At 70.1% G+C, this 56,873-nt stretch carries 48 protein-coding genes, 1 tRNA gene and 1 pseudogene (1 of these 50 running past the window's edge); 25 read left to right on the top strand and 25 right to left on the bottom strand.

Going from position 1 to position 56,873, the window contains the following annotated elements; genetic code table 11:
• Positions 1-874: the 3' portion of a choline dehydrogenase gene (gene betA / locus ABZT04_RS27075; RefSeq protein WP_356059585.1), read on the top strand. It extends 794 nt beyond the left edge of the window; only the last 874 of its 1,668 coding nucleotides appear in the window; its start codon lies off the left edge, out of view; it ends in the stop codon at positions 872-874.
• A gap of 452 nt (positions 875-1,326) precedes the next feature.
• Here the strand turns inward: betA and purU are convergent, their stop codons facing one another.
• Positions 1,327-2,199 (bottom strand): formyltetrahydrofolate deformylase, encoded by an 873-nt coding sequence (gene purU / locus ABZT04_RS27070; RefSeq protein ID WP_356059584.1) that lies wholly within the window; start codon positions 2,197-2,199, stop codon positions 1,327-1,329.
• Positions 2,200-2,419: 220 nt separating this feature from the next.
• Between purU and ABZT04_RS27065 the strand changes: the two genes are divergently transcribed.
• The 9 genes from ABZT04_RS27065 to ABZT04_RS27025 all read left to right on the top strand — a co-directional run bounded on the left by ABZT04_RS27065 (position 2,420) and on the right by ABZT04_RS27025 (position 17,031).
• Positions 2,420-3,889 carry an aldehyde dehydrogenase family protein gene (locus ABZT04_RS27065; RefSeq protein WP_356059583.1) on the top strand — a complete coding sequence of 490 codons (1,470 nt, stop codon included), beginning with the start codon at positions 2,420-2,422 and terminating at the stop codon, positions 3,887-3,889.
• Between the two features lie 20 nt (positions 3,890-3,909).
• Entirely contained in the window at positions 3,910-4,998 is a 1,089-nt protein-coding gene (locus ABZT04_RS27060) for a glycine betaine/L-proline ABC transporter ATP-binding protein (protein WP_356059582.1), read from the top strand.
• The gene (locus tag ABZT04_RS27055; RefSeq protein ID WP_356059581.1) at positions 4,998-7,004 is read left to right on the top strand and encodes an ABC transporter permease subunit; all 2,007 of its coding nucleotides are present in this window, start codon (positions 4,998-5,000) and stop codon (positions 7,002-7,004) included. Before ABZT04_RS27060 ends, ABZT04_RS27055 begins: the two co-directional genes overlap by 1 nt.
• Before the next feature lie 13 nt (positions 7,005-7,017).
• Positions 7,018-7,980 (top strand): ABC transporter substrate-binding protein, encoded by a 963-nt coding sequence (locus ABZT04_RS27050; RefSeq protein WP_356059580.1) that lies wholly within the window; start codon positions 7,018-7,020, stop codon positions 7,978-7,980.
• A gap of 216 nt (positions 7,981-8,196) precedes the next feature.
• Positions 8,197-10,635 (top strand): FAD-dependent oxidoreductase, encoded by a 2,439-nt coding sequence (locus ABZT04_RS27045; RefSeq protein ID WP_356059579.1) that lies wholly within the window; start codon positions 8,197-8,199, stop codon positions 10,633-10,635.
• Positions 10,636-10,656: 21 nt separating this feature from the next.
• A complete protein-coding gene (gene glyA / locus ABZT04_RS27040; RefSeq protein ID WP_356059578.1) occupies positions 10,657-11,940 on the top strand; it encodes a serine hydroxymethyltransferase in 1,284 nt (427 codons plus the stop codon).
• Positions 11,937-13,169: a sarcosine oxidase subunit beta family protein gene (locus ABZT04_RS27035; RefSeq protein ID WP_356059577.1), complete on the top strand. Its 1,233-nt coding sequence runs from the start codon at positions 11,937-11,939 to the stop codon at positions 13,167-13,169. The genes glyA and ABZT04_RS27035 overlap by 4 nt, the downstream gene beginning before the upstream one ends.
• Before the next feature lie 12 nt (positions 13,170-13,181).
• Positions 13,182-16,427: a sarcosine oxidase subunit delta family protein gene (locus tag ABZT04_RS27030; protein WP_356059576.1), complete on the top strand. Its 3,246-nt coding sequence runs from the start codon at positions 13,182-13,184 to the stop codon at positions 16,425-16,427.
• The gene (locus tag ABZT04_RS27025; protein ID WP_356059575.1) at positions 16,420-17,031 is read left to right on the top strand and encodes a sarcosine oxidase subunit gamma family protein; all 612 of its coding nucleotides are present in this window, start codon (positions 16,420-16,422) and stop codon (positions 17,029-17,031) included. Before ABZT04_RS27030 ends, ABZT04_RS27025 begins: the two co-directional genes overlap by 8 nt.
• Positions 17,032-17,103: 72 nt before the next feature.
• On the opposite strand, the gene ABZT04_RS27020 is transcribed toward ABZT04_RS27025, so the two are convergent.
• Positions 17,104-18,561, bottom strand: coding sequence for an MFS transporter (locus ABZT04_RS27020; protein ID WP_356059574.1), 1,458 nt, complete (start codon positions 18,559-18,561; stop codon positions 17,104-17,106).
• A 274-nt stretch (positions 18,562-18,835) separates the two neighbouring features.
• Between ABZT04_RS27020 and ABZT04_RS27015 the strand changes: the two genes are divergently transcribed.
• Positions 18,836-20,611 carry a tannase/feruloyl esterase family alpha/beta hydrolase gene (locus tag ABZT04_RS27015; RefSeq protein ID WP_356059573.1) on the top strand — a complete coding sequence of 592 codons (1,776 nt, stop codon included), beginning with the start codon at positions 18,836-18,838 and terminating at the stop codon, positions 20,609-20,611.
• A 43-nt stretch (positions 20,612-20,654) separates the two neighbouring features.
• Here the strand turns inward: ABZT04_RS27015 and ABZT04_RS27010 are convergent, their stop codons facing one another.
• A complete protein-coding gene (locus ABZT04_RS27010) occupies positions 20,655-21,260 on the bottom strand; it encodes a TetR family transcriptional regulator (protein ID WP_356059572.1) in 606 nt (201 codons plus the stop codon).
• Positions 21,261-21,363: 103 nt separating this feature from the next.
• On the opposite strand from ABZT04_RS27010, the gene ABZT04_RS27005 reads away from it, so the two are divergent.
• Positions 21,364-22,185 carry a class I SAM-dependent methyltransferase gene (locus tag ABZT04_RS27005; RefSeq protein ID WP_356059571.1) on the top strand — a complete coding sequence of 274 codons (822 nt, stop codon included), beginning with the start codon at positions 21,364-21,366 and terminating at the stop codon, positions 22,183-22,185.
• Positions 22,186-22,201: 16 nt separating this feature from the next.
• Here ABZT04_RS27005 and ABZT04_RS27000 read toward each other — a convergent pair whose 3' ends face one another.
• Positions 22,202-23,122: a LysR family transcriptional regulator gene (locus ABZT04_RS27000; protein ID WP_356059570.1), complete on the bottom strand. Its 921-nt coding sequence runs from the start codon at positions 23,120-23,122 to the stop codon at positions 22,202-22,204.
• Positions 23,123-23,296: 174 nt separating this feature from the next.
• Here ABZT04_RS27000 and ABZT04_RS26995 point away from each other — a divergent pair, with 174 nt between their 5' ends.
• The 3 genes from ABZT04_RS26995 (at position 23,297) to ABZT04_RS26985 (ending at position 27,344) form a co-directional block, all read left to right on the top strand.
• On the top strand, positions 23,297-25,660 hold the full coding sequence (locus ABZT04_RS26995; RefSeq protein WP_356059569.1) for an FdhF/YdeP family oxidoreductase: 2,364 nt from the start codon (positions 23,297-23,299) through the stop codon (positions 25,658-25,660).
• A 273-nt stretch (positions 25,661-25,933) separates the two neighbouring features.
• A complete protein-coding gene (locus tag ABZT04_RS26990; protein WP_356059568.1) occupies positions 25,934-26,875 on the top strand; it encodes a LacI family DNA-binding transcriptional regulator in 942 nt (313 codons plus the stop codon).
• A 136-nt stretch (positions 26,876-27,011) separates the two neighbouring features.
• Positions 27,012-27,344: a DUF2218 domain-containing protein gene (locus tag ABZT04_RS26985; protein WP_356059567.1), complete on the top strand. Its 333-nt coding sequence runs from the start codon at positions 27,012-27,014 to the stop codon at positions 27,342-27,344.
• A gap of 10 nt (positions 27,345-27,354) precedes the next feature.
• On the opposite strand, the gene ABZT04_RS26980 is transcribed toward ABZT04_RS26985, so the two are convergent.
• The 6 genes from ABZT04_RS26980 to ABZT04_RS26955 form a co-directional block, all read right to left on the bottom strand.
• The gene (locus ABZT04_RS26980; protein WP_355920266.1) at positions 27,355-27,882 is read right to left on the bottom strand and encodes an NUDIX hydrolase family protein; all 528 of its coding nucleotides are present in this window, start codon (positions 27,880-27,882) and stop codon (positions 27,355-27,357) included.
• A 24-nt stretch (positions 27,883-27,906) separates the two neighbouring features.
• The gene (locus tag ABZT04_RS26975) at positions 27,907-29,046 is read right to left on the bottom strand and encodes an amidohydrolase family protein (protein WP_356059566.1); all 1,140 of its coding nucleotides are present in this window, start codon (positions 29,044-29,046) and stop codon (positions 27,907-27,909) included.
• A 2-nt stretch (positions 29,047-29,048) separates the two neighbouring features.
• Positions 29,049-30,452 (bottom strand): glutamine synthetase family protein, encoded by a 1,404-nt coding sequence (locus tag ABZT04_RS26970; protein WP_356059565.1) that lies wholly within the window; start codon positions 30,450-30,452, stop codon positions 29,049-29,051.
• Between the two features lie 40 nt (positions 30,453-30,492).
• Positions 30,493-31,305: an SAM-dependent methyltransferase gene (locus tag ABZT04_RS26965; RefSeq protein WP_356059564.1), complete on the bottom strand. Its 813-nt coding sequence runs from the start codon at positions 31,303-31,305 to the stop codon at positions 30,493-30,495.
• A 125-nt stretch (positions 31,306-31,430) separates the two neighbouring features.
• Positions 31,431-32,270: a hypothetical protein gene (locus ABZT04_RS26960; RefSeq protein ID WP_356059563.1), complete on the bottom strand. Its 840-nt coding sequence runs from the start codon at positions 32,268-32,270 to the stop codon at positions 31,431-31,433.
• 279 nt (positions 32,271-32,549) lie between these two features.
• Entirely contained in the window at positions 32,550-32,894 is a 345-nt protein-coding gene (locus ABZT04_RS26955) for a hypothetical protein (RefSeq protein WP_356059562.1), read from the bottom strand.
• Positions 32,895-33,052: 158 nt separating this feature from the next.
• Here ABZT04_RS26955 and ABZT04_RS26950 point away from each other — a divergent pair, with 158 nt between their 5' ends.
• Positions 33,053-33,520 carry an ion channel gene (locus ABZT04_RS26950; protein WP_356059561.1) on the top strand — a complete coding sequence of 156 codons (468 nt, stop codon included), beginning with the start codon at positions 33,053-33,055 and terminating at the stop codon, positions 33,518-33,520.
• A 4-nt stretch (positions 33,521-33,524) separates the two neighbouring features.
• Here ABZT04_RS26950 and ABZT04_RS26945 read toward each other — a convergent pair whose 3' ends face one another.
• Positions 33,525-34,112: a TetR family transcriptional regulator gene (locus tag ABZT04_RS26945; protein ID WP_356059560.1), complete on the bottom strand. Its 588-nt coding sequence runs from the start codon at positions 34,110-34,112 to the stop codon at positions 33,525-33,527.
• 110 nt (positions 34,113-34,222) lie between these two features.
• Between ABZT04_RS26945 and ABZT04_RS26940 the strand changes: the two genes are divergently transcribed.
• Positions 34,223-34,981, top strand: coding sequence for an NAD(P)-binding domain-containing protein (locus ABZT04_RS26940; protein WP_356059559.1), 759 nt, complete (start codon positions 34,223-34,225; stop codon positions 34,979-34,981).
• A 5-nt stretch (positions 34,982-34,986) separates the two neighbouring features.
• Here the strand turns inward: ABZT04_RS26940 and ABZT04_RS26935 are convergent, their stop codons facing one another.
• The 4 genes from ABZT04_RS26935 to ABZT04_RS26920 form a co-directional block, all read right to left on the bottom strand.
• Positions 34,987-36,537 (bottom strand): carboxylesterase family protein, encoded by a 1,551-nt coding sequence (locus ABZT04_RS26935; RefSeq protein ID WP_356059558.1) that lies wholly within the window; start codon positions 36,535-36,537, stop codon positions 34,987-34,989.
• Positions 36,538-36,654: 117 nt separating this feature from the next.
• Positions 36,655-38,136, bottom strand: a complete 1,482-nt coding sequence (locus ABZT04_RS26930) for an MFS transporter (RefSeq protein WP_356059557.1) — start codon at positions 38,134-38,136, stop codon at positions 36,655-36,657.
• A gap of 86 nt (positions 38,137-38,222) precedes the next feature.
• Positions 38,223-39,470 carry a sensor histidine kinase gene (locus ABZT04_RS26925; RefSeq protein ID WP_356059556.1) on the bottom strand — a complete coding sequence of 416 codons (1,248 nt, stop codon included), beginning with the start codon at positions 39,468-39,470 and terminating at the stop codon, positions 38,223-38,225.
• A 78-nt stretch (positions 39,471-39,548) separates the two neighbouring features.
• Complete coding sequence (locus ABZT04_RS26920) at positions 39,549-40,586, bottom strand: zinc-binding dehydrogenase (protein ID WP_356059555.1); 1,038 nt, start codon at positions 40,584-40,586, stop codon at positions 39,549-39,551.
• A 253-nt stretch (positions 40,587-40,839) separates the two neighbouring features.
• Between ABZT04_RS26920 and ABZT04_RS26915 the strand changes: the two genes are divergently transcribed.
• Positions 40,840-41,343 (top strand): MarR family transcriptional regulator, encoded by a 504-nt coding sequence (locus tag ABZT04_RS26915; protein ID WP_356059554.1) that lies wholly within the window; start codon positions 40,840-40,842, stop codon positions 41,341-41,343.
• Between the two features lie 4 nt (positions 41,344-41,347).
• On the opposite strand, the pseudogene ABZT04_RS26910 reads toward ABZT04_RS26915, so the two are convergent.
• Positions 41,348-41,464 (bottom strand): annotated as a pseudogene (locus tag ABZT04_RS26910) (LuxR C-terminal-related transcriptional regulator); the annotation flags it as partial.
• A 121-nt stretch (positions 41,465-41,585) separates the two neighbouring features.
• Entirely contained in the window at positions 41,586-42,437 is an 852-nt protein-coding gene (locus tag ABZT04_RS26905) for a lysophospholipase (RefSeq protein ID WP_356059553.1), read from the bottom strand.
• Between the two features lie 114 nt (positions 42,438-42,551).
• Here ABZT04_RS26905 and ABZT04_RS26900 point away from each other — a divergent pair, with 114 nt between their 5' ends.
• Positions 42,552-43,325: a sulfite exporter TauE/SafE family protein gene (locus ABZT04_RS26900; RefSeq protein ID WP_356059552.1), complete on the top strand. Its 774-nt coding sequence runs from the start codon at positions 42,552-42,554 to the stop codon at positions 43,323-43,325.
• A gap of 15 nt (positions 43,326-43,340) precedes the next feature.
• Positions 43,341-44,093: a cobalt-precorrin-6A reductase gene (locus ABZT04_RS26895; protein WP_356059551.1), complete on the top strand. Its 753-nt coding sequence runs from the start codon at positions 43,341-43,343 to the stop codon at positions 44,091-44,093.
• Between the two features lie 363 nt (positions 44,094-44,456).
• On the opposite strand, the gene ABZT04_RS26890 is transcribed toward ABZT04_RS26895, so the two are convergent.
• From ABZT04_RS26890 to ABZT04_RS26875, 4 genes are all read right to left on the bottom strand, one after another.
• Entirely contained in the window at positions 44,457-44,738 is a 282-nt protein-coding gene (locus ABZT04_RS26890; protein ID WP_356059550.1) for a hypothetical protein, read from the bottom strand.
• 44 nt (positions 44,739-44,782) lie between these two features.
• The gene (locus ABZT04_RS26885; RefSeq protein ID WP_356059549.1) at positions 44,783-46,861 is read right to left on the bottom strand and encodes an MDR family MFS transporter; all 2,079 of its coding nucleotides are present in this window, start codon (positions 46,859-46,861) and stop codon (positions 44,783-44,785) included.
• 65 nt (positions 46,862-46,926) lie between these two features.
• Entirely contained in the window at positions 46,927-47,700 is a 774-nt protein-coding gene (gene cobF / locus ABZT04_RS26880; RefSeq protein ID WP_356059548.1) for a precorrin-6A synthase (deacetylating), read from the bottom strand.
• Between the two features lie 57 nt (positions 47,701-47,757).
• Complete coding sequence (locus tag ABZT04_RS26875; protein WP_356059547.1) at positions 47,758-48,279, bottom strand: DUF309 domain-containing protein; 522 nt, start codon at positions 48,277-48,279, stop codon at positions 47,758-47,760.
• Between the two features lie 99 nt (positions 48,280-48,378).
• On the opposite strand from ABZT04_RS26875, the gene ABZT04_RS26870 reads away from it, so the two are divergent.
• Positions 48,379-48,452: transfer RNA gene (locus ABZT04_RS26870), tRNA-Pro, on the top strand.
• A gap of 772 nt (positions 48,453-49,224) precedes the next feature.
• Here the strand turns inward: ABZT04_RS26870 and ABZT04_RS26865 are convergent.
• Positions 49,225-50,175, bottom strand: a complete 951-nt coding sequence (locus tag ABZT04_RS26865; RefSeq protein WP_356059546.1) for a zinc-binding dehydrogenase — start codon at positions 50,173-50,175, stop codon at positions 49,225-49,227.
• A gap of 195 nt (positions 50,176-50,370) precedes the next feature.
• Here ABZT04_RS26865 and ABZT04_RS26860 point away from each other — a divergent pair, with 195 nt between their 5' ends.
• The 4 genes from ABZT04_RS26860 to ABZT04_RS26845 all read left to right on the top strand — a co-directional run bounded on the left by ABZT04_RS26860 (position 50,371) and on the right by ABZT04_RS26845 (position 53,588).
• Positions 50,371-50,928, top strand: a complete 558-nt coding sequence (locus tag ABZT04_RS26860; RefSeq protein ID WP_356059545.1) for a TetR/AcrR family transcriptional regulator — start codon at positions 50,371-50,373, stop codon at positions 50,926-50,928.
• Positions 50,929-51,604: 676 nt separating this feature from the next.
• Complete coding sequence (locus tag ABZT04_RS26855) at positions 51,605-52,405, top strand: LuxR C-terminal-related transcriptional regulator (protein ID WP_356059544.1); 801 nt, start codon at positions 51,605-51,607, stop codon at positions 52,403-52,405.
• The gene (locus tag ABZT04_RS26850) at positions 52,402-52,527 is read left to right on the top strand and encodes a hypothetical protein (RefSeq protein ID WP_356059543.1); all 126 of its coding nucleotides are present in this window, start codon (positions 52,402-52,404) and stop codon (positions 52,525-52,527) included. Before ABZT04_RS26855 ends, ABZT04_RS26850 begins: the two co-directional genes overlap by 4 nt.
• A 419-nt stretch (positions 52,528-52,946) precedes the next feature.
• Positions 52,947-53,588, top strand: a complete 642-nt coding sequence (locus ABZT04_RS26845; RefSeq protein WP_356059542.1) for a PAS domain S-box protein — start codon at positions 52,947-52,949, stop codon at positions 53,586-53,588.
• 195 nt (positions 53,589-53,783) lie between these two features.
• Here the strand turns inward: ABZT04_RS26845 and ABZT04_RS26840 are convergent, their stop codons facing one another.
• From ABZT04_RS26840 to ABZT04_RS26830, 3 genes are all read right to left on the bottom strand, one after another.
• Positions 53,784-55,265 carry an MFS transporter gene (locus tag ABZT04_RS26840; RefSeq protein WP_356059646.1) on the bottom strand — a complete coding sequence of 494 codons (1,482 nt, stop codon included), beginning with the start codon at positions 55,263-55,265 and terminating at the stop codon, positions 53,784-53,786.
• Between the two features lie 217 nt (positions 55,266-55,482).
• Positions 55,483-56,022, bottom strand: coding sequence for a hypothetical protein (locus ABZT04_RS26835; RefSeq protein WP_356059541.1), 540 nt, complete (start codon positions 56,020-56,022; stop codon positions 55,483-55,485).
• A 79-nt stretch (positions 56,023-56,101) separates the two neighbouring features.
• Positions 56,102-56,782, bottom strand: coding sequence for an acyl carrier protein (locus ABZT04_RS26830; RefSeq protein ID WP_356059540.1), 681 nt, complete (start codon positions 56,780-56,782; stop codon positions 56,102-56,104).
• Positions 56,783-56,873: the final 91 nt, after the last annotated feature.

Raw genomic sequence — 56,873 nt, 5'->3', positions numbered from 1 at the left:
GTTGCTCCAGCTTTCGGGCATCGGCAACGCGCAGGAGCTGACCGCGCTCGGCATCGATGTCGTCCACGACCTGCCGGGCGTCGGCGAGAACATGCAGGACCACCTGGAGGTGTACATCCAGTACGCCTGCAAGCAACCCGTCTCCATGCAGCCGTACATGGCGAAGTGGCGCGCCCCCTTCATCGGCCTGCAGTGGCTCTTCCGCAAGGGCCCGGCCGCCACCAACCACTTCGAGGCCGGCGGGTTCGCCCGCAGCAACGAGGACGTCGACTACCCCAACCTGATGTTCCACTTCCTGCCCATCGCGGTCCGCTACGACGGCTCCTCGCCGGCCGGCGGCCACGGCTACCAGGTGCACGTCGGGCCCATGTACTCCGACGCCATCGGCTCGGTGAAGATCAGGAGCAAGGACCCGCTGGAGCACCCTGCGCTGCGCTTCAACTACCTCTCCACGGAGCAGGATCGCCGTGAGTGGGTCGAGTCCGTCCGGGTCGCCCGCAAGCTCCTCAACCAGCCCGCGCTGGCCCCGTACAACGACGGCGAGATCTCGCCCGGCCCGTCCGTCGAGACCGACGAGGAGATCCTCGCCTGGGTGGCCAAGGAGGGCGAGACCGCCCTGCACCCCTCCTGCACCTGCAAGATGGGCACCGACGAGATGTCCGTCGTCGACCCCACCAGCATGCGCGTCCACGGCGTGGAGGGCCTGCGGGTCGTCGACGCGTCGGTCATGCCGTACGTCACCAACGGCAACATCTACGCCCCCGTCATGATGATCGCCGAGAAGGCGTCCGACCTCATCCTCGGCAAGCAGCCCCTCGCACCGTCGAAGGCCGCGTACTACCGCCATCGGGACGGCCAGCAGCAGGCCGGTTAGGGCGCGTTGGGCGGCGGCGGTCTCAACACGCCGCTGCCCGGCGTCCGTTGTGAGGTGCGTCCGCAATGCCGCTGCGGGGCGACCCGCACCTCAAGGATGTCGTCGACCGGCTCCAACAGCCCGGTGCGGACGACGCGTTCGCCCCGGCCGGCGACGCCGATCCGCCGGCCGGGGTCCACGACGGGCGCTGCCGGTGCTGCACAGACTCGGTGAACCGGGCAGCCGCCCGTTCGCCCGCGTGGGTATCACCGGCGGTCAGCCGCGCCCGGGGGCCACTCGCCCGACCGCTGGCCCGCGACCTCGGCGGCGGTCCCGACCGCGACCACCCCCGAGGTCCCGTTCGCCTTCAACCGGCTTACGGGGAGCGAACGTTGGCGCCGCGCCGCGCTGGACCGGCTGGGCCACCAGGGCTCTGCCCGACCGACCGGCAACCCCGTATACGACCGCGCCCCTCAGCGGAACACCACCGTACGGTTCCCCTCCACCATCACCCTGCTCTCGCTGTGCCACTTCACCGCGTGCGCCAGCACCTGCGCCTCCACATCGCGCCCGACCGTGACCAGTTGCTCCGGGTCGAGGGAGTGGTCGACCCGGACCACGTCCTGGTCGATGATCTGGCCCTCGTCCAGCTCCGGCGTCACATAGTGCGCGGTGGCGCCCACGAGCTTCACGCCGCGGTCGTACGCCTGCTGGTAGGGGCGGGCGCCCTTGAAGCTGGGCAGGAAGGAGTGGTGGATGTTGATGGCCCGGCCCTCCAGCTGCTTGCACAGGTCGTCGGAGAGGACCTGCATGTAGCGGGCCAGCACCACCAGGTCGATGTCCAGGTCGCGTACGAGTTCCAGCAGCCGCGCCTCGGCCTCGGCCTTCGTGTCCCTGGTGACCGGGACGTGGTGGAAGGGGATGCCGTAGGTGTCCGCGAGGCCCTCGAAGTCCCGGTGGTTGGAGACGATCGCGGGGATCTCGATGTTGAGGGCGCCGGTGCGGCGGCGGAAGAGCAGGTCGTTGAGGCAGTGGCCGAACCGGGACACCATGATCAGCGTCCTGGTCGGGGTCGAGGCGTCCCGGAGGGTCCAGGAGATGTGGTGGGCCTCGGCGACCGGACCGAATCGGTAACGCAGTGTTTCCAGGTCGGCGTTTGGATCGGAAACGTCGAAGTGGACCCTCATGAAGAAGCGGCCCTTGAGCCGATCATCGAATTGCTGGCTTTCCAGGATGTTGCCGGAGTTCCGGACCAGAAAGCCGCTCACGGCATGGACCAGCCCGGTGGTGTCCGGGCACGAGAGGGTGAGGACGAATTCGCGGCCGGGATGCGGTCGAGGGGACATGAGCGGCCTCCGTCGGTGCGTATGGCACAACAAGGTGAGCGATACGCAACATGGTTGGGCTGCGCGCCGCTCGCGGTCAAGGGGCGGCAGGGCAATGGGCCGCATGGTGAAATCGTCATCCGCCAACCCCTTGACGTATGTCTGCACATTCGCCATGGTGTTCCACCACAAGCAATACGGTGCACGATGCGCAACGGGATTCACTCGAAGGGCTCCGCACGTGGCAGACCTGTACGTGGACGGCGAATGGCGCGACGCGGTGGCCGGCGGCCATCGTGAAATCCGCTGTCCCGCCGACGGCACGCTCAGCGCGACCGTGTCCGAGGGAACGCGTCCCGACACCGAGGCCGCGATCGCCGCGGCCCGCCGCGCCTTCGACGAAGGACCCTGGCCGCGCACCCCGGAGCGGGAGCGTGCCGCGCTGCTGCTGCGCACCGCCGACATCCTGGAGCGCGACGCCAAGGAATTCGCCCGCGCGGAGTCGCTGGACACCGGCAAACGGCTGGTGGAGAGCGAGTACGACATCGCCGACGTCGTCTCCTGCTTCCGCTACTACGGCGGGATCGGTGGTACCGACGCCGGCCGGGTCATCGACACCGGGCGGGACGACGCCGTAAGTCGCGTCGTGTACGAGCCCGTTGGGGTGTGCGGGCTGATCACGCCCTGGAACTACCCCTTGCTGCAAGCCAGTTGGAAGGTCGCCCCGGCGCTCCTCGCGGGCAACACCATCGTCCTGAAACCCAGCGAACTCACCCCCTCCACCTCCATCCTGCTGATGAAGGCTCTTGAGGAGGCGGGACTCCCGGCCGGTGCCGCGAACCTCGTCCTCGGCACCGGGCCCGAGGTCGGCGCGCCGCTCTCCGAGGACCCGGCCGTCGACATGGTCTCCTTCACCGGGGGCCTGGAGACCGGCAAACGCATCATGGCCACCGCCGCCGCGACCGTGAAAAAGGTGGCGTTGGAGCTGGGCGGCAAGAACCCCAACGTCATTTTCGCCGACGCCGACTTCGAGACGGCCGTGGACTTCGCGCTCACGGCCGTCTTCCTGCACTCGGGCCAAGTCTGCTCGGCGGGCGCCCGGTTGATCGTCGAGGACTCGCTGCACGACCGTTTCGTCGACGAAGTCGTCCGCCGTGCGCGGCAGATCAGGCTCGGTGGCCCCTTCGACCCCGAGGCCGAGACCGGGGCGCTGATCTCCGCACAGCACCGCGAGAAGGTCGAGGCGTATGTCGCGGCGGGGATCGCGGAGGGGGCCGTACTGCGCTGCGGCGGTGAGCGGCCGACCGAACTCGCCCTCGCCGACGGCCACTTCTACCCGCCGACCGTGCTCGACGCGTGCACCCAGGACATGCGGGTGGTGCACGAGGAGTCCTTCGGGCCCGTGCTGACCGTCGAGCGCTTCACCGACGAGGACGACGCCGTGCGCATCGCCAACGACACCGAGTACGGACTCGCCGGAGCCGTCTGGACCCAGGACGCGGGCAAGGCCCAGCGGGTCGCCCGGCGGCTGCGGCACGGCACGGTGTGGATCAACGACTACCACCCCTATGTGCCGCAGGCGGAATGGGGTGGCTTCGGACACTCGGGCGTGGGCCGGGAGTTGGGACCGACCGGCCTGGACGAGTACCGAGAGCCCAAGCACATCTGGCAGAACATCCAACCCCGGCCGCAGCACTGGTTCCGCGGCTGAACGCCGAAAAGAGGTCGATCGTGACCCCAGCACAGACCGAGGTGCCGCAGCGGCGCGGCACGCCCCAGGACTCGGCGCCCACCCCGGTCATCTCCGTGCGCAAGCTGTGGAAGGTGTTCGGGCCGAAGGCGGACCAGGTACCCGACTCAGCGGAACTGTGCGGGCTCACACGCCGCGAGCTGATGGACCGCACCGGCTGCACCGCCGCCGTACGCGATGTGAGCTTCGAGGTCTCGCCCGGCGAGGTCTTCGTCGTCATGGGCCTGTCCGGCTCCGGGAAGTCCACGCTGGTGCGCTGTCTGACCCGGCTGATCGAACCCACCGCCGGTGAGATCGTCTTCGAGGGCGAGGACATCCGCGACGCGGACCAGAAGCGGCTGCGCGAACTGCGGCGCCGCAAGTTCTCCATGGTCTTCCAGCACTTCGGGCTGCTGCCGCACCGCAGGGTCGTCGACAACGTGTCCTTCGGCCTGGAGATCCGCGGCATGAGCAAGGCCGAGCGGACCAAACGCGCCCTGGAAGTCGTCGAGTTGGTCGGTCTCTCCGGGTACGAGAACTCCTACCCCGACCAGCTCTCCGGCGGTATGCAGCAACGCGTCGGCCTGGCACGGGCGTTGGCCGGCGACCCGGACGTGCTCCTCTTCGACGAACCGTTCTCGGCGCTCGACCCGCTGATCCGCCGCGACATGCAGAACGAGGTCATCCGACTGCATCACGAGGTCGGCAAGACCATGGTGTTCATCACCCACGACCTCTCCGAGGCCCTGAAGCTGGGCGACCGCATCCTCATCATGCGCGACGGCAAGATGGTCCAGTGCGGCACGGGCGACGAACTGGTCGGCGCCCCCGCCGACGACTACGTACGCGAGTTCGTGAAGGACGTGCCGCGCGGTGACGTCCTCACCCTGCGCTGGATCATGCGTCCCGCCGTGGACGGAGACGCCCTGGACGGACCCGAGTTGGGCCCGGGCGTCGTGGTACGGGAGGCCACCCGGGCGGTCCTGGCGGCCGACAAGCCCGTCAAGGTCGTCGAGAACGGCAAACTGCTTGGCATCGTCGGCGACGAGGAGATCCTCGCCGTCGTCGCCGGGCAGGAAGGCGACGCGTGATGACCGTCGCCGTGGAGAAACCGGAGACCGCACCCCAAGTGCCGGACGCCGCACCGCCGTTGACGAGGGCACGAAGCAAGGTCACTCGGCCCATGATGGTGGGCGCGATCCTCGTGGTCTGGCTGGTGCTCTTCGCCGTACTGCGCGGGAAGCAGACGCTGACGCTCGCGGCGGCCGATCTCACCGGTCTGCACCGGTGGTTCAACGACCTCAACGACTCGGTCGGCGCCAACCGCAACTCCAACCCGCTCTTCCTCTACTTCTTCAACGAGATCCGCCTGGTCATCGACAACCTGGTGACCTTCGTCCAGGACCTGATCTCGCAGCCGAGCGGCGACCGGCCGGTGCCGCAGATCGGCTGGCTCGGGGTCGTCGGCATCGCCGGCTTCGTCTCCTGGGCCGTGGGCAACTGGCGGGTCGCACTGCTCGCCATGGCCGGCTTCGCCTTCTTCGGGCTCCAGGGGCTGTGGCAGGAGAGCATGGACACCCTGGCGCTGACGCTCTCCGCGGTGCTCGTGGCGCTGCTGTTCGCGATCCCGCTGGGGGTGTGGGCGGGGCTGTCCGACCGGTTCAACCGGATCATCACGCCCTTCCTGGACTTCATGCAGACGATGCCGACCTTCGTCTACCTGGCTCCGCTGACCCTGATCTTCCTCATCGGTCCGGCCTCGGCCGTGATCGCCACGGTGATCTACGCGGCCCCGCCCGCGATCCGTATCACCGCGCACGGCATCCGCAACGTGCCGGAGACGACCGTGGAAGCGGCCGACTCGATGGGCTCGACCCGCTGGCAGTCGCTGATCAAGGTGCTGCTGCCGATGGCCAAGCGGACCGTGGTGGTGGGCGTGAACCAGACCATCATGGCCGCCCTGGCCATGGTGACCATCGCCGCCCTGATCGACGCACCGGGTCTCGGCAAGACCGTCATGCAGGCCCTCCAGTCGCTCGACGTCGGTACGGCCTTCAACGCGGGCCTGGCCATCGTCGTCATGGCGATCGTGCTGGACCGGGTCACGACGGCGTCCAGCACGCGTGCGGAGCAGGCCCGGAACTCGACGGGCCGCTTCCTGAAGTGGCGCCGCCCGCTGCTCGGTGCGGGCGCGATCGGCGTCGTAGTGCTGGTCTATCTCTCCCACACGTTTCTGTGGGCGGCGCAGTACCCCGGCGACGGCACCACCGGCAGCCACATCGCGAGCGCGGCGGACAGCGTGACGACCTGGGTGCAGGACAACCTGTCGGGCCTCACGAACGCCTTCCGCAACGCGATCACCAACGGCCTGCTCAACCCGTTCCAGTCGCTGCTCACCGACTCCCCGTGGTGGCTCGTCGGCGCGGTGCTGGTCGGGCTCGCCGTGGTGCTCGGCGGGTGGAAGGTCTCCGTCACCACGGCCGTGTGCGTGGGCCTGCTGGTGGGCACCGGCATGTGGTCGGACGCCATGACGACGCTGGCCTCGACGATCGTGGCGACGGTACTGGTGATGGTGTTCGGCATCGCCTTCGGCGTGTGGATGGGGCGCAGCATGATGGTGGACCGACTGCTGCGGCCCACACTCGACGCGGCACAGGTCATGCCGCCCTTCGTCTATCTCGTGCCGTTCCTCGCGCTGTTCGGCCCGTCGCGCTTCACCGCGATCGTCGCCGCCGTCGTGTACGCCGTACCGGTCGCCATCAAGATCACCGCCGACGGGATCCGGGACGTGCCCGAGACCACCGTCGAGGCGGCGACCGCGGCCGGCTGCAACACCTGGCAGATCATCACCAAGGTTCAACTCCCGATGGCACGCAGCGCCCTGACTCTTGCGACCAACCAGGGCCTGATCTACGTGCTGTCGATGGTTGTTGTGGGCGGCCTGGTGGGAGCCGGCGCCCTCGGCTACGACGTCGTAGCCGGATTCTCGCAGAGCGAGCTGTTCGGAAAGGGCCTGGCGGCGGGGCTGGCCATCGTACTGCTCGGAGTCATGTTCGACCGGATCACGCAGGCGGCGGCGCGCCGAACCAGCGCTTAAGGAGCACGACACCATGGCAAGACACTGGCGAACCGGCGCGGCCGGTCTGGCCGTCCTCGGCCTCACCCTCACCGCCTGCGGCGGGGCGAAGGTCGGCGACACGTCCTCGGGATCGAGCAGCAGCTCGGGCAAGTGCGGGACCTTCAACCTCGCGGTCAACCCGTGGGTGGGCTACGAGGCGGACGCGGCGGTCGTCGCGTACGTCGCCCAGCACCAACTCGGCTGTACGGTCGACAAGAAGGACCTCAAAGAGGAGATCGCCTGGCAGGGCTTCGGGACCGGTGAGGTCGACGCCGTCCTGGAGAACTGGGGCCACGACGACCTCAAGAAGAAGTACATCACCGGCCAGAAGACCGCCGTCGAGGCCGGCCAGACCGGCAACAAAGGCATCATCGGCTGGTACGTGCCGCCGTGGCTCGCGAAGGCCCACCCGGACATCCTGAACTACAAGAACCTCAACAAGTACGCGTCCAAGTTCAAGACCTCCGAGTCGGGCGGCAAGGGCCAACTCCTCGACGGCGACCCCTCGTACGTCACCAATGACGCCGCGCTGGTGAAGAATCTGAAGCTGGACTTCAAGGTGGTGTACGCGGGCAGCGAGACCGCGCTCATCCAGGCCTTCCGCACCGCCGAGAAGAACAAGCAGTGGGTCATCGGCTACTTCTACGAGCCGCAGTGGTTTCTCTCCGAGGTCGCGCTCAAGAAGGTGTCGCTGCCCGCGTACACGACGGGCTGTGACGCCGTCGCGTCGAAGATCGCCTGCGACTACCCCGTCTACAACCTCGACAAGATCGTCAGCGCGAAGTTCGCCAAGTCGGGCAGCCCCGCCTACAACCTGGTGAAGAACTTCAACTGGACGAACGAGGACCAGAACACCGTCGCCAAGTACATAGCCCAGGACAAGCTGTCCGACGACGCGGCGGCGAAGAAGTGGGTCGACGCCAACAAGGCGAAGGTGGACGCCTGGCTGAAGTAGCCGCAGCGGAAACCTGGTTGACCCTGCCCGGTGGGTGGTGCGCGAACGTGCGTACCGCCCACCGGGCATTGCCGTGTTCCGGCCGGTGATCAGGGGCGTCGCCCGACGTCACGGCCCCCTTGACACCTACTCCTCGTGCCGGGCACATTGAGTTGCGCAACCTGAAGCATGTTGCGCAGACAGCAACCGGATTGCTCTCTAGCCGGAGGTGCGGCGATGGCGGGACCCCGAGTGGTCATCATCGGAGCGGGCGTCGTGGGGGCGGCGCTCGCGGACGAGATCTCCGCGCGAGGCTGGACCGAGGTGACCGTGGTCGACCAGGGCCCGCTGCCCGCCACCGGCGGCTCGTCCTCGCACGCCCCCGGGCTGGTCTTCCAGACCAACTCCTCAAAGACGATGACCGAGTTGGCCCGCTACACGGTCGAGAAGTTCTGCTCCCTCGACGTCGACGGCAAGCCCTGCTTCCTCCAGGTCGGCGGTCTCGAAGTCGCCACCACCCCCGAGCGCCTCGCCGAACTCCACCGCCGCCACGGCTGGATCACCGCCTGGGGCATCGAAGCCCGGCTCCTGAGCCCCGAGGAGTGCGTCGAGCAGCACCCGCTGGTCAACCCGGACAGGGTCCTCGGCGGCCTCCTGGTCCCCACCGACGGCCTCGCGAAGGCGGTCCTCGCCGTGGAGGCCCAGATCCGTCGCGCCACGGAACGCGGAGTGACCTTCCTGGCCCGCCACGAGGTCCTGGACGTCCAGCGGTCCGAGGACCGCGTCACCGGCGTCCTCACCGACCAGGGTGAGATCCCCGCCGACATCGTCGTGTGCTGCGCCGGCATCTGGGGCCCGAGGATCGCCCGCATGGTCGGCATGAACCTCCCGCTGACCCCGCTCGGCCACCAGCTCGCCTGGACCGGTCCCGTACCGGCCCTCGCCGGTCAGACCGATGAGGCGGTCCGTCCGATCCTGCGCCACCAGGACGCCGACCTCTACTACCGCGACCGCTTCGACACCATCGGCATCGGTTACTACGGCCACCGCCCCATGCCCACCACCGCGGACGACATCCTCTCCGTCGACGCGGCCGACGGTATGCCGTCCGTCCTGAAGTTCACGGAGGACGACTTCGCGGACGCCTGGACCGAGACCCGCTCCCTCCTTCCCGCGACCCGGGACGCGAAGATCGAGGAGGGCATCAACGGCCTCTTCTCCTTCACCACCGACAACTTCCCCCTCCTCGGAGAGTCCCCGGACGTCAAGGGCTTCTGGGTCGCCGAGGCGGTCTGGGTCACGCACTCGGCGGGCGTCGGCCGCGCGATGGCCGAATGGCTGGTCGACGGCCACTGCTCGTCCTTCGACCTCCACGAGTGCGACGTCAACCGCTTCGAACCGCACCAACTCGCCCCCGAATACGTCCTGACCCGCGACTGCCAGAACTTCGTGGAGGTCTACGACATCCTCCACCCCCTCCAGCCGTCCGGCGCCCCGCGCCCGATCCGCACCAGCCCCTTCCACACCCGCCAGCGGGAACACGGCGCGTTCTTCCTGGAGGCGAACGGCTGGGAGCGCCCGCAGTGGTACGAGGCCAACTCGGGCCTGCTGGAAGGCCGTTCGATCCCCACCCCGAACGACTGGGCGGCCCAGTACTGGTCACCGATCGTCGGCGCCGAGGCGCAGGCCACCCGCGAGACCGTGGCGATGTATGACATGACGGCCCTCAAACGCCTTGAGGTGACCGGCCCCGGCGCCGCCGACTTCCTGGAGGGCCTGGTCACCGGTAAGGTCGCCAAGTCGGTCGGCTCGGTGACGTACACCCTGCTCCTGGACCACGACGGTGGCATCCGCAGCGACATCACCGTCGCCCGCCTGACCCGCGACCACTTCCAGGTCGGCGCCAACGGCAACCTCGACCTCGACTGGCTCACCCGCCACCTGCCCGCCGACGGCACGGTCCAGGTCCGTGACATCACCCCCGGCACCTGCTGCATAGGCCTGTGGGGCCCCCTCGCCCGCAAGGTCCTCCAGCCCCTGACGGACGAGGACTTCAGCAACGACGGCCTCAAGTACTTCCGCGCCAAGAAGGCCTACATCGGCTCGGTCCCCGTCACCGCCATGCGTCTCTCCTACGTCGGCGAACTCGGCTGGGAGCTGTACACCACCGCCGACCAGGGCCAGAAACTCTGGGACACCCTGTGGCAGGCCGCGCAGCCCCTCGGTGGTGTCATCGCGGGCCGCGGCGCCTTCAACAGCCTCCGCCTGGAGAAGGGTTACCGCTCCTTCGGCACCGACATGACCTACGAGCACGACCCCTACGAGGCCGGCGTCGGCTTCGCCGTCAAGCTCGACAAGGGCGACTTCATCGGAAAGGCCGCGCTGGAGCGCCGAAAGGCGGACGTACGACGGCAGTTGACCTGTCTCACCATCGACGACCCCCGGTCCGTCGTCATGGGCAAGGAGCCGGTCTACGACGGCGAGCGCGCCGTCGGGTATGTCACCAGCGCCGCCTACGGCTACACGATCGGCAAGGGCATCGCCTACGCCTGGCTCCCGGCCGAACTCGCCACCCCCGGAACGACGTTGCACATCGGCTACTTCGACGAGCGCGTCGAGGCGGTCGTCGCCCAGGAGCCACTGTTCGACCCGACGATGTCCCGCCTCCGCGGCTAGCCGGAAGGACGCGAACGCCGTATGAACGCGCTCAACACCCCTTTGGCGGACCTGGACCCCGAGGTCCACGCCGCGCTCCGGGCCGAACTCCACCGTCAGCAGTCCACGTTGGAGATGATCGCCTCCGAGAACTTCGCGCCCTCCGCCGTACTGGAGGCCCAGGGCTCGGTCCTCACCAACAAGTACGCGGAGGGCTATCCCGGCCGCCGCTACTACGGCGGCTGCGAACACGTCGACGTCACCGAGCGGTTGGCGATCGAGCGGGTCAAGTCCCTGTTCGGCGCGGGCTTCGCGAACGTCCAGCCGCACTCGGGCGCACAGGCCAACACGGCCGTGTTCTTCGCCCTGTTGAAGCCCGGCGACACCATCCTCGGCCTCGACCTCGCCCACGGCGGACACCTCACCCACGGCATGCGCCTCAACTACAGCGGCAAGATGCTCAACGTGGTGCCGTACCACGTGGGGGAGACCGACAACCTGGTCGACATGGACGAGGTGGAGCGCCTCGCCAAGGAGCACCGCCCCAAGATGATCATCGCGGGGTGGTCCGCGTATCCACGGCAGTTGGACTTCGCGGCCTTCCGGCGGATCGCCGACGAGGTGGGCGCCCTGCTGATGGTCGACATGGCGCACTTCGCGGGCCTGGTCGCGGCAGGGCTGCACCCCAACCCGGTCCCGCATGCCCACGTGACGACCACGACCACCCACAAGACCCTCGGCGGGCCACGCGGCGGCGTCATCCTCACCAACGAGGCCGACCTCGCCAAGAAAATCAACTCGGCGGTGTTTCCCGGCATGCAGGGCGGCCCCCTGGAACATGTCATCGCCGCGAAGGCGGTGTCATTCAAGGTCGCGGCCTCACCCGAGTTCGCCGAACGCCAGGCCCGCACGCTCGCCGGTGCCCGCATCCTCGCCGAACGCCTCACGCGTACCGATGTGGCGGCCACCGGGGTGAAGGTCCTCACCGGCGGCACGGATGTCCACCTCGTCCTGGTCGACCTGCGCGACTCCGAACTGGACGGCAGGCAGGCGGAGGACCTCCTTCACGAGATCGGCATCACCGTCAACCGCAACGCCGTGCCCTTCGACCCACGCCCGCCCATGGTGACGTCGGGCCTGCGCATCGGCACACCGGCGTTGGCCACCCGAGGCTTCACGGAGGAGGACTTCGCGGAGGTCTCCGACGTGATCGCGCTGGCCCTCCAACCGGCCCCGGACATCGGCGAGTTGCATGCCCGCACGGAGGCCCTCGCCGCGAAACACCCGCTCTACCCGCACCTGTCCGAGGAGGACGCCCCCCGATGACCCCCCGCACCCCGGGCGCCGACCTCCCCGAACACCCGGACTGGCTCTGGCGCACACCCGAGCCGAAGCGCTCGTACGACGTGATCGTGGTCGGCGGCGGCGGCCACGGCCTCGCCACCGCCCACTACTTGGCGAAGAACCACGGCATCACCAATGTCGCCGTCCTGGAGAAGGGCTGGCTGGCGGGCGGCAACATGGCCCGCAACACCACGATCATCCGCTCCAACTACCTGTGGGACGAGAGCGCGGGTATCTACGAACACGCCCTGAAACTCTGGGAGGGACTGGAGGAGGAGCTGGACTACCCGATCCTCTTCTCCCAGCGCGGAGTCCTCAACCTCGCCCACAGCCTCCAGGACGTCCGCGACAGCGTGCGCCGAGTGGAGGCGAACCGCCTCAACGGTGTGGACGCGGAGTGGCTCGACGAACGGCAGGTCAAAGAGGTCTGCCCGATCGTCAACACCTCGCCGGACGTGCGCTATCCGGTACTCGGCGGTACCTACCAACCACGCGCCGGCATCGCCAAGCACGACCACGTCGCCTGGGGCCTGGCCCGCTCCGCCGACGCCGCCGGCATCGACCTCATCCAGAACTGCGAGGTCACCGGCCTGGACATCAAGGACGGCCGGGTGACCGGCGTACAGACCACACTCGGCCCGATCGCCGCGGGGAAGGTGGCGTTGTGCTCGGCCGGCCACACGTCCGTCCTCGCCGCCATGGCGGGCATCCAACTCCCGCTCCAGAGCCACCCGTTGCAGGCCCTGGTCTCGGAGCTGCTGGAGCCCGTCCACCCGACCGTCGTCATGTCCAACGCGGTGCACGTGTACGTGAGCCAGGCGCACAAGGGTGAGTTGGTGATGGGTGCGGGCATCGACTCGTACAACTCGTACACCCAGCGCGGTGCGTTCCACATCATCGAGGAGCAGATGGCGGCGGCCCTGGAGCTGTTCCCGGTCTTCGCCCGCGCGCACGTCCTGCGCACGTGGGGCGGCATCGTCGACGTCACCCCCGACGCCTCACCCATAGTCGGCGTCACGCCCATCGCCAACCTCTACCTCAACTGCGGCTGGGGGACCGGCGGTTTCAAGGCCACGCCCGGCGTCGGCTGGGTCTACGCCCACACCATCGCCCACGACACCCCTCACCACCTCAACGCCCCCTTCTCGCTCGACCGTTTCACCACCGGCGCGCTCGTCGACGAGCACGGCGCCGCCGCGGTGGCCCACTAGGGAGCCCGAACCATGCTGCTGATCCCCTGCCCCTGGTGCGGGCCCCGCGACGAAGCCGAGTTCCACTACGGCGGCCAGGCCCATGTGGCCTACCCCGAGAACCCCGCCGGCCTGACCGACGAGGAGTGGGCGAGCTATCTGTTCTTCCGCGACAACCCGAAGGGCCCGTTCGCGGAACGGTGGAGCCACGCGTCCGGTTGCCGCCGCTGGTTCAACGCCGTACGCGACACGTCGACGAACGAGATCCTGACGGTGTACCGGGCGGGGGAGGAGCGACCGGCCACTCCCCAGTCGGGTCAGGAACATTCAGCCCGTCCGGCGTCCACTTTTCAACGAGGGCCAGCAATTTCAGCCCGTCCGGCGTTTGAGGACGAGGCCCCTTCAGGGCCGATCGGGGGTCTGGGGGCGGAGCCCCCAGCACACCAGCCGAACTCGCACCCGCACCGCCACCCCACCCGAGGCCGAATCCACCGAGACACCCCCCTCACCTTCACCTTCGACGGCACCGAATACACGGGCTACAAGGGCGACACCCTGGCCTCCGCCCTCCTCGCCAACGGCCTCATCGAAACCGGCACCAGCATCAAACTCGGCCGCCCCCGAGGCATCTTCACGGCCGGAGTCGAAGAACCCAACGCCGTCATCCAGATCGAAGCCCCCTTCCCCGAGCCGATGCTCCCCGCGACCACGGTCGAGCTGTACGACGGCCTGGTGGCGACCGGCCTCCCCGGCCAGGGCCGCCTCGCCACCGAACCGGACCCGGCCCGCTACGACGCCGTACACGCCCACTGCGATCTGCTGATCGTCGGCGCCGGCCCGGCGGGCCTCGCGGCAGCGGAAGCCGCCGCGCACACCGGCGCCCGCGTCATCCTCGCCGACGACCGCCCCGAACTGGGCGGTAGTCTGCTCGATACGGCGCAACTCCTCGACTGGGTCGGCGAGTTGAGCGACCGGCTGGCCACCGCGCCCGACGTGCGCGTGCTGTCCCGCACCACCGTCTTCGGCCACTACGACGACAACCACCTCCTCGCCGTCGAACGCCGCACCAACCACCTCGGCGCCGCCGCCCCCGCCCATGTCTCCCGGGAACGCGTCTGGCGTATCCGGGCCCGCCGCGTCGTCCTCGCGACCGGTGCCCACGAACGCTCTCTCGCCTTCGCGGACAACGACCGCCCCGGCGTGATGCTAGCCACCTCGGCCCGCGCCTACGTCAACCGGTACGGCGTTCTGCCCGGAAGGCGGGCCGTCGTGTTCACCACCAACGACAGTGCGTACGCGGCCGCGTTGGACCTCGCGGCGGCGGGCGTCGAGGTCGCCGCGATCGTGGACACCCGCCCGTCCGAACCGGCGGAGTGGGCGCGCCGAGCGCGCGAGGCCGGAATCGAGGTGCTGGCCGGACACGCCGTCGTCGGCACAGAGGGCACCCCACGACTGACCGCCGTGACGACGGCCCCGTACGGCGAAGTGGCCGGAACGACCCGCCAGTTCGCCGCTGATCTCCTCCTGGTGTCCGGCGGCTGGAACCCGGTGGCCCACCTGTTCAGCCAGGCCGGTGGAAAGCTGCGCCACGACGACATCCTCGGCTCGTTCGTCCCTGACACCTGCCGGCAGGCGGTCGAGGTCGCGGGCAGCGCGAACGGTGTCCTCGACCTGGCCGCGGTCCTCGCACAGGGCGCGGCGGCAGGCGCCCGTGCGATCGAGGCCGAGGGCTACACAGTCGAGGCACCGAACCTGCCCCAGGTGCCCACCGAACCCGGCACCACCCCCGCCATGCACGTCTTCCTCGTCCCGGGCACCGCCGACGCGCCCCGCTTCGTGGACCTCCAACGCGACGTCACCGTGGGCGACTTGACCCGGGCCACCGGCGCAGGCCTCAACTCGGTCGAGCACACCAAGCGCTACACGACGGCCGGCACCGCCAACGACCAGGGCAAGACCTCAGGCATCCTGGCCAGCGGCGTGGTCGCCGAACTCCTGGGCGTGGACGTCTCGTTCCTCGGCACGACCACCTTCCGTCCGCCCTACACCCCCGTCTCCTTCGCCGCCCTCGCGGGCCGCGACCGGGGCACGCTGCACGACCCGGTCCGTACGACCGCGCTGCACGACTGGCATGTCATGCAGGGCGCCCGGTTCGAGAACGTCGGTCAGTGGAAGCGCCCTTGGTACTACCCGCAGGACGGCGAGGACATGGAGAGGGCCGTCCTGCGCGAGTGCGCGGCGGCCCGCGAGGGCGTCGCGTTCATGGACGGTTCCACCCTCGGCAAGATCGACGTGCAGGGCCCCGACGCGCCCGTCTTCCTCGACCGGCTCTACACGAACATGATGAGCAACCTGAAGGTCGGCATGATCCGTTACGGCGTCATGTGCCGCCCGGACGGCATGGTCTTCGACGACGGAACCGCCATCCGCCTCGCCCCGGACCGCTACCTGGTCACCACGACCACGGGCAACGCGGCCGCCGTACTCGACTGGATGGAGGAGTGGCACCAGACCGAGTGGCCCGAACTCCGCGTCCGCTGCGCCTCGGTGACCGAACAGTGGGCCACCGTCGCCCTGGTCGGCCCCCGCTCCCGCGAGGTCCTCGGCTCGCTCGCGCCCCGACTGGCCGTCGGCAACGACGACTTCCCGTTCATGTCCTGGCGGGACACCACCGTCGCCGGCATCGACGCCCGGGTGTGCCGGATCAGCTTCTCCGGCGAACTCGCCTACGAGATCAACGTGTCACCCTGGGAGGCCCTGGCCCTGTGGGAGGCGCTCTACGAGGCCGGTGCTCCCTTCGGCATCACCCCGTACGGCACCGAGACCATGCACGTCCTGCGCGCCGAGAAGGGGTACCCGATCATCGGCCAGGACACCGACGGCACCGTGACTCCCCAGGATCTCGGCATGAGTTGGGCGGTGTCCAAGAAGAAGCCCGACTTCATCGGCAAGCGCTCCTACGCCCGCGCCGACGCCGTCCGCCCCGACCGCAAACACCTCGTCGGCCTGCTCCCCGACGATCCGGGCGCCTTCCTGCCCGAGGGCACCCAACTGGTCGCGGACAGCGTGCTCCCGCCCCCGCCCGTCCCGATGCTCGGCCATGTCACCTCCAGCTACCGCAGCGCCGCCCTCGGCCGCACCTTCGCCCTCGCCCTGGTCAAGGGCGGCCGGGACCGCATCGGCGAGCGCCTCTACGCCCCCGTGGGCGACCGGTTGATCCCGGTCACCGTCGCAAGCCCCGTCCTCTACGACCCCGAGGGAGCCCGCCGCGATGGCTGACACCGCCCTTTCCGTGCCCCGCCGCAGCCCCCTCGCCGGTGCCGCGGAGCGGATGGCCGACGTGACCCGCTCCTCCGGCGGAGCGGTCCGGCTGGCCGAACTGCCCTTCCTGGCCCAGGTGAACGTCCGGCTCGACCCGAAGGGCGCGGCGGCGGACGCCGTAGGACTGGCGCTTGGTCTGTCGCTGCCGCTTGAGCCCAACACCGTTGTGCGGTCCGGGGAGTTGACCGCGCTGTGGCTAGGTCCCGACGAATGGCTGCTCGTGGGGCCGCCGGACAGCCAGGGGGAGTGGGAGAACCGGATCCGGGAGGCGAGCGGGGACGGGTTCGTGGCCGTCACCGATGTCTCGGCCCAGCGCACCACCCTGCTCGTCTCGGGTGCCCGTGCCCGCGACCTGCTCGCCCACGGCTGCCCCCTGGACCTGCACCCGCGTGCCTTCGGCCCCGGACGCTGTGCCCAGACCACCCTGGCCCGCGCCCAGGTCGTGTTGGTCGCCCGGGATCAACTCGGCGCCGGATTCTGGGTGTTGGTCCGCTCGTCCTTCGCCGGGTATCTGACGGACTGGCTGCTCGACGCGGCGACGGAGTACGTGCGGCACGACTGAACCGTCCGCACGCCGAAGGCCGTTCGCCCGTCGCCGGGAGAACAGCCTTCGGAGTGTTCGGTGTTCACGGCCTCAGGCGGCCTGGCCGACCTCCGCCTCGTCGAGGCGCTTGCTCCTGGGGATGAGAGCGACGAGCAGCGCGCCCGCGGTGACGCAACCGACCACCAGCCAGAGCCCGTTGGTGAAACCCTTGTCGAGATAGAACTGGGTGCCCTTGAGGACCGCCCCGTGCTGGGCCATCACGACGAAGGCCAACTGGGAGACGACGATCTGGGCCACGCCCTGGCCCAGGGTCTGGACGCCGTTGGCCAGCGCCTGTTCCTCGGGGCTGACCACCTCGATGATCATGATGGGGACGACGGCGACCACGATGCCCGTGCCGAGTCCGGCGATCACCCCCATCTCGATGATCTGCGGGGCGTTGTGGTGCAGGTGCGTGCCGATGCCGTAGCCGATCGCCGTCAGCGCGGAGCCGGTGGCCAGCAGGAGGCGGGCGTCCACCCGGCGGGCGAGCAGGCCGGTGCCGACCGCCCCCACGATGATCATGGCGCTGATCGGGCTGGTGACGATGGCGTTGTGGGTGCCGGACCAGCCGAGGCCTTCGGAGATGGTGGGGATGTTCGGCATCAGGATGAGCAGTTGCAGCACCACGCCCACGGCGCTGAGCGAGCCCGCCGCGATCGAGGTGGCGAGCAGGACGGTCCACACCGGACGGCGGCGGGTCATGGACAGCGGGAAGAGCGGTTCGGCGACCCGGCGTTCGACGAGGACGAAGACGACCAGCGCGATCGCCGCCCCGACGACCCAGCCGACGAACCTGCCGCTGCCCCAGCCCCAGTGGGAGCCCTGGCCGACCGCGTAGACGACCGCCGTGACGCCGCCGCCCAGGAGGAGTCCGCCGACCCAGTCCATACGGCCGGCCGCCGCGCGGATCGGGCTCTCCGGCACGAACACCGCCACCAGCAGGAAGCTGACGGCCGTGCTGATGGCCATGAACCACAGCACGCCCCGGAAGCCGTAGTCGTCGAGCAGCCAGCCGGACAGGAACGGCCCGCCGAAGGCGACCAGACCGACGCCGCCGGCCAGGATGCCGCTGGCGAGTCCGACCCAGCGGCGCGGGAAGACGTCACGGGTGATGGCGTAGGCGAGCGGGGCCGTCGCGGCGTAGATGCCCGCGATGCCGCGGCCGATCAGCAGGGTGCGGTAGTCGGTGGCGACGGCGGCGAGCAGGTCGCCGGCGAAGCCGAGCCCGGTGGCGACCAGCAGGACGCGCTTCTTGCCGAAGATGGCCGCGGCCTTGACCACGAACGGCAGGAAGAAGGTCCCGGTCAACAGGGTCATCAGGGTGAACCAGGCGATCTCGGTCGTCCTGAAGTGGATCGCGATGTCGGCCTGCGCGATGCCGGACAACGCGGCGACGAGCGAGACCAGTTGGACGGTCCAGACGAGGGCGACGACGACGAGGACGTTGCGTGTGGTGGACGGTGGTCTCTCGTCCGCCGAGGGGGGACTGGTCCGGGTCTGTGACATGGCGCGGCCTTCCATGGGTGAGCGGTGGACCGGAGGGCGGCTCCGGCCGGGCGAGGCTGGCCGATAAGTTAGACCGTACGGTCGGTACAATCAATGGGATGCGCGGAAATAGGCGCGGAGTGATGTTGGCGCAATCTCTTCGAATCTCTTCGAATCTCTTCGACAAAATCGTCAACAATCTGGTCGACGCTATTGCCTGCGGATTGTCGGAGGGTTACGTTCCTCGCCGTGCCCCCGCACGTCCCCCAATCGGCGATCGAACGGAGTACCCGGCATGCCCAAGCTGTTCAGAAGGTGTCGGTGGAATTCGGCCACCTTCATAGCCACCCTCGCGGCAGCCCTCGCACTGGTGACGGGTGCGAGCGTGGCGCTGGCCAACAGCGCGACCGGCAGCTCGCAGGCAGCCGACTCGGCTTCCGCCAACGCCGTTTCGGCGAGCACAACGACCTCGGGCATCGCACCGGCCATGTCCTGCTCCGGAATCGCCCAACTCGACCTGGCCGCCGCCGTCCCCGGCGTTCCCTTCGAGATCACCTCGGCCACCGAGCTCGCCGCGAGCGCCAACACCCTTGGCAACTGGGCCGCTTGTGACGTCAAGGGCGTCATCGCCCCGCAGCTCCACTTCGAGATCAAGCTGCCCGAGACCGGCTGGCAGGCCAACTACCTCCAGGTCGGCTGCGGCGGCCTGTGCGGCAACACCAACGTGACCAACGCGCCCGCCTCGACCGGCTGCGTCCCGCTGACCACCGGCGCCTTCGCCGTGGCCTCCAGCGACGAGGGCCACTACCAGGGCGGCGGCCTCTTCTCCACCGACCCGACCCTGAGCGCCGACTTCGGCTACAAGTCCGACCACGAACTGGTCCAGGCGTCCAAGGCCGTCATCGAGAAGTACTACGGCCAGGCGGCCACCCACTCCTACTTCGACGGCTGCTCCCAGGGCGGCCACCAGGCCCTGACCGAGGCTCAGCGCTACCCGACCGACTTCGACGGCATCATCGCCGGCGCCCCGGCCAACAACTTCACCGCGCTGAACACCTTCTCGCATGCCTGGACCGCCCAGTCCGTGTACCTGAACGGCGGCCCGGCCACCCTCACCAACGCCGACCTCGCCGACCTCCACAAGGCCGTGCTCAAGGGGTGCGGCGCCCCTGCCGACGGCATCATCGCCGACCCGCTGAGCTGCACCTGGGACCCCGGCACCATCCAGTGCGAGACCGGGCAGACCTCGACGTCCGACGCCTACTGCCTGACCGCCGACCAGGTCACCACCCTGCGCCGCATCTACGCCGGACCCACCGACGAGCACGGCCAACTCCTCTACCCGGGCTACCAGTTGCGCGGCTCCGAGCTGAACTGGGCCGGCATCATCACCCCGGCCACCGCCACCGGCTCCAGCGGCGACATCAGCTTCGTCCGCGAGACCCTGCGCTACCAGATCTTCGACAGCCCCCAACCCACCCTGACGTACAAGGACATCAAGTTCACGGCCGCCTACTACAAGAAGGTCATGCGGCCCGACGAGGGCATGTACGACGCCACCGACCCCGACCTCACCGCGTTCAAGAAGGCCGGCGGCAAGCTCATCCTCTGGCATGGCCTGGGCGACCAGCACATCCCGGCCGTGGGAACGATGGCCTACTACAAGGCGGTTGAGAAGGTCATGGGCGGCGAGGCGGCCACCAAGACCTTCGCCCGGCTCTTCCTGCTCCCCGGCGTCGCGCACTGCGGCGGCGGCCAGGGCCCGGACACCTTCGACGCGCTGACCGCGATCACCGACTGGGTAACCAAGGGCACGGCCCCGGACAGCCTGACGACCAAGTCGGTCGACAGCGGCGGCACCACCACCGCGACCCGCCCGGTCTACCCCTTCCCGTACTACGCCAAGAACACCACCGGCGGCTCGGCCACCGACGCGAGCAGCTACACCCCCGTCAAGTCCACCGCCGAGGCCGGCCTCAAGCTGAACTGGCTCGGTTCCTTCCGCTCCGGCTACGAGACGGTCGGCAACTGGGTGGGCCGCCAGTGGGTCGTCACCAAGGGCAAGAACTGAACCGCCCCAGGCAGTCCGCTGATTGACCTCGCGGTCCCCGGCTCTACGCCGGGGGCCGCGTCGTCGTGACGACCCCGCCGGTCACCGTCGTCGCCACCCGGCGCAGCGCCTCGGTCTCCGGCGGGCCGTTGTCCTGACCGGCGGCCAGGAGGTGCCCCGCTCCGATCAGCGTGCGCGCGAGGGTGTCGATGTCGGCGTCCGGTGCGATACGGCCGAGGTCGCGTTCCGCCGAGAGGTACGACGCGAACATCGCGGTGCCTTCCGTCAGCAGCGGGATGCCGGTCGGCGTGGTGCGGCGCAGCCGGGTGCGCAGGGCGTCCCGGGAGATGACCAGGCCGACGATCGCCACCGCGACCGAACCGAACAGGTCCGACAGCGCGCCGGTGAGGTTGTCGGCGACGGTGCCGGTCCCGGCGGCCTCGCGCAGGGCGGTGGACTGGGCGTCGAGCCGGCCGATGCGGTCCAGGACCAGCTCGGCCAGGAAGGCGTCGAAGTCGGCGAAGTGGCGGTGCAGAACGCCCTTGGCGCAGCCCGCCTCCGTGGTCACCGCCCGACTGGTCAGCGCGTTCGGCCCGTCCCGGAGCAGGATCCGCTCGGCGGCGTCGAACAACTGCTCACGCGGATCACGCAGGGCCACCCCTGTCGGCATACCGGTGCGACCTTCCTTCTTCCTTCCGCGCCCTGCCCCGCCCGGGCAGGTGGGCGCGCGCCCCACCGTAGACGAGTGGGCGAGTGCCCACTATGGTGGGCGCATGCCCACTCCCACCCCTGAACAGCGGCTCAGCGTGCAGGACTCGCATCGGGCCCGGCAGATCGCGGAGTCGTTCGGCACCGACGCCGAACGCTACGAGCGTGCCCGGCCCCGCTATCCCGACGCCCTGATCGACCGGATCGTCGACGAAAGCCCCGGACCCGACGTCCTCGACGCCGGCTGCGGAACAGGCATCGCGGCACGGCAGTTCCAGCAGGCGGGCTGCCGGGTGCTCGGCGTCGAACCCGACGCACGGATGGCCGAGGTGGCGCGACGGCTCGGCGTCGACGTCGAGGTGTCGACCCTGGAGACCTGGGACCCGGCCGGGCGGGCGTTCGACGCGGTGGTCGCCGCCCAGGCCTGGCACTGGATCGACCCGGTCGCGGGCGCCGCCAAGGCCGCACAGGTACTGCGCCCCGGTGGACGACTGGCCGCGTTCTGGCACGTCCTCCAACTCCCGCCCGACATCGCGGAAGTCTTCACCGAGGTCTTCGCCCGAGTGGTGCCCGAGATACCGGTCAACCTCGGGAGCCTGACCGGGCCGCCCGAGAGCACCTACGCGGCGATGCTCACCAAGACCGCCGACGGGTTCCGTACGGCAGGCGGGTTCGGCGACGCGGAGGAGTGGCGGTTCGACTGGGAGCGGACCTACACCCGGGACGCGTGGCTGGACCAACTGCCCACGATCGGCCTGCTGACCCGGCTCCCGCGGGAGAAACTGGAGCCACTTCTGGAGGGCGTCGGCGCGGCCGTGGACGAGGCGGGCGGCAGCTTCACGATGCGCTATGCCACAGTGGCGGCCACCGCTGCACGGACCGGGTGACGGCGGTCGGCCTCAGTCACATCCGCCCCGGAACCCGCTCCAACGTACCGGCCACATCCACCCGCGCCGCGATCTCGACCAGCGCCTGCCCCGTCACGGAGATCGGCTCACGGCGCGGCAGCAGCAGGCCGATGCGTTCCGTGCGGACGGGGTTCACCAGTGGCACCGCCCGCATGCCGGCGGGTACGCCGAAGACATGCAGCCAGGCGTGGGGGACGACGCTCGCCCAGCGGCCCGTTCTCACATGCGCGAACAACGACGCGATGGAGTCGGTCTCGACGCGCGGCCGCGCGGGGGTGCCCACCTCCTCGAAGACGGCGTCCAGTACGCGGCGGCCCTGCATCATCGGATGCAGCAGACACAGGGGTTGCTGGGCGGCCTCCGCCCAGGACGCCTCGGCCGGCTGCCCGGCGTCGGGCGGTGTCCGCGTCAGCAGGACGTACCGCTCCCGGTAGAGGGCGATGAACCGGAACCGGCGGGCGGCGGAGGCGCTGAAGTAGGTGATCGCCGCGTCGAGTTCGTACGCCTTGAGTTTCTCGACGATGTCCTCCGTCCGCAGATCGGCGAGCACCTGCACGGTCGCGAGGGGGTTCTCCGTGCAGAACGGTTCGGTCAGCAGGGACACCGCCGTCGAGGCGGTCGGCACGGATCCGATGCGCAGCCGGCCGCTCAACCCGCCGCGCAGCGCCCGCACTTCCTCCGTCATCGCGTCCCGGTCGGCGAGAATGCGCTGCGCCCATACGACGATGCGCTCGCCCTCCGGTGTGAGCCCCTCGAACCTGCGGCCCCGCCGCACCAGGGGCACGTCCAGCTCCTCCTCCAGCTTGCGGATGGCCTCGGAGAGCGCGGGCTGTGAGACATAGCACTCCTGCGCCGCGCGGGCGAAGTGGCGTACGCGCGCAAGGGTGACGAGGTATTCGAGTTGGCGAAGCAGCACGCCACAGGTCTACCTCGCGTCGGCGCCATCGCCCGTACGACCCGCTGATAGATGCCGCCTATCACGTGATCACATCTGTGTGTTTGACCGTGATCACCCGGCGAAGGAGAGTGCGGAGGGCGGGGCATCGGCCCGCGCGCGATCGATGAGCGGACGAGAGGCACGGCGGTTGTGATGGGCGGCGGCATCGAGGATCCGGGCGAGGAAAACCTGTCCGTCACAGCTCCCAAGACCTGGGCGACCGGAGCACCGGCCGTCGCCCACGCCCTGCAATATGCCCTCGGGCAGACCACCGTGCGCCGCACCGCCCTGACCCTGCTCAACATCAACCAGACCAAGGGCTTCGACTGCCCGGGCTGTGCCTGGCCGGAGCCCGCGCCGGGCAAGCGGCACAAGAACGAGTACTGCGAGAACGGCGCCAAGCACATCGCCGACGAGGCCACCTCGCGCCGGATCACCGCCGACTTCTTCCGGCAGCACACCATCGCGGAACTGGGCGCCGCCTCGGACTACTGGCTCAACCAGCAGGGCCGGCTCACCGAACCCATGGTCAAGCGCCCCGGCGCCGACCACTACGAGCCGATCGGCTGGGACGAGGCCCTCGGACTGCTCGCCGCCGAACTCCGCGCCCTGGACAGCCCCGACGAGGCCCTCTTCTACACCTCGGGCCGGCTCGCCAACGAACCCGCCTTCCTGCTCCAGTTGTTCGCCCGCGCCTACGGCACCAACAACCTGCCCGACTGCTCCAACATGTGCCACGAGTCGAGCGGTTCGGCCCTGAACGAGACCCTCGGCATCGGCAAGGGCAGCGTCAGCCTGGACGACATCTACGACGCCGACCTGGTGTTCGTCGTAGGACAGAACCCGGGCACCAACCACCCGCGCATGCTGTCCGCCCTGGAGGAGACCAAGCTGCGCGGCGGGAAGGTCGTGGCCGTCAACCCGCTGCCCGAGGCCGGGCTGTTGAGGTTCAAGCACCCGCAGAAAGCACGCGGAGTGATCGGACGGGGCACGGCCATCGCGGACCAGTTCCTGCAGATCCGGCCCGGCGGCGACCTCGCCCTGTTCCAGGCGCTCAACCTGCTGCTGCTCGAAGCCGAGGACGAACGCCCCGGCACGGTCCTGGACCGGGAGTTCATCGCCGCGCACACCAACGGCTTCGACGACTTCGCCGCACAAGCCCGCAAGACCGACTGGGCCGACGTACTCGACGCGACCGGGCTGAGCCGCGAGGAGATCGAGGAGGTCCACGCGCGGGTGCTCGGCAGCAAGAAGATCATCGTGTGCTGGGCGATGGGACTGACCCAGCACAAGCACGGCGTGCCGACCATCCGTGAGGTGGTCAACTTCCTTCTGCTGCGCGGCAACATCGGCCGCCCGGGGGCCGGGGTGTGCCCGGTGCGCGGGCACAGCAACGTGCAGGGCGACCGCACGATGGGCATCTGGGAGCGGGTGCCGCAGGCCTTCCTGGACGCGCTGGAAGGGGAGTTCGGCTTCACCCCGCCCACGCGGCACGGCCTGGACTCGGTCGACTCCATCCGGGCCATGCGGGACGGCCGCGCGAAGCTCTTCCTCGGAGTCGCCGGCAACTTCGTCCGTGCCACCCCCGACAGCGACGCCACCGAACGGGCCATGCGCACCTGCCGGTTGACCGCGCACATCTCCACCAAGCTCAACCGCTCCCACGCGGTGTGCGGCGAAACCGCCCTGATCCTGCCGACGTTGGGCCGCAGCGACCGCGATGTCCAGGCGGGCGGCGAGCAGTTCATGACGGTCGAGGACTCGATGAGCGAGGTGCACACCACCCGGGGCCGACTCGCCCCCGCCTCCGACCGGCTGCTCAGCGAGGTCTCCATCATCACCCGCCTCGCCCCCGCCTCCGACCGGCTGCTCAGCGAGGTCTCCATCATCACCCGCCTCGCCCGGCTGGTCCTCGGCGACCAACCCGCCATCCCCTGGGCGGAGTTCGAGGCCGACTACGACACCGTCCGCGACCGGATCGCCCGCGTGGTGCCCGGCTTCGACGACTTCAACACCCGCGTACGGCAGCCCGGAGGCTTCCGGCTGCCCAACCCGGTCAACCGGATGACCTTCAACACCCCCAGCGGCAAAGCCGTGTTCACCCGCAACGACTTCACCATGCTCCGGGCACCGAAGGGCCACCTGATCCTGCAGACCCTGCGCTCCCACGACCAGTGGAACACCATCCCCTACGCGATGGACGACCGCTACCGGGGCATCAAGGGCGGCCGCCGCGTCGTCCTCGTCCACCCCTCGGACCTCAGGGAGTTGGGCCTCGCCGACCACGACCTGGTCGACCTGGTCAGCGTCTGGCAGGACGGCGTGGAACGCCGCGCCGAGGCCTTCCGGGTCGTCGCCTACTCCACCCCACCGGGCTCCGCGGCCGCCTACTACCCGGAGACCAACGTCCTCGTCCCGCTCGACAGCGTCGCCGACATCAGCAACACCCCCACCTCCAAGAGCGTCGTGGTCCGGCTGGAGCGGGTCTCCGAGGTGGCGCCAGTACCGGCGGGGTGACCGTCCGGGGGCCCGTACCTCCGCGTCCGCGACGGACACGAGCCCCCCCGCCCGAGCGCCCTCGCGGCCGTGCGGACGGCGGTCACTTGGGGCGTCGCCGAGGGCGGGCCCTCCTTCGGGCTCGTTCCAAAAGCCGTATCCGGAGGACCGGCGCCAGTGTGAGGCGCGCACGTCGGTGATCACGTGAATCCCGCGGTGATCTCGCGGAACGAACGCGCGCCCCCTGGATTAGGGTGCGGACATGCGAGGTTTCGGCAGAAGTACGGCAGTCGGATGCGGGGAACGATGATGGGCGGGTCGCGGCGGGTGACGCTGAACGATGTCGCCGCGGCGAGCGGGGTGTCGCGGGCCACCGTGAGTTTCGTCCTGAACGACGATCCGAACCAGACGATCTCGGCGGCGACGCGCGAGCGGGTCAAGGGCGCGGCCCGTGACCTCGGCTACGTCCCGCACGGGATCGCACGAGCCTTGCGGGAAGGCTCCTCGCGGATCGTCGTACTGAACATCGACTGGGGTCTTGAGGGCAACTACTCGCGCAGCTACGTCCGCGGCCTGGACGACGAACTCGCCGCCCACGACCATGTGTTGCTCGTGCGGCACGGCCACTCGGCGCCGCAGTCGACCCAGCAGATCCTGGACACCATCGCGCCCCGCGCCGTACTCCGCTTCGCCGAGCCCTACTTGAGCGGCTACGAACCCGACGAGGAGGACTGGAGGAGCGGCTTCGCCGCCCACGCAGCCCTGCAGATCGGGTATTTGGCGGACCGGGGCCACAGCCACATGGGGATGGCCCTGCACAGCCACGACTATCCGCTGACCGAACTGCGCCTGCGCTTCGCCCGCGCGACCACGGACCGGCTGGGGCTCCCGCCGTTGACGCCCTTCGTCGTGCCGCGGCTGAGGGAAGCCGGAACGGAGGCCGTCAGGGCGTTCCGCGCCGCGCACCCGGAGGTGACGGCGGTCGCCGCCTTCGACGACGACACCGCCCTGCGCACCCTGACCGCCCTGCTCGACCTCGGTCTGGGCGTCCCCTCCGACATGGCCGTCATCGGCTACGACGACACCGAGTACGGCGCCCTGGTCACCCCCGCGCTCACCACCGTCCGTATCGACGCCGAGGCCCACGGCCGCATCGCCGCTCGCGTCGCACTCGGCCTCGACCCGGGCGGCATCACCGGGGCGCCGGGGCGGGTCATCGAACGCGGGTCGGCCTGAGCCGCGCGACTGCAAGTGAGGCGACCCGGAGGGCATCCATACGTTTCGGTACTCGGCGGGTAGCGGGTCCGCGCCGTCGGGCCAACTCTCCGGCATCATCGACTCGTTCCGCGTCCACGCCACCCAGGAGCCGTCCATGTCCCGTTCCGAAGCACGCGTCGCCACCGACCGCCCGCAGCGCTACGCCAAGCAGCTCGCCTCGCACCTGGGCCGCCGCAGCGAGACCAGTTGGGACGAGGAGACCGGCGAGGGCCGTCTCGTCTTCCAGGACGGCACAGGAACGCTGACCGCCACCGAGGGGGCGCTGCTGCTCGCGGTGGAGGCGGAGCCCGAGTTCCTCGGCCGGCTGGAGGACGTGGTGGGCCGGCATCTGGTCCGCTTCGGCACCAAGGACGAACTCGTCGTCGAGTGGCGCCGCGACACCGGCGAACCCGGCACCAGCCAGCGCAGCACGGGCGAGACCGGCTGAACGCCCTCCGTCAGGACACGCAGCCCACGTGCGCCAGCGCCTGCTTGAGCAACACCCCGTGCCCGCCCGGCATCTCGCTCCGCAGCGCCTCCGAGGCGGCCTCCTCCGGACTGAACCAGACCAGGTCGAGGGCGTCCTGCCGGGGCCGGCAGTCACCGGTGACCGGGACGACGTAGGCGAGCGACACCGCGTGCTGCCGGGGGTCGTGGTACGGGGTGACACCGTGCGTCGGGAAGTACTCGGCGACCGTGAACGGCTGCAGCGAGGTCGGGATGCGGGGCAGCGCGACCGGGCCGAGGTCCTTCTCCAGATGGCGCAGCAGGGCGTCACGGACCCGCTCGTGGTGCAGTACGCGCCCGGAGACGAGGGTGCGGCTGACGGTGCCGTCCGGGCCGATGCGCAGCAGCAGTCCGATGCTGGTCACCTCACCGCTGTCGTCGACGCGGACGGGAACCGCCTCGACGTAGAGGATCGGCATGCGCGCGCGTGCCTGTTCGAGGTCGTCGGCGGACAGCCAACCGGGCGTGGTGTCGGTCATGTCAGACATTGCTTGATCATACTTTCAGTGTCCGTCGGATAGCCGGTAGACCCGGCGGGCATTGTCCGCTCCCGCCCAGCGCGCCAGTCGCAGCGCGTCGGGCAGGCCCAGTTCGTCGGCGTCCACCCGGTCCTGGAGCAGATCCCCCAGGCCCCGGCGGAACGCCAGCGCGCCGAGCCCGTAGAACTCGGCGAGACCATAGGCGTCGGAGCTGTACAGCAGTTTGCGGAAGGGTGTGATCTCCAGCGCCTCTGCCAGTACCGCCCGAGCCCGGACCGGACCTACATGATGCAGGGTGAGCCCCACATCCAGGTACACCCGCTCGAAGACGGCGGCCAGGTAGCCGGCCTGACGCTGATAGGGCCAGCAGTGCAGCAGCAGCACCGGGATCGTGCCGGAGATCAGGTGCAGCCAGTCCGTGAGCAGGGCGGGATCGGTGCGGTGCAGGCGGAGGTCGTTGTCGCCGAAGCCCGTGTGCAGTTGGAGGGGGAGACCCAGGTCGACCGCCGTCCACAGCAACTCCCGTACCAGCACCGGGTCTTCGAGCCGCCCACCGCGAGCCAGCCAGGACCGGGCGGCCCGCGTCACCTCCGCCGCCGAGGGCCTGGTCGGGTCGAGGGCGAACCCGGTCCGGTAGGCGGCCACCGATTTCACCCCCACCACCCCCGGCCGCCGCACCGCGTCCAGCGCGGCGGCCCGGAACGCGTCGGCGTACCCGTCCGCCTCGACGCCCCGCGCGGCCACGGACTCCGCGACGGTCTCAAGTCGTACGACCTCATGGGCGACCGCGCCGACCGCGTGGGCGAGTTGGGCGGGCGGGGTGACGGAGTCCGGGGCGAACCCCGTGTCGACGCAGAACACACCGGTCCGCGCGGCGGCCAGGAAACGCCGGTTCACCTCCTCCGGCCCCAACTCGGCGCGCCGGGCGAGGTAGTCGTCGGCGGGCGCGTGCCGCTCCAGGTCCAACAGGGGTGCGCAGTACCGGCGCACGGCGATGCCGACCGGGCTGTCGAACGGTGAGATGCCGCTGCCGGGCCAGACGTCCCCCTCGGTGAGCAGCGACTCGAAGGCGGTCCGGTCGAGGTCGCCGGTGACGACTCCGTGGCAGTGGTGGTCCACCAACGGCAGTGCGGCGAGCGTCTCGTGGACCGGTCCGGCGCCCACCGTCAGTACCTCCAGCGGTACGCCGCCGCCACCTGCTCGTCGTCCAGCCCGTCCACGGCCGCGATCTCGCCCTCCCGTACGGCGATGACGGCGTCGGTGAGTACCGGCCCCAGCGCGGCCCGCAGCCGCTCGTCCCCGCGGAACTCCGCGACGGACTCGGCCAGGGAGGTCGGCAGCCGTCGTACGCCACGGGCTTTCGCCTCGGGGGCGCCGAGGTGCGCGGGGTCTCCGGTGGTCTCTTCGGGCAGGGCAGCGGACGTGGTGAGGCCGTCGAGGCCGGCGGCGATCAGACAGCCGAGGGCGAGATACGGGTTGGCGGCCAGGTCGACCGGCTTCACCTCCAGGTTCGCCGCCTGGGCGCGCTGCCCCGCCGTACCGGTGACCACGCGCACCGCGGCCTCGCGGGTCTCGCGGCCCCAGGCGGTGAACACCCCTGCCCACTGGGAGGGTTGGAGACGGAAGTAGCTGGCCGGGCTCGGTGCGGTGATCGCGGTGAGGGCCGGGAGGTGGGCGAGGACTCCGGCGGCGAAGGACTCGGCGTCGACCGTCATGCCGTGGCGGCGCTCGCCCCCGGTGTGCAGATTCGTACCGTCGCGCCAGGCCGAGAGGTGGACGTGCCCGCCGTTGCCGACTCCCTGCGCGAAGACGGCCGGGGCGAACGAGGCCCGCAGGCCGTGCCGCCCGGACACCGCGCGGACGGTCTGTCGTACGAGGACACTGCGGTCGGCCGCCGCCACCGGGTCGAGCGCGCCCACCGACAACTCGAACTGCCCGGCCGCGTATTCGGGATGGAACTGGTCGACGTCCACGCCCTGTGCCGCCAGGGCGGACAGGAGGTCGGCGCCGTAGTCGCTCAACTCGACCTGGCGGGTGGCGCCGTAGGCCGGACCCGAGGTGGCCGGGACGAACACGCCGGCAGGCGCCGAGTCCAGGCCGAGCGCCCACTCGATCTCGATGCCCGCCCGGAAGCTGAGCCCGTGCCGCTCTTCCGCGTCCATGACGACGTGGCGCAGGAAGGTGCGGCTGCAGCCGGGGTGCCGCTCGCCCTCCTGGGTGATCCGGTCGACCGGCGCCCAGGCCCAGCCGGGCTGCCCGGCGAGCACGGCGAGGTGGTCGAGGTCGGGGTACAGGCGCAGATCGCCGTCCGGTGAGCCGAGGACGTCGGTGGTGACGATGGAGTCGTTGGCAAGGAAGGTGTCGAAGACCGGGGACATGCCGACGCCCCAGGCGCTGGCCGCCGCGAGTCTCGCGGTCGGGACCGTCTTCACCCGGCCCACGCCCGCGGTGTCGACGTAGGCCAGGACGATCCCGTGCACACCCCGTCCGGTCAGCTCCGCGGCCAGCGCGGTGGCGCGCTCGACCTCGCCGGGACGGCCGCCGGGCAGCGGGTCGGCAAGGGTGGTCATACGTCCTCCACGGTCGCGTCCTGGGCGGTCGGTGTCGCCGTCAGGGTTTCACGGCGACCGCTCCGAACTGCGGTACCGCGGACGGGGAGTCGGAGTCCGGGCGCCACTGGGAGCACGGCACCAGGCCGGGGTCCAGGAGGTCGAGGCCCTCGAAGAAGGCGGCGACGTCCGCGCGGCTGCGGGCGGTAATCGGGGGAGTGGCGTTCTCGTTCCAGAACTCCATGGCCGGGACGTTGCCCTCGCCGCCGAGGTCGGCGTCGAAGGTGGGATGGGTGAGGACCAGGAAACTGCCCGAGGGGACCGAGGCCATGACGCTGCGTACCGCATCCCGGGCTTCCTCGGTGTCCAGGATGAAGTTGAGGATGCCGAGCATCATCACCGCGACGGGACGGTCGAAGTCGAGGGTGTCCGTCGCCCGTTGGACGATCGACGCCGGGTCGTGAACGTCCGCGTCGATGTAGTCGGTGACGCCCTCGGGGGTGCTGGTCAGCAGGGTGCGGGCGTGGATCAGCACCAGCGGGTCGTTGTCGACGTACACGATCCGCGCGTCGGGTGCGACGCGCTGGGCGATCTCGTGCGTGTTGTCGACGGTCGGCAGTCCGGTGCCGATGTCGAGGAACTGCCGTACCCCGCGCTCGCCGGCGAGGTACCGGACCGCGCGGCCGAGGAAGTCCCGGTCGGCGCGCGCCACTTCACGGATCACCGGGAACATTCCGGCGACGTGCTCGGCGACTCGCTGGTCGATCTCGTAGTTGTCCTTGCCGCCGATCCAGTAGTTCCAGACGCGCGCGTTGTGCGCCACTCCGGTGTTGAGCCGGGTCGGTCCCTCTGCCGGGGTGTCGCTGTCACTCACGTCCTGGCTCCTTCTCGCCCGCGTTGCCGTCCCCGCCATTGTGCCGTGAGGTGATCACCGGGCCCAAGCGTTCGCGAGGATCGGGCCGAATCTTCTTCCGGTCCACCTTCGGGGAGGGCGAACCGTCAGTCCTGGTTGCCGGGTTGGGCGGGAGGTGTCTTCCCCGCCAGTACGTCCTTCAGGTGCGTGGTGCCCTGCCGGACGGCCAGTTGGGTGGTGTCGGACTCGGTGCCGGCGAGACCGCCGGACGTGACGGTGATCGCGTCGGTGCCGACCCGGACCACGGCCAACTCCAGGGTGAGCGTGGTCGGTTCGGTGCCGCCGGTGCCGGTGACGGTCACCTGGAGACCCTGGCGGGCGTCGCCCACGGAGGGCACCGGGTTCTCGATCACCTGGACCGTGCGATGCCCGCCCTTGGAGTCGGTCGCGGTGAACTGGTCGCACTTCACCGGCAGGGTCTTCAGCCAGTTCAGGGAGGCACCGAGCCGGGCCCGGTCGTAGGCGGCGACCTGGTAGAGCAATCGGGACTCGCTCTGCTCGAACCCGGTCAGCGCGGACGCGCCGGACGGCTTGCCGAGGAGATCGTCGTCGTAGAGCGCGTCGAGCAGTCTCTGGCAGTCGGCGGCGTTCGCCTTCGCGGTGAGCAGGGCGGCGACGTCGACCTTGCCGATGGACAGTCGGTCGCCCCAGTCGGCGGCACTCTTCACCTGGTTCCAGTTGTCCTCCAGATCGGCCTCGGTGATCAGCGCGGCCTTGGCTCCCGCCTCGGTGAGGGCGGGGGCGGCCGACCTGTGGGGCGAGGCGAGCGGGGAGTCGGCGGCGAGCGGGGAGGCGACGACGTCCGAGGCGCTGTCACCGCCCGCACGACCGCCGTCGCCGGAGCAGGCCGCGCAGGTCAGCAGCGTGCCCGTGGCCAGGGCGGAGGCGAGGCTTCGGGCGGGGCGGGAGGACAGGCGTCGGTGCATGGCGGAGCCTCCAGGGGAGCGGCGGGTCCCCTCAGCGCACCACCGGGCAGCCCGGCCCTCCAGCGCAGGGGGCCGTTCGGGTGAGTCACGGTGGGTCGGGGCGTCCGGTCGTCCGGCGGGTTTGAGTGCCGGTGTGGCAGATGTGGACGGTGCTCGTGGTGCCTGTGTGGCGGGCCGGGTTCATGCTCCGCGCGGCGAGCCGGTTCGGAAAGTCCGGCGTTCAGTTGGTCCGCTGTGGGCCCACCGGCTGGGGGCGAGCTCATGTGGGGGCATGGTGGGTCAGGGCGTCCCGTCGTCCGGCGGCCCGGAGTGCCGGTGCGGCAGGTGTGGACGGTGTTCGTGCGGCGCGCGGTGTTCGTGCTCCGTCCGCCGCGCCCGTTCGGCTTCGGTGAGCCCGGCCTCCAGTACCCGCACCCTGCGCCCGCCGCACTCGGGGCAGATCGCGTCGGCCAGGGGTGACCTCAGAGCCCTCCCCTCCTCGTCGACGTACTCCTGTGTGGTCAGTCCGAAGGCGTCGGTCGGGTTGGTGAAGAACATGACCTGGAAGGTGGCCTCCCAGGAGTGGCCGCAGTCACCGCAGGTGAACGTGAAGGTCTCCGGTACGGATCGGGGTTCCGCGCTCATGGCGGGTCCTCCGTCGAGTGGGCGGGCGGGGAAGCGGGGTCCCCAGCGGACAACACCGCACGTCCTACGGCAACTCGAACGCCCCGCCCGGCATGCCCGCGCCCCTGCCTGCCCCGAGACTGAACCCAGGCCCGCCACCGTGACGCGAAGGAGTGACCATGCTGCCCGGATTCCTCACCAGGGCGGTCGAGTTGCTGCTCGGCAAGGAGGGCCGCTCGCTGCACCTGAAGGCGGCGGGCGCGGCGACGGCGGTCCTCGGTGTGGTGATGCTCGTCGGCTCCTGGGCGGTGGTCGCCGCCGAACACGGAGCACACGGCGCCAACTTGACGACGTACCCGAGGGCTCTGTGGTGGTCGATCGAGACGGCGACCACCGTCGGCTACGGCGACTTCTACCCGGTGACCCTGTGGGGCCGTGTCGTCGGCTCGGGCGTGATGGTCGTCGGCATCACCACCTACGGGCTGGTCACGGCGGCCCTGGCCACCTGGTTCGTCGGCCGGGAACAGCGCCGTCGGCATCATCTCGCGCACGGAGCAGAGGAGTTGGGGGAGGAGGCCGCCCACGCCCTGCACGAGCGCTTCGACCGGCTGGAGCGGTTGCTGGCCGGGCGGAACGAGAACCCCTGACGGCTCAGCCGAGGGCGCCGAAGGCCTCGTCCAGCAGGTCGGTGAGGTCGAGCCGGCCCTCGGCGGCGGTCCAGTGGTCGAGGGCGACGTTCAGACAGTCCAGGGCGGCCGCCGCCCGCACCGAATGGACGAGTGCCGTGGCGTCCGAGGACCCGTCGCGCTCGGCGAGCGCCCGGGCCAGGGCCGGCCGCCAGCCCAACTGCTTCTCCAACTGCCGTGCGCACAGGGCCGGTGTGTCCAGCACGAGACGGGTCATCGCCAGGGAGCTGACGGGGTCCTCGCGGTAGCGCTCCAGCACGGTGTCCAGCGCGCGGCGCAGCGCCGTCCAGTCGTCCTCGGTGGCGGGGCGGGCGCGCAGCGCGTCGGCGACCTGCCGGCCATGGGCGTCGAAGGCGAGGAGGACCGCGTCCTCCTTGGTGCCGAAGTAGCGCAGGAACGTGCTCCGGGACACCCCGGCGGCCGCCGCCAGATCGTCGAGGGTCACCTTGTCGAAACCCTCGCGCCGGAACAACTCGAAGGCCACCTGGGCCAGTTCGGCCCGCACGGCGGCCCGTGCGATGTCTCTCGTGTTCGTCCGCGCTGTTCCACTCACCCTGTGATCCTACCTCTGGCCTGACCCTCACTTGCAGTCGTGATTCTCAGTGGCTAGCGTGACACTCAGTTTCACAAGAGATGTGCAGGCTCAAGAGAGGCAGGACACCCATGTCCCGGATTCGGACGCTCGGGCTCATCGGCACCGGCATGATCGGCAGCGCGGTGGCCCGCCTCGCGGTGGCCGGCGGCCTCGACGTCGTGCTGAGCAACTCGCGCGGCCCGGAGACCCTCGCCGACCTGGTCGCCGAACTCGGCGCCCACGCCCGCGCGGCCACCCCCGAGGAGGTCGCGCGCAACGCCGACCTGGTGGTGGCGACCATCCCGCTGAAGGCCTACGACCGGCTTCCGGCAGCCGCGCTCGCGGGCCGGACCGTGATCGACACGATGAACTACTACCCGGAGCGCGACGGCGTCTTCGCCGCGCTGGACACCGGCGAGGCGACCTCAAGCGTCCTGGTGCAGCGGCACCTGGCCGACTCCCGCGTGGTCAAGGCGTTCAACAACATCGACTTCCGCCGCCTGTTCACCAGCGCCCGACCGGCCGGCGCCGCCGACCGCAGCGCCCTGCCGATCGCCGGCGACGACGCGACCGCAAAGGCGGAGGTGGCCCAGCTCCTCGATGTCCTCGGCTACGACACGGTGGACATCGGCACCCTCGCCGACAGTTGGCGCAGCGAGCCCGGCACCCCGGTCTACGTCCACCCGTACATGGCGGCGCGGCCCGAGGGACTGAGCCAGGAGGAGGCGGGCCGCTGGTTCTTCGAGACGCCAGGCGTCCCGGTGCCCGCGAGCCGGGTGAAGGAGCTCACGGACAGCGCCGCCCGGGGGCCGGTGGGCGGCTCCCGGGCGGCGATCGTGGGGGACTGACTCCCTTAGGTGGCCAGCGGCAGCGCCGGGAAGGTGTACCCCTCCCACAGTTGCCGCGAGGCCTCCTCCGGGTAGGCCGTGACGGACGGTACCGCGTCGAGCACCTGCGCCGACCGGTGCTCGGTGTCGTACGCGGGCCAGCCGGGGTCGCCGGTGCGGGCGAACGCCGTCCAGGACGCGCGGAAACGGGACGACAGGGCGAGGGCCTCGGGGGAGGGCTCGACGTCGGCGAAGAGCAGATTGCCCAGGTCGGCGGTGAACGTGCCGAACAGCAGCGGGATGTCGAGGCCGTGGCAGGCACCCAGGACACCGCCCATTCCCGGGGCGGGCCAGGTGAGTTCGTAGACGTGCGCGCGTCCGCCGCCGGCGAGCTGTGCCTCGGCCAGGTGCAGCGAGGGCATGTTGAACAGCCAGTCGGTCTGGACGCGTTCGTACAGCTCGCCCGCCGAGGCGTCCGGGAAGGCGGCGCGGTAGGCCTGTTCGGCGTCCGGGCCCGGCCCGAACCGGCGCAGTGCTGTCGCCGCGTCCTCCTCGCCGAACTTGCCGAACCGCCCGGCGAGAACGACGAACAGGCGGTACTCCTCGCGGTTGTGACCGACGATCAGCTCCACGTCGCGGGCCGCGCCGGCCGCCAGCCCCTGCCAGGGTGTGGTGGGCAGCACCTCGCCGTCGACGACGGGTGAGAACGGGGTCAGCGTGTGCACCACCGATCCCCACCGGTCTTCGTACTGGGTCATCTTGGGCGCCAACGCCTCGCCCAGCGCGGGCAGTTCACGCGGGTCGACGGTCGCGAGGTCGGCGGCCGTGGGACGTAGTCCCGCCTCGGCGGCGATCGCGGCCGCGATGTCCCGGGCCAGCTCGTCGGAGAAGAAGGTGCCCGGCACGCTCTGCGCGACGGCCCGCCGGAACAGCCCGGCCGCGCTCGGCATGACCAGCAGCGAGGCCACCGACCCGGCACCGGCCGACTCCCCGAAGACCGTGACCTGTTCGGGGTCACCGCCGAACGCCGTGATGTTGTCCCGCACCCACTCCAGCGCAGCGACCTGGTCGAGGAGCCCGCGGTTGGCGGGCGCGCCGTCGATCCGGGCGAACCCCTCTATCCCCACACGGTAGTTGAGGGTCACGACCACGAGGTCGCCGTCCCGCGCGATGTGCTGCGCGTCGTAGCCGGGGCTGCCCGAGTGCCCCAACTTGTAGGCGCCGCCGTAGATGTACACCATGACCGGACGCCGGGCCGCCGAATCCGGCGCGGGCGTCCACACGTTGACGGTCAGCCAGTCGTCGCCCGTCGGCCCCTCCAGCACACCGGTACGGCCCTGGATCCCGGACTCCTGCGGGGGCGGCGGCCCGAAGTCGAAGGCGTCCCGTACGCCCTCCCAGCCGCGCACGGGGCGCGGTGCCTGGAACCGGGCCTCCCCGACGGGCGGTTCGGCGAACGGGATGCCGCGGAAGACGGCCAGCCCGCCCTCCAGCCGCCCGCGCACCGCACCGGCGCCGAAACGCACCACGGGCTCGGTGGAATCGGCCGCTGTGTCACGGGAGTTGGGTGTCGTCATCGTTGACTCCTCGCTGTATGCCGGTGGAACGACAGGGTGCGCGGTCCGAGCTGCGGACGGCCGCCGCCCCGCGTGGTGCGGGACGGCGACCGTCGTGCGCTCGGTGATCAGAATGCCTTACGCCTTGGCCTCGGAGACCTCAGGGGTGGCGGCTGCTGCCTCGTCGGCCGGGGCCGCAACGGCCGTACGGCGCTTGGGGATCAGGGTGGCGAGGAAGAAGGCCAGCAGCGCGGCCCCGGCCCCGATCGCCATGACCACCTTGAAGCCGTTCTCCGAGGGGAGGGCGGTGCCGCCGAAGTCGGTGGTCATCTGGGCGAGGATCACACCGGCGATGGCGCTGGCGAAGCTGGTGCCCAGGGACCGCATCAGGGTGTTGAGGCTGTTCGCCGCGCCGGTCTGGGACGGGTCGACCGCGCCCATGATCAGGGCGGGCAGCGCGCCGTAGGTGAAGCCGACGCCTGCGCCGATGATGCAGGACACCAGGATGAGGTGCCAGACCTCGGACATCAGCAGGATGTTTAGGGAGTAGCCGCCGGCCACGATCAGCGCGCCGATCATCAGGGTGACCTTCGGGCCCTTGGCCCGGGTGACCTGCGCGGACACGGCGGACATGGCCATCATGACCAGGCCCTGCGGGGCGAGCACCAGGCCGACCGTCAGCATCGACTTGCCGAGGCCGTAGCCGGTCTGCTCGGGAAGCTGAAGGAGTTGGGGCAGGACCAGGGACATCGCGAACATCGAGAAGCCGAGGGCGATCGAGGCCAGGTTGGTGAACAGCACCTGCGGCTTGGCGGTCGTCCGCAGGTCGACCAGCGGCTGCGCGCTGCGCAGTTCGTACCAGCCCCAGGAGAGCAGGACCGCCACGGCGGCGATACCGAGGATCAGCGTGGTCGCGCTGGTCCAGCCCCAGTCGGAGCCCTTGGAGATCGCGAGCAGCAGGGAGACCAGTCCGGCGGAGAGACCGAGGGCGCCGACCAGGTCGAAGCGACCGCCGGTGCGCACCTTGGACTCGGGCACCAGCAGCAGGACCAGCAGGAAGGAGACGGCGCCGAGGACGGCGGAGGTCCAGAAGAGAATGTGCCAGTTGTAGTGGTCGGCGATGAAGGCGGCCGAGGGCAGCCCCAGGGCGCCGCCGACGCCGAGCGAGGCGCTCATCAGGGCGGTGGACCCGGCCAGCCGCTCGCTGGGCAGCACGTCACGCATGATGCTGATGCCGAGCGGAACGACGGCGGCGGCCAGGCCCTGCAAGGCGCGGCCGATGACCATCGGGACCAGTGAGTCGGCCAGCGCGCAGACGATCGAGCCGGACACCAGCAGGACGATGCTGGTCAGCAGCATCCGGCGCTTGCCGAACATGTCGCCGAGCCGGCCCACGACCGGGGTGGCCACGGCGGCGGCCAGCAGGGTGGCGGTGACCGCCCACGCGGTGTTCGACGCGGAGGCGTTCAGGTACTTCGGCAGCTCCGGGATGATCGGGATGACCAGGGTCTGCATCAGCGAGACGACGATTCCGGCGAAGGCCAGCACCGCGACCACGGCGTTCGACCTCGGCGGAGCGGAGGTACCCGCTTCGGCGGGTCGGGCAAGGGCGTCGGACATGGCTGGGCCTCCATCAGGAACGGACTGCGACGATCAGGGACAAGCCGATTTGCTTGACTCACGCAACGATAATGAAATTGATTGAGTTACGCAAGTGCATTCTGGGGGTGGCTCTGGGAGTGACTCCGGGGGTCGCTCTGGGGATCACTCTGGGTGTAGGAGAGGAGCGGCAGTTCGGTGACCACCTCGAAGCCGCCCTCGGGCCGGTGCCCGGCCTGGAGCCGGCCGCCCGCGGACAGGGCCCGCTCACGCATCCCGATGACGCCGTAGCCGCCGGTCGGCGCGGGGGAGGAGGGTGCCGCCGTAGCACCGTGATCGGTGACGGTGATGCCCAGCCGGTCGTGGGAGTAGCTCAGCCGCACCTCGGCCGAGCCGGTGCCCGCGTGCTTGGTCACATTGGTGAGCGCTTCCTGCACGATCCGGTACGCCGTGAGGTCGACGCCGGCGGAGAGCGGCTGCGGCCTGCCCTCGGTGCTGACGGTGACGGACAGCCCGGCGGGCTCGAACGAGGCGGCCAGATCTGTCAGTTGGGCCAGTCCGGGGGCCGGTCCCGACGGGGACTCCACGTCCTCGGCGTGGCGCAACAGGCCCACGGTGGCCTTGAGTTCGCGTACCGCCGACCTGGTGGTGCCGGCGAGTTCACCGGCGATCCGCTCGGCCTCCTCGGGCCGGGTGCGCAGCATCCGGACGACTGTGCCGGCCTGGAGGTTGGCCAGCACCAGATGGTGGGCCACGACGTCGTGCAGGTCGCGGGCGATCCGCATGCGCTCCTCGGTGACGCGGAGCCGCGCCTCCTGTTCCCGGGTCCGTTCGGCGTGTTCGGCGCGGGCCTGCACGGCTTCCAGACAGGCCGCGCGGAGCCGGGTCGTGGTGCCGAGGGAGGTGGGCAGCAGCAGCCAGAAGGCCGGGCCGACCAGCTTCAGCACCAGTGGTTCCCCGGTGGGGGCGACGAGCAGCGTGGTGGCGACCAGCAGGGCGATGCCGGCGAAGGTGAAGACGTTCGCCGTGGTCCGGTCGGAGCGCAGGGCCAGCGCGTGCAGCGCGACCATCAGCGGACCGATCAGCAGGGCCGTGAGGACGTAGCCGAGCCCGGCCACGGCCAGGGCGCAGCAGAGGGTCACGACCACGGTGGTGCGCGGGTGGGTGCGGCGCCACAGCAGGGCGGTGCAGCCGACGCCCGCAATCAGCACGCCGGGCCACCACGGGACGTCCAGGGCACGGCCCGGGAGCGTGAGGACGCTGCCGGGGAAGGAGCAGACGAAGAAGGTGGCGGCGACGACCAGGTCGACGGTACGGGGATGGCAGCGCAGCAGCCGCTGCAGGTCGTGGATCATGGCGTGGGGGTTCCTGTCCGAGAGGGCCGGCCGTCCGTCGGGGGCCGCGGCCGTCCACGGCACCCGACGCGCCCGCGGCTACTCGTCGAAGGTGACGACGACCTTCTCCGCCGCGCCCGGCGTCAGCGCGAGCTCGAAGGCGTCCTCGACCTCGGCGAAGGGCACACGGTGACTGATCAGCTTGGCGAACCGCTCGTGGTGCTCGACGATCTCCCGCGTGACCTCGAAGATCTCGGTGGGGTAGCCCTGTGAGGCGATCAGCGTCAGCTCGCTGCGCAGCATCCCGCCGAGGTCGATGTCGGCGCCCTTCTTCTGTACCGCGACCATGACCAGCTTGGCGCCCCACTTCGCGGAGTCGACCGTGGTGTTGACGACCGCGGCGACGCCGGCGGCGTCGAGGTAGATGTCGGTGCCGGGGCGGGGCTGGCCGAGCGCGTTGGCGGCCTGCCCGTGCAGCTCGGTCAGCCGGGCGGTGACGTCCTCCTCGGCGGAGTTGATCACGGCGTCCGCGCCGACGGCGAGCGCCGTCTCCAGGCGCGAGGGGATGACATCGGCGACGACCACGTGCTCGACCCCGCGCAGCTTCAGCCAGATCGCCGCGCCCAGACCGATCGGCCCGGCACCGAAGATGACGACCTTGTCGCCAGGCTTCGCCTCGGAGCGGTTGACGGCGTGCCGGGCCACGGCCATCGGCTCGTTGAGCGAGGCGACGTCGAAGGGCACGGTGTCGGGGAAGACGGTGACGCTCTTGCCGAGCTCGCAGTCCTCCAGGAGGAGGTACTCGCTCAGGGCGCCGTGCTTGCCTCCGCAGCCGATGATCCCGGAGGGGGAGCCCTGCGGGTTGACGACCACCCGGTCCCCGGCCTTCAGACCCTCGACCTCCGCGCCGACCTCGACGATCTCACCGGCCGGCTCGTGTCCGAGGGGGACCGGGGCCATGGCGCCGCCGGGTCCGAAGGGGCCGCCCCCGATGTGGAGGAAGAAGGTGTCGGTGCCGCAGATGCCGCAGGCGCGGATCTTCATCAGCGCGTCCTTGGGCCCGGGCACGGGCCGCTCGACGTCCACCACTTCGATCTTGTCGACGGCGCCGGTCTGCACGGACTTCATCGTGGCCATGTGGGGGCTCGCTTTCCATGTGCGTGAGGAGTGTCACCGGCCCCGACGGCGGACGGGGGGAGTGCTCCGGCCGCCGGGACCGGTGACGGCGCCGTACTCCGTCCCCACGGCCTACGGCGCTACGGGGACGCCTCCGCTCAGGCGACCCCAGCTCTTGACTTGCTTGAGTTAGGCAACCATAAATGCGTTACTTGAGTCAAGCAATCGTCTCCGACCTTGCTTAACTCAGGCAAGTAGCTGTTACCGTGGGCGTATGTCCACATCGCCACCCGCAGCAGCGCCCGTCCCGGCGGACGTCGCCGAGATCGAGCGGGTCCTCACCCGCATCGCCTACCTGGCCGGGCGGGCCCGGCAGCACGAGCGGCTGATGGCGATGGCCGGGCTGCCGCTGGACCGGGCCGCCGTGGCGATCCTCCGGTACATCGCGGAGAGCGAGCCGATGCGCCCCGGCGTACTGGCCGTACGGATGTCGGTCGAGGCCTCTCATGTCACCCGCCAGCTACGGCAGTTGGAGCAACTCGGCTATGTGATCCGGATCCCGGACCCCGACGACGGCCGCGCCCAGCGCATCCAGCTCACCGACGACGGACTGGCCGCCGTGAGCCGTATACGGGACGCGAGCCGGCGCGGCATGGAGATGGCACTGGCCCACTGGTCCTCCGAGGACCTGCGGCTTCTCGCCGGGCTCTTCCACCGACTGGTCGACGACTTCGTCACCCACGCCGAGTCCGCCGTGGACCTCGAAACCCCCGCCTGACCGCTCAGGGGTCCGGCCGCAGCCGACCGTGCTGCCACGCCCAGGCCGCGATCTCGACGCGGTTCCGTGCGGCCAGTTTGAGCTGGACGCTGGAGAGATGCGTCTTCACCGTGGACAGGGAGCCCGGCGTCGGTCGTCCAAGGCGCAAGTCCCTTGAAACACCGCCTCCTTCGGTGCGTGGGCGGGCAGGATCTGGCGGAAGATGCCCGTCGGCCGCATGAACCGGCGGCTGTTCGCAAGGCTCAAGTGCCTTGGTCCAACGCCGAGTTGCTCGCCGACCGGGTGATGCCCCTCAATGCATCGTCCAGGAAACGGATCAAGTCCGCGAAGACCTCCGCCCGGTTCGTCTCGTTGAACACCTCGTGCCGGGCGCCCGGATAGACCCGCTCGGTCAACTCGCCCCCGCTCAACCGCTCGACGCCGACACGGCTGCCGGTGAGCGGGACGAGCCGGTCGTCGGTGCCGTGGAGCCAGAGGAGGGGAAGGCCGCCGATGTCGCCGGACGCGGCGACCGTCTCCAGGGTGCGGGCGAAGGCCTCCAGCGTCGGCCGCTTCATCGGACCGTGCCAGACCAGTGGGTCCGCCGCGTACGCCGTACCGACGGCGGGGTCGCGGGACAGCGCGGCCGGGCTGATCGGCAGGTCGGGGATCTCGTCGAGGGCGAGCAGCCGGCCCGGCAGCTCCCAGGCGCCGATCACCGGCCCCGACAGGACCAGGGCGGCGAGTTCGTCGCCGTAGCGCTGCGCGAAGCGGGACGCGATCAGGCCGCCCATGGAGTGGCCGATCAGGACGAGGGGGACACCGGGGTGGGTGGCGCGGGCCAGGTCGGCGACGGTGTGCAGGTCCGTGACCACGTCCTCGAAGTCCTCGATCAGCACGCGCTCACCGGCCGATCTGCCGTGGCCCTGGTGGTCCGGGCCGAGGACGGCCGCGCCGTGCGCCGTCAGTATGGCGGCCAACTCGGCGTACCGGCCCAGATGTTCGCCGTATCCGTGCGCGACGAGGGCGAGGTACCGGGGGCGCTCGTGCGGCCACTCGTGTGCGGTGATCGTGTTCCTGGTGCCGGGCAGGACGTGCTCGCGGGTGTCGTCCACACCGGAAAACTAGCATCGCTCATCGGACATCCCGGTCCGCTGAGACAGTGCAGGGGCCACCTGGCGAGACGCTCCTTACGCGGCCAGATGTAAGGACATAGCATCGGTGCTCGCATGGACACGATGACTCTCTGGCACATATCCGGCTGGGAATTCGCCGCGCTCGCCGCCGCGGCCCTGCTCGTCGGCTTCTCCAAGACGGCCGTGAGCGGGGCCAACACGGTCAGCCTGGCGATCTTCGCGGCCGTCCTGCCCGCCCGCGCCTCCACCGGCGTGCTGCTCCCGATCCTGATCGTCGGCGATGTCCTCGCCGTCCTCACCTATCGCCGGCACGCCCACTGGCCCACGCTGTGGCGGCTGTTCCCGGCGGTCGCCGCGGGGGTCGTGATCGGGACCCTGTTCCTGGTGTGGGCCGACGACGCGGTCGTACGGACGTCGATCGGCGCGATCCTGCTGCTGATGGCCGGGGTCACGGTGTGGCGCCGCCGCAAGGCGGAGGCCGACGACGAGCCCGACGCCGTCGCCACCCGGTCCGGGCGGGCGAAGGCGCGCTCGTACGGCGTGCTCGGCGGCTTCACCACGATGGTCGCCAACGCCGGCGGCCCGGTGATGTCGATGTACCTGCTCTCCGCGGGCTTCCGGAAGCTCGGCTTCCTCGGCACGTCCGCGTTCTTCTTCCTGATCGTCAACGTGACCAAGGTGCCCTTCAGCGTGAGCCTCGGCCTGATCGACGGGCACTCGCTCCTGCTCGACGCGGCGCTCGCCGCGTTCGTCGTGCCCGGTGCGTTCATCGGCAAATGGGCCGTGAACCGAATCAACCAGCGGCTGTTTGAGCAACTCGTGATCGCGGCGACGATCGTGGGCGGACTCCAACTGCTCCTCCGCTGACCGTACGCTCACCCCATGCCCCCGCACATCCTGATCCTCGGCGGCACCACCGAGGCACGCGAACTGGCCGCCGAACTGGCGCTACGGCGACCCGAGGTGCGGGTGACCACCTCCCTCGCCGGGCGGGTGTCGCGGCCGGGCGCGTTGGCCGGGGACGTACGCATCGGCGGGTTCGGCGGGGCCGAGGGGCTGGCCGAGTGGCTCCGGGAGCACCACGTGGACGCCGTCGTCGACGCCACGCACCCCTTCGCCGAGTCGATCACCGCGAACGCGGCACGAGCCGCCGCGACGACTGGACTGCCCGCAGTCGTACTGCGCCGCCCCGGCTGGCGGCCGGGCCCCGGGGACGACTGGCGCCCGGTCGCCTCCCTGAGCGAAGCCGCCGACGCGCTCCCCGGACTCGGGCACCGGATCCTGCTCACCACCGGCCGCCTCGGCCTCGCCGCCTTCGCCCACCTCGACCGACTGCACTTCGTCGTACGGTCGGTGGAGCCGCCCGAGCCCCCGATGCCGCCGGACGCCGAACTGCTGCTGGCGCGCGGCCCGTTCACACTCACCGACGAGACGGCGCTCCTGCGCGAGCACCGGATCGACGTGATCGTGACGAAGGACAGCGGGGGAGCGGCGACCGCCGCCAAACTCACGGCCGCGCGGGAGACGGGCATCCCGGTCGTGGTCGTACGACGACCGCCGTTGCCGGACGGCGTGAGCGCGGTGCCCGATGTCGCCGGGGTGCTGGAGCGGCTGGGGCTCAGTCCGGGGCGATGACTGTGGCCCGGAGCCGGTCCATCGCGTGCAGCACCTCGTGCCGGTTGTTGGCGCTCTTGATCCAGGCCGGGAGCCGGGCGACCAGCGTCATCTTCTGCCCGGTGTCGTACCAGGGCGCGCGCTCGCGCAGGTCGCCGGGGTGCTGGAGCGGCTGGGGCTCAGTGCGGGGCGATGACCGTGGCCCGGAGCCGGTCCACCGCGTGCAGCACCTCGTCGCGGTTGTTGGCGCTCTTGATCCAGGCCGGGAGCCGGGCGACCAGCGTCATCTTCTGCCCGGTGTCGTACCACGGCGCGCGCTCGCGCAGGTCGGCGGCGACGAACCGCCTGATCAGGTCCAGGTGTTGGAGGTTGTACGCCCACAGCTCACCGTGTCTGGTCCTGGTCCGCAGCCAGAGGGTCGGGCAGTGCCGGGCGGCTGCGCGTCTCGGGGGGCCGGTGCAGGCCCGTTCGGATCCGGCGCAGGCCGCAGGACGGGCAGACCAGGCGGGTGTGCGGATACCTCTCGCCGCGCGCGTCGGGAGGGGTGCACGGGCGACGCTCGAAGTGGGCCATCCGCTCGCAGCGCGGGCAGCGGACCAGTATCGACGACGCGAAGTCGGCGCTGGTGGCACGCGGGTCGTGGAAGCGCACGGGCTTCGGGGACATGCCGTGAGTATGACCACGGGACCGGTCGACCGGCACCCGGTTTTTCAGGAGGCCGAGCTTGCCGCCAACTGCGCCGGACGCTGCGGCAGTCCGGTGGACAGGTCCTCCACCAGCAGTCGTTTGGCGATGGAGTCGACCGCGGCGCGCAGGTCGGCGGTCGACGGGCGGCCGATGTCCTGCTGGACCCGGTCCTCCAGCCAGTTCCCCCACGCCCTGCCGATGACCTCGGCCTCGCGTTCGCCCGCGGGGGTGTGCGAGAGGAGGGAGCCGTCACGGGTCAGATAGCCCTCCTCGACCATGCGGTCGAAGACCGGGAGGAGGACCTCCGGGGGCAGGTGCCGGCGCGCGGCGATCAGGCCGAGGCTCGCATGCCCGACCATCCTGGTGAACAGTTCGACCTGCATCACGGCCCAGGCCCCGGCCACGTCCAGCCGGGTGTCGGATTCCGTGATGATCCGCCGGGCGGTGTCCAGGTCCGTGCTGCCGATGACCTTGCCCACGGCCGCTTCGAGGACCTGTCGCGAGTCCGCGCCGCGCGGGGACGCGAAGCCCTCGCCCATGTCGGTGGAGCCCATCCGCGCGCTGTCGCGCAGCTCGACCTGCTTGAGGAACAGGGCGACGACGAAGCCGATCACCGCGACGGGGACCGTCCACCGGAACACCGTCTGGATGGTGTCCGCGTACGCCCCGATGATCGGGGCCGCGGCCGCGCCCGGCAGCTTGTGCAGGCCCTCGGGGCTGGTGGCCGCCTTGGTGATGACGGCCGGGTTCAGCGCGCTGGACCTCGCGGCGGACGCGATCCCGTCCTTGAGGTTGGGTCCCAGACTGTTGGTGTAGATCGTGCCGAAGACGGCGGTGCCGAACGAACTGCCCAGCGTACGGAAGAAGGTGACACCGGAGGTCGCGGTGCCGAGGTCGACGTACTCGACGGTGTTCTGCACGGCGATCGTCAGGACCTGCATGCACAGCCCGATCCCGGTGCCGAGGACGAACATGTACACCGACTCCAGCCAGGCGCCGGTGCCCGGTCCCATGAGGGACATCAGATAGAGCCCGACGCCCATCACCAGCGAGCCCACGATCGGGAAGTAGCGGTACTGCCCGGTCTTGCTGACCACGTTGCCGCTGAAGACGGACGCGATGAGCAGGCCGATCACCATCGGCAGCGTCCGTACGCCGGAGACCGTGGCCGAGTCGCCGTCGACGTACTGCAGATAGGTCGGCAGGTACGTCATCGCGCCGAGCATCGCGAAGCCGACGATGAAGCTGAGGATCGAGCAGACCGTGAACACCGGGTTGGCGAACAGCCGCATGGGCAGCATGGGTTGTTCCGCCCGGGTCTCCACCCAGCAGAACAGACCGAGCGCCACCGCGCCGCCCACGAACAGGCCGATGATGGTCGCCGAACCCCAGGCGTACTCGTTGCCGCCCCAACTCGTCGCCAGGATCAGCGCGCTCGCGCCGACCGCGACCAGCGCGATGCCCAGGTAGTCGATCACCGGCCGCACCGCCGACTTGACCACGGGGATGGTGCGGGCCGCCGCGATGACGACGACGATCGCGATGGGCACGTTGACGTAGAACGCCCAACGCCAGGTCAGATGGTCGGTGAACAGGCCGCCCAGCAGCGGTCCGATGACCGTGGCCACGCCGAACACCGCGCCGATCGCGCCCTGGTACTTGCCGCGTTCCCGCAGCGGGATGACATCGGCGATCAGCGCCATCGCCGTCACCATCAGCCCGCCCGCGCCGATGCCCTGCACCGCCCGCCAGGCGATCAGCAGCGTCATGTTGGTGGCGAGACCGCACAGGAACGACCCCGTGATGAAGACGATCGCCGAGACCTGGAAGACCACCTTGCGACCGAAGAGGTCACCGAACTTGCCGACCAGCACGGTCGCCACGGTCTCCGCGAGGAGATAGGCGGTGACCACCCACGACATGTGCGCGGCACCGCCCAGGTCCGACACGATCGTCGGCAGGGCCGTACCCACGATGGTCTGGTCGAGGGCCGCCAGCAGCATGCCGAGCATGATCGTCACGAAGACGACATTGCGACGGCGGTGGTCCAGCACAGGGGGCTGCTGCGGGGCGGGCAGCGAGGTTTCCTCGGTGACGGTCACGAGGTCACCCTCACACCGATGGGCTACTCGCGCTACGGGGGCGGTCCACTCGGGTACCCCGCGTCCTACTCGCCGTTGGGGTGCCGGCGCAGCAGATACGTGTCCATGATCCAGCCCTTGCGCTCACGGGCCTCCGCGCGCAGCCGCTCGATGCGCGGAGCGGCCTCGGCTATCGGTCCGGAGGCGAGGATCTCGTCCGGGGTGCCCAGATAGGCGCCCCAGTAGATGTCGATGTCCTGGTCGGCGTACCGCCGGAAGGCCTGGTGCGCGTCCAGCATCACAACCACGTCGTCGACGTCCTCCGGGAAGCCCTCGGACAGCCGCCGGCCCGTGGTGATCTGCACCGGCCGGGCAACCCGGTTCAGCCCCGTGCGGTGCCGGGCGACGAGCGCCGAGACACTGCTGATGCCGGGCACGACGTCGTACTCGAACGCCACCGCGCCCCGCTCCAGGATCTCCTCCAGGATGCCGAGCGTGCTGTCGTACAGCGAAGGGTCCCCCCATACCAGGAACGCGCCGCTCTCCTCCTCGCCCAACTCCTCGACGATGAGCCGCTCGTAGATGTCCGCCCGGGCGCTGCGCCAGTCCCCGACCGCCGGGGAGTACGCGGCACCCCCGGCCGCCCGGTCCCGCTCCGGGTCGCGCGCCTCGACCAGACGGTACGTCCCCGCGGGTATGTGCGCGTCGAGCATGTCCCGCCGCAGCCTGGTCAGGTCGGACTTCACCTCGCCCTTGTCGAGGAGGAAGAACACATCCGTGCTCCGCAGCACCCTGACGGCCTGCAGGGTCAGTTGCTCCGGGTCGCCCGCGCCGATACCGATGACATGAATCTTTCGCACGCCCCCGAGTCTGCCCCACGCCACTGACAGTCCGTGCACCGCACCGGCACGGACCGGCTACGACGTCCCGCGCAGCCGGGGCGCCCGGGCCCGCGCGTCGACCACCTCACCGCCCCGCTCGACATCGTCCCCGAGCCCCCGCGCCCAGGCGGCGACCCCGGCGAGATCCATCCCGTACGGCCGCTCGCGCCCTGTCAGAGCCGCCCACTCCTCAACCCCGCCGGCCCCGCGCCGCAGCAGCCGCGCGCCGCCGGTGACGTTCCCCCGGGCCGCGTGCGTGAGACCCACGGCGAGCTGGGCCAGCCCGCGCCACAGGGCACGCTCCTCGTCCGGCCCCGACTTCCAGGCGTCCTCGAAGACTTCGTGCGCATGGAACGGTTTTCCCGCGTCGAGCAGCGCCTGCGCCTCGACGACAGTGTCCTCGGGCGCCCGCACGACTCCCTCGGGCTGCCGTGCCACGCCGTCCGCGTCGTACGGCAACGGTCGCCCGAGCCCGTCGCGAGGCCGGGCATTGCGCGCCCGGCCCTCCCCGTCCCGGTCCCGCGTGCCGCTCGTACCGCCTGACGTCGTGTCGTCCATACGACGATTGTCCCGCGCCCGGTGCCGGCTTCGGCGCACCCCCGGGCGTGGGGTAAAGTGCTGTTCGCGCGATCACGCGGTTCACCGCGGGAAGCGCACCGGGACGTGGCGCAGCTTGGTAGCGCACTTGACTGGGGGTCAAGGGGTCGCAGGTTCAAATCCTGTCGTCCCGACGGTGCGAAGGGTCTTCGCAGGCGAGAGCCTGTGGGGGCCCTTTTCGTGTGCGGAGGCGGGCAGGACCGCGGTGGGTCGAGTACCGCGGTCCTGCCCGCCCGTCCGGAGGACGCCGTGCTTCCGGGTCCCTCAACGCGTCACCCGGGCGGGGCGCTCCGTCATGGCGCGTACGGCCGTCCCGCGGCCAGGACGGCGATGACCACCGGGACCGGACACGCCTCGACCACTTGCCGGAACGACTGCGCGTCCCCGGTGCAGTTGCACTTCATCTCAGGTCCGCGCCGAGCTGGGCCGGACCCCCGACGGACCCCGACTGAGGTTCGGTGACCCGGCGGCGGCGCAGGTGTCGCCGGCCCCGGTGCCCGGCGCGTGTCCGCGGGACCGGCTCGACTCCGTGCTGCTCTCGGCCGCCCGGCAGAGGACCGGTGGTCCGCCCGGGCCGGAATCGGTCCGGCGGGTGCCCTGTTGGTGCGGTCCGACGGCTTTGTGGCCCGGCGTGCCACGGAAGGTTCCGGCGATCCGTACCGGAAACTCGACCGGGTGCTTCGCGCTGTGCTCGGCCACGATCGCGGTCATGGCCCCGAGCCGGTGGCCGGGCCGGACGTTTCGAAGGCCGCGACCGCTTCGCCCACCGCCTCGTGATCCCGGTCGCCGAAACGGCGCGGTTGCCGAAACGTCGGTGAGTCCGGGTCACGGCGGGGGAAGTGGCGTGACCCGGACTCGGGAGCGGGACTGCCCGGCGGCGCTTCCGGGAGTCCGTCGATCGGTGGATCAGGGAACCACGACGATCTTCTTGCCGGGCGAGGACGCCTGCGCCTCCCACGCCTTGGAGGCATCCTCCAGCGGGTAGGTGGCGGTCGGCAGCACGAACGAGCCGGCCGCGGCGAGGGCCGCGACCCGGTTGTAGGCGGCGAAGGCGTCGGTCGGCTTCGCCGTCGTCCCGCTGAAGCCGATCAGTGACAGTTGCGCGCCGCGGAGCATCTCGACCCGGAACGCGCTGTCGTCGCCCGCCGCCGCGCCGATGTTCAGATAGCGCCCACCCGGCTGCAGGCAGGCCAGGGCCGGCACCGCCCAGGGACCCCACAGCGGGTCGACGACCAAGTCGACAGGGCCACCGAGCGCGGCCAGTTGCTCGGCCGGCGGCTCCTCGCCGAGGACGACCACGCCGTCCGCGCCGGTGACCCGGGCAAGGCGCTCGGGGTTCCGGCCGGCGGCGATGACGCGCTTGGCGCCGGCCAGTTTCGCGAGCTGGACGGCGGCGGCGCCCAGGGGGCCGGTCGCGCCCAGGACCAGGACGCTCTCGCCCGTCTGGAGGCCGGCCTTGCGCAGGGCCAGGTCCGCACCGGCGCCGACCGCGCCGATCGCGGCGGCGACGACGCTGTCCAACCCGTCCGGGACCGGGATGCAGGTCGCGCGCTCGGTCAGCAGGAGTTCGGCCAGTCCGCCGTTGACACCCGGCACCAGGCCGGCCGGCACCGTGGCGTGCATCCGCAGGCCCTGGTCGGGGCCGCTCGTAATGGTCCCGACCACCTCGAAGCCGGGCACGTAGGGGACCTTCGGCGGTCCGGCGCGGTGGTGCCCCTCCGCGACGTGCAGGTCGATCGAGTTCAGAGCTGTCGCCTCGACCTTGACGACCACCTGCGTGTCGGTCGTCGGCGCGGGGTCGGCGAGGGCGGTCGCATGCGGTGCGGCGCCGACTTCTTCGATCACTGCCGCTTTCATCGCTGCTGCTCCTTCTCGGCGGTGGCGCCGCGAGGGGCGTCACTGGGACGGCTGCCGTTGTCGTACGCGGTCGGTGGAGTAGATCTCGGGACCGTGAGCATGGGCCGGAGCGTAGCATGTGACCGACCAGTCGGTCACCCGGTTCGCGGTCGCGCTCGATCTCGGCCCCCCAGGGCGGGCATATACTCCGAAGCTATGGCAGCAGGAGTGCAGATGCCCGGGGCGTTGCAGACACGTGAGGCGTTGCTTGACGCCGGTGCGGCGCTGGTGGAGCAGCACGGCCTGGGCGGTCTCAGCGTGAACATGGTGGTCGCGCAGGCCGGGGTAGCCAAGGGGACCTTCTACGTCCACTTCAAGGACCGCGCGACGTTCGTCGACGCCATGCACAAGCGCTTCCACGGCCGGGTGCAGGCCGCCGTCGACCAGGCGGTGGAAGGTCTGGAGCCCGGCGCCGAGCGCATCTTCCGCAGTACCGAGGCGTATCTCGACGTCTCGCTCGCGAACCGGGGCGTCAAGGCGCTGTCGCTGGAGGCCCGTTCGGACCCGACCGTCCAGGGAGGACCGATGGCGGCCCGCCGCGAGCGGCTGGCGGCGGCGGGGGTGGCGGACCTGAAGGCGATGGGCTGGGACGACGCGGAAGCCGCGGCCCAGCTGATCGCGGCGATGACCCGCGAGATCTCGGTGCTGGAATTCGACGCCGGGTGTCCGCTGCCGGCATCGCGTCGGGTGCTCAAGCGGTTCCTCGGCATCTGACGCCCGCGGGGACTCGCCACGGATCCTCGGGAGCGGGGCGTGCCCGATCGCAGGAGCACGCCCGCTGCTCGCGTGCCTCGCGGCCGGAACTATCCGTAGCCGAACCGTTTCTTCCGGTTGTGTTCTTCGGGTTCGCCCGCACGCCTTCGGCGGGGTTCGGGCCCGGTGTGTCGTCACTAGAAGCGAAAACCTCGGAAGTGGTACCGGGAAAGAATCATTGGTGAACGGCGCATGTAACACACAAACGGGAAGAGGGATTCCAGAATGGCGACGCTAGAACGAAAGAAAGTAAATAGTCAACCAAAAGGAGCTGTCGGTGCCGTATGGCCGGGTTCGTTGAATCTGCCGAAAATGGACATAATGCCGATATCTTTAGGTGGCAGGGCATGCGCGTGCCGCGTGGTGAATGCTACGGAAAGTTACTTCGCCGACTCCGCTTGTGGGTGTGCTCGCCTGGAAATCTTTCAGCTGACCTGGTCCGTGGCCCGCTTGTGCGGGGATTTTTTTACATACCGGTTACGGAAGCCGCCGCCCGATGCCCGGTTCGGGCAGGGCGTGAATAGGAAAAACCTTAGACTTGCGCTTTCGGCCGGTGGGTCTGGTTTTTGAGATTTCTGTATGGGAATCTAGATCAACAATGAACGGAGCCTTGGCGAGCATACGGGGAGGCTAAATCGTGTCGGCGGGACAAGATGCGATCACTGAGGCGAATACTTGCTCACCTGAGCAGGCTGATGACCTGTGCAGAGTCTGGTCGCTGTTCGACAACTCGTCCGCGCGCATTGCGCATTTAGATCTCGGTCTCCGTCTGATAGGGAGCAACCTCGGCTTCGCCGACGCGTTCGGGCTGTCGGTCGAGGAGCTCCCGGGCGTCGCCCTCGTCGACCTGGTGCACGTACGGGCCAGGGACACGCTGACGCGGCGACTGCTCTCGCTGGCGCGCGGTGAGCGGAGCCGGTTCAACGACCGGGTCGCCGCGTTGACGAGCGAGGGCCGGACCAGCACCGAACTGACCGGGATCACGGTGACGGACGACGCGGGTCGCATCGACTCGCTCGTCGTCCTGCTGGAGCTGGAGCCGGAGCCCGCGGACGACACCGCCGGGTGCCCTGCGACCGAGGTGAGAAAGCCGCTGACCAGGATGGAAGCCCTGGTACTTGAGGGCGTGGCGGCCGGCATGTCCACTGTGCAGCTGGCTTCGAAGCTTTTCCTGAGCCGCGGTGGGGTCGAGTATCACGTCAGCGCGCTGATGAAAAACCTCGAAGCGGCCAACCGGTCCGAGCTGGTGTCCAGAGCCTATTCGGCCGGCCTGTTCCGCAGGGGCAGCTGGCCGCCGCTGGTGACCGAGGGCTTTGTCGAGCAGTGCCTCACCACGTCAGGCCCGAGAGCCGTCACCCGCGCTTCATCAGGGTGCCAGTGGTCTTCTTGCTGCCTGCGGGCGGCCCCACCGCGGGGGTCTCGATCTTGGTTCGGGTGAGCACCGCGCCGGCGCATGGGGAGGGCGAGCACATCGCGACTGGTGACCGGCCGGAACAGGTACGGCTCTCCTCGTCGGAGAGCCGGGACCGGCGGTTCGTCTCCCAGAAGGAACGCATCTGATCCATGACGATGTACGAGACCGGCGGGCCGGCCGGCCGTGACGGCCCGAGGGGCCGACAGGACGTCGGCCAAGGAGCGGTGGATCGCATCGCACGCTCGGATGCGGGCTCACGTGCTCGGTCGCGGCGGCAGCGCGCGGCGAGCCGGTTCGACGCGGCGGGCGCCACACGCCAATGTGACTATTCATGCCGGTCTCGTCGGATCGGGTTATCGTCCGCATTCGGAACTTTTGACAACCGTCAGGAGCTTCTCGGGAGAAAAGGATCAACATGTTGTCAACGCTCAAGGATGAGCGATGTCGGGTGAAGTCGACGTCACGGCCGGGTTGGCGAAGAAAACCCGCAGGAGGCCATGAGACGGCGTCACGTCACGACAATCTTCGCGTCACCTTCATTCACTGGGCGAGCAGGGGAGAAGCAATGACAGAGGTACTCGGCTCCGCGGTGGGCAGGGGCAGTCAACAGGAGATCCTCAGATCGCTCTTCGAGCGGTCCGGTATGTGCATGGCCAAGTTAGACATCGGCTTCCGACTGGTCGAGGTCAACACCGAGTTCTCGGAACGGTTCGGCTGCCGGCCCGCGGAGTTGGGCGGGCGTTCCTTCGGCGACCTGCTGCACGCCGATGCCCGGACGCTGGTCAGCAGGCAGTTCTCCCGTCTGTTGACCGACCAGGGGGCCCGTTTCACCGAGCCGACGATCGTGTTCCGGCAGAAGGACTCGACCGTTTTCAGCGGCGAGTTGACGGGGTTCACCGTCAGCGGTGACAGCGGCGACGGCCTGATGGCTCTCGTGTGCCCCGGGGGCAGTAGGCAAGATCCACCGCCCGCGCCCCACAGGTTGGTGCTGACCGATATCGAGGCACGCATCCTTGAGGGTGTCGCCGTCGGCATGTCGACCGTGAACCTGGCCTCCACGCTCTACCTCAGCCGTGGTGGCATCGGGTATCACGTGGACACCCTGATGCGGAAACTCAAGGTCAAGAACCGGCCCGCCGCGGTCTCGAAGGCGTACGCCATAGGTCTGATCCGCCCGGGCTGGCCACCACGCGTCCATACCGACTAGAGGGAGTCCGAGAGGGTTCGGCGGACAGCACTCGTCAGCTCAAGTCCCTTTCTGTACCGCCTCGTCGGGAAAGTCGAAGCTCACATCACAGGTCCTGAATCACAGGTCGTGGGGGAGGGGCCCGTCGGTCCGGCCCGGCGTCCCTGGCCGGACCGACGGCAACCCGCACGATGTCATCCCGTTGCCCGCCGGTTCTCAGGTGAGCTGTCGGGCCGCGACCGGTTCCTCGCCGAGGCTCGGTTCCTTGTTGGGGCGCAGCATCACGTAGGTGAAGACGATGCCCACCGCGACCAGGGCCGTCGCCACCCACATGCCGACGTGATACCCGTCGAGGAACGCCTGTCCCGGTGTCGAACCGGCCCGTAGTTCGGATTCCTGCTTGGACCGCAGCACCGCACCGATGATGGTGATGCCGAGCAGTCCCGCCACCTCACGGGCGTCGTTGAGGATTGCCGACGCGACTCCGGCCTGGGAGTCCGGGGTGTTCTGCATCACCGCGTTCGTCATCGGCACGTTCATGATCCCCATGCCGCCCCCGAGCACGATGAGGGACGGCAGCAGCGAGGCGAAGGTCGCGTGTTCGTCGTGCATGTTGAGCATGATGAGTCCGACCGTCATCATCACCATGCCGAGCGAGACCGTGCGGAATCCGCCGATCCAGACCTCCATCAGCGTGGAGAAGCCGGCGAACGCGGCCAGGGCGAAGGCCATCGGGACGAACAGCAGGCCCGCCTTCGACGGGGAGAAGCCGAGGATGTTCTGCAGGTAGATCGAGGTGAAGAAGTAGATGGCCAGGGCGCCGAACGCCCAGATCATCTGGGTGCTGATGCCGCCGGTGAACTGGCGGATGCGGAACAGCCCCAGGTCCACCATGGGTTCCGTGGTGCGTGCCTCGATCACGAAGAAGGCCGTAACGGCGACGGCGGCGATGACGAAGGCCGTCACGATCTTCGGCGAGCCCCAGCCCGAGTCGTTGCCTTCGATCAGCGCGTACGTGATGGCGAACAGCGCGAGCGCGGACGTGATCAGGCCGCCGACGTCCAGTACCCGGTTGGCGGCGGGCGCCCTGGATTCGCGTACCGTCCGGACGCTGAGCGCGAGCGTCGCCACGCCGATCGGGACGTTGATCAGGAAGATCCAGCCCCAGTGGATGTTCTGGGTGATCAGGCCACCGGTCACCGGGCCGAGGGCCAGACCGGCCGCGGCGCTCACGGTCCACAGACCGATCGCGTTGGTGCGCTCCTTGAGGTCGGTGAACGTGGCCGTGATGATGGCCAGGGTGGCCGGCGTCAGCAGTGCCGCACCGACGCCCTGCACGGCCCTGCTGCCGATGAGGACGCCGCCGTTGCCGGCCAGGCCCGCCGACAGCGAGGACAGGGTGAAGACGAGCAGACCGATCATGTACAGCCGACGGCGGCCATAGGCGTCGGCGAGTCGGCCACCGGCCAGCAGCAGTCCTGCCAGGGTGAGCAGATAACTGCTCACGATCCACTCCAGGCCGGCCTCCGACAGATGCAGGCTGCGCTGGATCGTGGGGATCGCGACGTTGATGACGTTCAGGTCCAGGTAGGTCATGAACGTCGCCAGGCTGACCGCGAGTAAGGACCACCACCGGAGCGGATCCGGGGCTTCCTGGGGCGGAGCCGCGTCTTGTGCGGGGCCGCTTGCCGACTCCATGCTGGATGTCACAGGGCCTGTCCCTTCCGCGTCGAGTGGTCGCTGCTGCGCCGCTCTCGCGTCGATGTTCCGGGTGTGCCGTGCCGCACCGACCATAGCATGTGACCGACCGGTCAGTCACGCCCCGTGGGGGTCAGTACGCGAAACCCCCACGGGCTTGTCCATGCCCGTGGGGGTCCGTTGGTGAGGGATGTGGGATGCCGACGGACGAGGCTTGTCAGATGGGCAGGAAACGGCCGGTCCGCGAGATGTACTCGCGGTACTCGCTGCCGAACTCCGAGGCGGACAGCCGCTTTTCCTCCCGCATCGCGGTCGCGGTCAGCCGGCCCGTCGCATACAGCATCGGCAGCAGAGTGCCCAGGTGCGGGAACAGCGCGAACGCGGCCAGGAACGCGAGCAGGAAGGACGAGTAGAACGGATGCCTGATCCGGGAGTACGCGCCGTAGGTCACGATCGACACCGGAGCGTCGTTCTCCTGATGCCACAGCGCCAGCGGTACCCGGTGGGTGCCGAGGGTGTAGAAGAGCAGGGCGATCGAACCACCGGTGAGTACGGCGGCTATCGCATCGAGCGTCGTGACCATGTTGTGCATGCCGACCCACGAGTGCCAGTGGGCGAGGTCGGCGGCGATCAGGAACGGCGGGACGATGAAGAACGGCGCACCGGTCAGCCACCAGCCGGAGTTGAAGCTGCCGCCCTTGAAGAAGATGCGTGGGAGCACTCCGATGACCACGTAGGCGCAGAGCACGAGAACCATGACGGGAACGTTCACCTAATACCAGCCTCCGAGATCGAACGGGCACCGGCCGTCATGGCGGCCGGCAGCGGTTGGGGTGTCATACGGCGGATTCCTGGAGCACGTCGACGAGTTCACCGAGGTTGTCGATCTCGCGAAGGCGGGCCTGGGTGAACACGGCGTCGAACTCCTCCTGGAGGTCGACGATCATCTCGACCAGCATGAAGCTGTCGGCGGCCAGATCCTTGATCAGGGTCTGGGGGGTGAGATCGTCCGCGGACACCCGCAGCACCCCGGCGATCCGTTCGGCCACGGTCTCGAAGCTGATCGTGTTGGCGGGCATGGGCTCCCTCGCAAGACGGGCGGCGACTGTGAGCCAGCCACCGAGATGTCGGGCTGAAACGTGCTGGTACGCCGGGTCGTTCGCCCGGTAGTCGCGGAGCACCCGCGTGGCGTTGGCCAGATCGGCCTTGAACATGGCCTCCTTGACCGTCCACAGCCGCAGGAGGTCGTCGTGCGGCTCGTCGTCCCGCAGATAGAACCGCGCCGTCGCCGGACGGACCGGCCGGTCGTGCTCAAGGTCGACACCGAGACCGTCGGCGGCGCCGCCGACGAGTACCGCGGCCACTCCGGCCCGCTCGGTGTGCGTGAGCGAGGCGCGCGGGTGCGGGAAGCGGTAGCGGGCCGGGTCACCGGGCAGGCCGGCCGCCGCCGCCGCGATCCGCAGCGCGTGCCGACCGGCCCGGGGCCGGTTCACCGTGGCGACGAGTACGCGGATCACTGGGCGGCGAAGCGTTCTTGGAATTCGGCCATGACCTTGCCGTAGATCTCGATGTCGGCGGCGGTGTAGCGGGCGAGGGTGTCCTCGATCT

It is taken from the genome of Streptomyces sp. NPDC005492 (assembly GCF_040605995.1).
Lineage (GTDB): Bacteria > Actinomycetota > Actinomycetes > Streptomycetales > Streptomycetaceae > Streptomyces.
The sequence above is the reverse complement of the archived record's forward strand: the minus strand, read 5'-3'. Positions and strand labels throughout refer to the sequence as shown.

What these genes read in the sequence shown, in the direction of transcription:
- purU (WP_356059584.1), bottom strand. Translation starts at nt 2,199, where the DNA reads ATGTCCCCTCGACCGCATCCCGGCCGCGAATTCGTCCTCACCCTCTCG.
- ABZT04_RS27055 (WP_356059581.1), top strand. Translation starts at nt 4,998, where the DNA reads ATGACCGTCGCCGTGGAGAAACCGGAGACCGCACCCCAAGTGCCGGAC.
- ABZT04_RS27050 (WP_356059580.1), top strand. Translation starts at nt 7,018, where the DNA reads ATGGCAAGACACTGGCGAACCGGCGCGGCCGGTCTGGCCGTCCTCGGC.
- ABZT04_RS27045 (WP_356059579.1), top strand. Translation starts at nt 8,197, where the DNA reads ATGGCGGGACCCCGAGTGGTCATCATCGGAGCGGGCGTCGTGGGGGCG.
- glyA (WP_356059578.1), top strand. Translation starts at nt 10,657, where the DNA reads ATGAACGCGCTCAACACCCCTTTGGCGGACCTGGACCCCGAGGTCCAC.
- ABZT04_RS27035 (WP_356059577.1), top strand. Translation starts at nt 11,937, where the DNA reads ATGACCCCCCGCACCCCGGGCGCCGACCTCCCCGAACACCCGGACTGG.
- ABZT04_RS27030 (WP_356059576.1), top strand. Translation starts at nt 13,182, where the DNA reads ATGCTGCTGATCCCCTGCCCCTGGTGCGGGCCCCGCGACGAAGCCGAG.
- ABZT04_RS27025 (WP_356059575.1), top strand. Translation starts at nt 16,420, where the DNA reads ATGGCTGACACCGCCCTTTCCGTGCCCCGCCGCAGCCCCCTCGCCGGT.
- ABZT04_RS27020 (WP_356059574.1), bottom strand. Translation starts at nt 18,561, where the DNA reads ATGTCACAGACCCGGACCAGTCCCCCCTCGGCGGACGAGAGACCACCG.
- ABZT04_RS27015 (WP_356059573.1), top strand. Translation starts at nt 18,836, where the DNA reads ATGCCCAAGCTGTTCAGAAGGTGTCGGTGGAATTCGGCCACCTTCATA.
- ABZT04_RS27010 (WP_356059572.1), bottom strand. Translation starts at nt 21,260, where the DNA reads ATGCCGACAGGGGTGGCCCTGCGTGATCCGCGTGAGCAGTTGTTCGAC.
- ABZT04_RS27005 (WP_356059571.1), top strand. Translation starts at nt 21,364, where the DNA reads ATGCCCACTCCCACCCCTGAACAGCGGCTCAGCGTGCAGGACTCGCAT.
- ABZT04_RS26995 (WP_356059569.1), top strand. Translation starts at nt 23,297, where the DNA reads ATGGGCGGCGGCATCGAGGATCCGGGCGAGGAAAACCTGTCCGTCACA.
- ABZT04_RS26990 (WP_356059568.1), top strand. Translation starts at nt 25,934, where the DNA reads ATGCGGGGAACGATGATGGGCGGGTCGCGGCGGGTGACGCTGAACGAT.
- ABZT04_RS26985 (WP_356059567.1), top strand. Translation starts at nt 27,012, where the DNA reads ATGTCCCGTTCCGAAGCACGCGTCGCCACCGACCGCCCGCAGCGCTAC.
- ABZT04_RS26980 (WP_355920266.1), bottom strand. Translation starts at nt 27,882, where the DNA reads ATGACCGACACCACGCCCGGTTGGCTGTCCGCCGACGACCTCGAACAG.
- ABZT04_RS26970 (WP_356059565.1), bottom strand. Translation starts at nt 30,452, where the DNA reads ATGACCACCCTTGCCGACCCGCTGCCCGGCGGCCGTCCCGGCGAGGTC.
- ABZT04_RS26960 (WP_356059563.1), bottom strand. Translation starts at nt 32,270, where the DNA reads ATGCACCGACGCCTGTCCTCCCGCCCCGCCCGAAGCCTCGCCTCCGCC.
- ABZT04_RS26955 (WP_356059562.1), bottom strand. Translation starts at nt 32,894, where the DNA reads ATGAGCGCGGAACCCCGATCCGTACCGGAGACCTTCACGTTCACCTGC.
- ABZT04_RS26950 (WP_356059561.1), top strand. Translation starts at nt 33,053, where the DNA reads ATGCTGCCCGGATTCCTCACCAGGGCGGTCGAGTTGCTGCTCGGCAAG.
- ABZT04_RS26940 (WP_356059559.1), top strand. Translation starts at nt 34,223, where the DNA reads ATGTCCCGGATTCGGACGCTCGGGCTCATCGGCACCGGCATGATCGGC.
- ABZT04_RS26935 (WP_356059558.1), bottom strand. Translation starts at nt 36,537, where the DNA reads ATGACGACACCCAACTCCCGTGACACAGCGGCCGATTCCACCGAGCCC.
- ABZT04_RS26930 (WP_356059557.1), bottom strand. Translation starts at nt 38,136, where the DNA reads ATGTCCGACGCCCTTGCCCGACCCGCCGAAGCGGGTACCTCCGCTCCG.
- ABZT04_RS26925 (WP_356059556.1), bottom strand. Translation starts at nt 39,470, where the DNA reads ATGATCCACGACCTGCAGCGGCTGCTGCGCTGCCATCCCCGTACCGTC.
- ABZT04_RS26920 (WP_356059555.1), bottom strand. Translation starts at nt 40,586, where the DNA reads ATGGCCACGATGAAGTCCGTGCAGACCGGCGCCGTCGACAAGATCGAA.
- ABZT04_RS26915 (WP_356059554.1), top strand. Translation starts at nt 40,840, where the DNA reads ATGTCCACATCGCCACCCGCAGCAGCGCCCGTCCCGGCGGACGTCGCC.
- ABZT04_RS26900 (WP_356059552.1), top strand. Translation starts at nt 42,552, where the DNA reads ATGGACACGATGACTCTCTGGCACATATCCGGCTGGGAATTCGCCGCG.
- ABZT04_RS26895 (WP_356059551.1), top strand. Translation starts at nt 43,341, where the DNA reads ATGCCCCCGCACATCCTGATCCTCGGCGGCACCACCGAGGCACGCGAA.
- ABZT04_RS26890 (WP_356059550.1), bottom strand. Translation starts at nt 44,738, where the DNA reads ATGTCCCCGAAGCCCGTGCGCTTCCACGACCCGCGTGCCACCAGCGCC.
- ABZT04_RS26875 (WP_356059547.1), bottom strand. Translation starts at nt 48,279, where the DNA reads ATGGACGACACGACGTCAGGCGGTACGAGCGGCACGCGGGACCGGGAC.
- ABZT04_RS26865 (WP_356059546.1), bottom strand. Translation starts at nt 50,175, where the DNA reads ATGAAAGCGGCAGTGATCGAAGAAGTCGGCGCCGCACCGCATGCGACC.
- ABZT04_RS26860 (WP_356059545.1), top strand. Translation starts at nt 50,371, where the DNA reads ATGGCAGCAGGAGTGCAGATGCCCGGGGCGTTGCAGACACGTGAGGCG.
- ABZT04_RS26845 (WP_356059542.1), top strand. Translation starts at nt 52,947, where the DNA reads ATGACAGAGGTACTCGGCTCCGCGGTGGGCAGGGGCAGTCAACAGGAG.
- ABZT04_RS26840 (WP_356059646.1), bottom strand. Translation starts at nt 55,265, where the DNA reads ATGGAGTCGGCAAGCGGCCCCGCACAAGACGCGGCTCCGCCCCAGGAA.
- ABZT04_RS26835 (WP_356059541.1), bottom strand. Translation starts at nt 56,022, where the DNA reads ATGGTTCTCGTGCTCTGCGCCTACGTGGTCATCGGAGTGCTCCCACGC.